We start from the raw sequence: 56,057 nt of genomic DNA on the forward strand, positions 1-56,057 counted from the left end.
TCGTCGAACAGGATGTAGTCGCAGAGGTGCCCGATCCGATCGAGGATCATCTGCGCATTGTAGATCGTGCCGTCGTAGGTGCATTGCTCGACCACCGCCACGCGGAACGGGCGCTCGCGCTTCCACGCGTCGGGGTCCTTCACCAGGGGATTGGTGCGGATCTTTTCGCGGATCGCCGTCTCGTCCAGGGCCTCGGCGTACATGGGGCCGATCAACCCGAAGCAGTTGCGATCGGTCTCGATGAACACCGGCACGGCGCCGCCGAGGAACAGGGCGCCGTGATGCGCGGCCTTGTGGTTGTTGCGGTCGAACAGCACGAGGTCGCCCTCCGCCACCAGGGCCGACAGCACGATCTTGTTCGAGGCCGAGGTGCCATTGAGGACGAAGTAGGTCTTCTCCGCCCCGAAGATGACGGCGGCTTCCTTCTGCGCCTTCAGGGCGGGCCCCTCGTGGACGAGGAGGTCGCCGAGATCGAGGACGGAATTGTCGAGGTCGTCGCGAAAGATCGCCTCGCCGAGGTGCTCGACGAAGATGCGGCCGATGGGCGAGCGGTTGTAGAAGATCCCGCCGTTGTGGCCGGGACAGGTCCAGAGCTGATTTCCCTGCTCGGCGTAGTCGACCAGGGCGCCGAAGAACGGCGTCTTCAGGGTCTCGGCGTATTGCTTCACCCGGCTGACGAGGCCGCGGGCGATGTATTCGGGGGTTTCTTCGGCAAGGAAGATGTAGCCGTCGATGAAGTCCAGCACCTCGACGGGGATGTCTTCCAGACGCTTGCGGCGGACCATGATCACGATGGGCATTTCCAGCCCGCGTTTCCGCATCAGGTTGATGAGCGCCGCCGCCTTGCCGTCCAGCCCGCGCTTGCCCCAATCCACCACCATGCAGCCGATGGCGGCGTCGGTCTGGACCGCGATGGCCGCATCTTCGACGCGCCGCGCCCGCACCACCTCGAAGCCGAGCTTCTCAATGGAGGTGAGGATTTGCTGGACGCGCACGCCCTCGAGATCGTCCGGATCGAAGTTCGGCGCGCACATCAGCACGGTGAAGCGGCGGAAGAAGTCCATGCGGGAAAAGGCTCCGTGGTGTTTGGCGCGCACCGTTCGCGACGGGACGTGACGCTTCGATGACAGTTGCGGAGGGGCGGCGGCTTTTCGAGGGCGACACGGCCGGGTTCGGCGCCGGCGGCCGGCGGCATCACCCATAGACCGATGGCGCACCGATCGCCCGTAGCAGCACTGTCACACGCGCCTGCTCTAACGCCAGCGATCGGGATTCGAGCGACGGGCGGGACGGCGGCAATGGATCAGGGGCAACGGGCAGGCACCTTCGACATCGAGGCGATCCGCCGCGAAGTCGCCGACGATTTCGACGAAGAACTCGAAATGGAGATGGAGGAGGAGCGTCTCGAACGCCTCGCCGATGCCGTCGGGGACGGTCCACGCGCGCCGCAGATGGACCGCCGACGCTATTTCCGCGAGCTGTTCCGGCTCCAACACGAGCTGGTGCGCCTGCAGGATTGGGTGCAGGCTCAGAAGCTGCGCGTCGTCGTGATCTTCGAGGGCCGGGATTCCGCCGGCAAGGGCGGGGCGATCAAGCGCATCACCCAACGCCTCAACCCCCGCGTCTGCCGCGTCGCCGCCCTGCCGGCCCCGAGCGAGCGCGAGCGCACGCAATGGTACTTCCAGCGCTACGTGACCCACTTGCCCGCCGGCGGCGAGATCGTGCTGTTCGACCGCTCCTGGTACAATCGCGCCGGCGTCGAGCGCGTGATGGGCTTCTGCACGCCCGACGAGGTGGAGGAGTTCTTCCGCTCCGTGCCGGAATTCGAGCGCATGCTGGTGCGCTCAGGGATCATCGTGCTGAAATACTGGTTCTCGATCACCGACGAGGAGCAGGAGCTGCGCTTCACCATGCGGATCCACGATCCGCTGAAGCAGTGGAAGCTCTCGCCGATGGATGTGCAGTCGCGCCGCCTGTGGGAGGATTACACCAAGGCCAAGGAAGTGATGCTCGCCCGCACCCACATCCCCGAGGCGCCGTGGTGGGTGGTCGAGGCCGTGGACAAGAAGAAGGCCCGGCTCAACTGCATCGCCCACCTCCTGTCGCAGATCCCCTACGGCGCGGTGGCGCACCCGGCCGTCCAGCTGCCCGAGCGCGAGCGCCACGACGACTACGCCCGCCAGCCGGTCCCGCCGGAGATGTTCGTGCCGAGCCTGTTCTGAGACGACCGCCCCCGGGTTGATCCGGGCCGCCGGGATGGGCAGACCCGGGGCTGGAATTCCACGCGACCCCGGACCCGCCATGACCAGCCCTGCGCGCGACACCGACGAGCTCCTGTTCACGCAGGACGGGGCCGGCATCGCCCGCCTCGTCCTCAACCGGCCCCAGGCCCGCAACGCCCTCACCTTCGCGATGTATCAGGGGATCATCGACCGCTGCGCGCGGATCGAGGCCGACCCGTCCGTGCGGGTGCTGGTGATCACGGGCGCGGGCGAGAAGGCGTTCGCGGCCGGTACCGACATCGCCCAGTTCCGCGGCTTCGCCTCGGCCCAGGACGCCCTGGACTACGAGCGGTTCATGGATCGGGTGATGGGTGCCCTCGAGCGCCTGCGGGTGCCCGTCATCGCGGCCATCGCGGGGGCCTGCACGGGCGGCGGGGCGGCCATCGCGGCGGCCTGCGACCTGCGGGTCGCCACCCGCGACGCGCGCTTCGGCTTTCCCATCGCGCGGACGCTGGGCAACTGCCTGTCGCTCGCCAACCTGAAGCGCCTCTCCGGGCTCGTCGGCCCGGCCCGGGTCAAGGACATGATCTTCACCGCCCGCCTCGTCGGGGCCGAGGAGGCGCTGGCCATCGGCCTCGTCGGCGAGGTGGTGGCGGATGCAGATGCCCTCGCGGTCCGCGCCACCGAACTCGCCACCCTCGTCGCCGGCCACGCGCCCCTCACCCTCCACGCCACCAAGGAGGGCCTGCGCCGGCTTCAGGACGCCGACGACACGGCCGGCGAGCGCCCCGGCGACGACCTCATCCGCCTCTGCTACACGAGCGCCGATTTTCGCGAGGGAATGGAAGCGTTCCTGGGCAAGCGGGCGCCGGATTGGCGGGGGCGGTGAGAACCGGTCACTTCGGCGGAGCGTCCTGGAGCATGGCACGCCGAAGAATCGCGTTCAGCTTCGTCTGGTAGCCGCGCCCGCCGGTCTTGAGCCAAGCGAGCACGTCCGCGTCGAGGCGAACGGTGACCTGAGCCTTGATCGGACGGTAGAACGGATTGCGCTGGGCGTTGGCGAAGAACGCCTCCGTCAGCGGCGGGATATCGCTGTAGTCGATCTCGGAATCCGGCGTCGCGGCGAGCGCCTCCAACTCCGCGCGTTGTTCCGGCGTGAGGGCGGCGGGCCGGTGCAGGTCGAGTTCAAAGATGACGGGATCGGTCTCGTTCATAGCGCTTGCGCTCCTGCCGGTCGGCATGTCTAGCCGAAATGATGCGAACGATCTCCGTTCCATCGTCAGCGTCGAAGATCGTGTGAGCGACCAGCACCATCATGACGCCATCCACGAGGCCGATCGTCTGTCAGCGATACTCACCGTCCTCGATCCGATCCTGCGAACTCGATGCGTAAGGATCGGCAAAGACGCGGGACGCAACCTCGAAGCTGATGCGATGCTTACGCAGATTGCTTTCGGCCTTGGCCGCGTCCCATGCGAAGCGAATCGACTTGCAAAAATGTAACGACAATTTTGTCGTGATATAATGGGGTCGATCTGTGATCATACGCAAGCGAACGGCCCGAACCAGAGGTCCGGGCCGCCCAGCCGTTTCGAGGCTGGTTCGCCCTATCGCGTGGAGGGCAGCAGCCAGTTCGGCAGCCACAGGGCGATGCCGGGGACGAAGCAGAGGATCAGGATCGCCACCGCCATCAGCATCACGAAGGGCAGCGTGCCCCAGATGATGTCCTTCAGCGGGATGTCGGGGGCGATGTTCTTGATGACGAAGATGTTAAGGCCCACCGGCGGGTGGATCAGGCCCATCTCCATGGTGATGGTCATGACGACGCCGAACCAGACGAGGTCGAACCCGGCGGCCTTCAGGGGCGGCAGGATGATCGGCGCCGTCATCAGGATGATCGAGACCGGCGGCAGGAAGAAGCCGAGCAGGATCACGAGGCCGAGGATCGTCACCAGCAGCACCCAGGGCGAGAGCTGCAGCGCCACGATGGCGTTGGCCGCCGATTGCGAGATGTGGAGGTAGCTCATCACGTAGGCGTAGAGGAGCGACATGCCGATGATGAGCATCAGCATGGTCGATTCCCGCAAGGTGGCGGCGAGGATCGGGTTCACGTCCTTCGGGCGCCAGACGCCGTAGATGACCGCGATGAGGCCGAGCGCCAGGAGACCGCCGAGGCCCGCCGTCTCGGAGGGCGTGGAGTAGCCGCCGTAGAGGGCGACCATGACGCCGGTGAGGAGCACCACGAAGGGCAGCACCCGCGGCAGCGTCGAGAAGCGCTCGCGCATGCTGTAGGTGTCCTCGGCGAGGATCGGCGAGGCGGTGCCGTTGCGCTCGAAGGCGTCCTTCGCGGCCGCGTATTCGGCCCGGAAGCGATAGACCGACCAGGCGGCGAACAGGCCCACCAGCAGCAGGCCCGGCCCGATGCCGGCGAGGAACAGGCGCCCGAGCGACTGTTCGGCCGCCACCGCATAGAGGATCATGGTGATGGAGGGCGGCAGCAGGATGCCGAGGGTGCCGCCGGCGGCGATGATGCCGGCGGCGAAGCCCGGCGAGTAGCCGCGCTTCCTCATCTCCGGGATGCCCGCCGAGCCGATGGCCGAGCAGGTGGCGGGCGAGGACCCCGCCATGGCGGCGAACAGCGCGCAGGCGAAGACGTTGGCGATGCCCAGCCCCCCGGGGATGCGGTGCATCCAGGCGTGCATGGCCGAGTAGAGGTCCTGGCCGGCTCGTGAACGGCCGATGGCCGCGCCCTTTAGGATGAAGAGCGGGATCGACAAGAGGGTGATGGAGGCCATCTCCTCGTAGACGTTCTGCGCCACCGTATCGAGGGAGGCGCCCGGCATGAAGAAGTACATGAACGCGAGCGCCACGAAGCCCAGCGCGAAGGCGATGGGGATGCCGGCCAGCATCGCGCTGAGGGTGGCACCCGCGTAGAGGAAGCCGATGGCCGCGACGCTCATGGGTGGGGGCTCGTCTTGAGGGGATCGGCGTTCAGGTCGGCCCCGAGGCCGACCTTCGGGTTCGCCCAGCCGGCGGAACGGGGGCCGTAGTTCAGGGCCTCGGCGATCTGCAGGAGGAACTGCAGGGACAGGAAGCTCATGCCCAAAGCCATGAGGGCGTAGGGAATCCAGAGCGGCGGCCCCCAGGTCGATTGGGAGACCTGCCCGTCGACCCAGGCTTCGTGGAACAGGCTCCAGCTCTTCCAGGCGAAGAACGTCACGAACACGATGCTGACGAGATCGGCCATGAGCAGGCGGGCGCGGTTGACCCGCGGCGAGAGCAGGCCGCTCAGCGCCTCGATGGCGACGTGGCCGCGCTTGGCCTGGACGGCCGCCGCCGAGAAGAAGGTCGCGCCGACGATGAGGAACACCGCCATCTCGTCCTGCCAGTCGGTGGGCTCCTTCAGCCAGTAGCGCACGAACACGCTGTAGCTGAGGACGAGACAGGCCCCGACGAGGGCGAGCCCGCCGAAGATCATCACCACGCCGTTGATCGCTTTCATCCCGCGGTCGATGGCCCCGAGCAGCCCGGGGACGCGAGGTTCGGGCGCGGCCCGTACGGATTCGGAGGCGGCGGAGGCCGCGTCGAAGGCGTGGCTCACGACACCTGCTCCGCCAGCTTGAGGAGCTCGGCGCAGCTCGCGGATTTGCCCGCGAAGTCCTTCCACGCGGTGTCCTTGGCGATGTCGCGCCACTGGCCGAGGGTCTTCTCGTCGAGCTGCTGCACCTTGGCGCCGGCCTTGGCGAACACCTGCTCGACTCGGGTGTCGTCGTCCTTGGCGCCCTTCTGGCCGAAGGCCTCCAGCTCGGCGCCGATGGTCATGATGAGGTCCTGCTGGTCCTTCGGCAGGCGGTCGAACACGATCTTGGACATCATGATCGGCTCCCACATGAGCCAATAGGTGTGCTGAGCCCCCGAGGTGAGGGATTTCGAGAGTTCCTCCAGGCGGAACGAGATCAAGCTGGTGGAGGAGGTGATGACGGCATCGCACGCGCCGGTCTGCATGGCGGCGTAGGATTCGTTCGACGGGATCGAGAGTGTGGCGGCGCCCGCCGCCTTCATCATCAGGTCCATCTCGCGCGAGCCGCCCCGGACCTTGAGGCCCTTGGCGTCGCTGGGCGTGAAGAGCGGCCGGTCGCGGCTGGCGACGCCGCCGGCCTGCCACACCCAGGAGACCACCACGACGCCCTTGGATTCGAGGATCTCGGTCAGCTTGCGGCCGACGGGGGCGGTCTTCCAGGCCGTGGCCTGCGCGTAGGAGGTGACGAGGCCCGGCATCAGGCCGATGTTCATCTCTGGCACCTCGCCGCCGGCGTAGGGGCTCGGGTAAAGGGTCATGTCGAGGGCGCCCTTGCGGATGGCGCCGAACTGGGCGTTCGTCTTCATCAGGGACGAGCCCGGATAGACCTGGAGCTCCAGGGCGCCCTTCGAGCGCTCGGCCAGGGCCGCGGCGAACTTGCGGCACGCGCGGTCGCGAAAGTCGCCCTCGTCGATGGTGCCGCCGGGGAACTGGTGCGAGATCTTCAGGGTGGTCGCCGCCCGGGCCCGCGAGCCGAGGGACAGGATGGCGGGCGCGGCGAGACCGGCGGCGACGAGGGTGCGGCGTGTCAACGTCATGGCGTCTTCCTCCTTCGGCAAGCTGGCCGCCCGCCCATTTTGCAGTGCAGCATTTATACTGCACTGCCCATTCTTTATACCAGAGAACGACGCCTTGTATATTTTGTCAACCGGGTTGCATAAGGTAGACAGCAGTAACCGTCCCGGCGAAGGGCAGGCCCACGGCGAAGGAACCGGACCGATGGAACCCGAGCGCATGAACCAGTCCCTTCGCCTGCGCCAGACCATCGAGACGGAGATCGTCGACGGCCGCCTCGCCATCGGCGCCCGCCTCGACGAGACGGAACTGGCGGAACGCTTCGGCGTGTCGCGCACGCCGATCCGCGAGGCCCTGCTGCAGCTGGCGATGACCGGGCTCGTGGAGATCAAGCCGCGCCGCGGCGCGCTGGTCAGCGCGCCCGATCCGCAGCTTCTCATCGCCATGTTCGAGACCATGGCGGAGATCGAGGCGGCGTGCGGGCGCCTCGCCGCGCGCCGGCTGATCCCGGCCGACGAGGCGGCCCTCAAAGCGGCCCTCGCGGCCTGCGCGGCGGCGGCCGAGGCCCAGGATCCGGAGCGCTATTACGACGAGAACTACGTGTTCCACACGGTGGTCTATCAGGCCTGCCGCAACGGGTTCCTCGCCGAGCAGGCCCGGCTGCTGCATCGGCGCCTCGCGCCGTTCCGTCGGATGCAGCTTCGGGCGCGTCACCGCCTCGGGCAGTCGCTCGCCGAACACGAAGCCATCGTGGCCGCCATCGTGGCGGGCGACGAGACGGGCGCGGCGGAGCGGCTGCGCGCCCACGTGATCGTGCAGGGCGACCGATTCTCGGATCTGGTGGCGAGTCTGCGGGCGATCAACGACGCGGCGTGATCGGCGCAGGGGGGCTCAGGTCGCGCCGAAATTCTCGGCGATGACCGGGGTCTTGGCGCGGATATGGGCCCGCACGAGCCGGGCCAGGGCCTCGCCGTCGCGGGCATGCAGGAGTTCGATCATCCGCTCGTGCTCGGACACCGCCCGCGCCCATTGCTCCGCCGTCTGGTGCACGGCGTAGCGCGAGCGCTGGATACGCCCCGACAGGCTGGCGTAGAGGCCACCCAGGATCGCGTTGCGGCTCGCCGCCATGATCGCCTCGTGGATCGCGCGGTTGAGACCGAAATACGCCCCCTCCTCCCCGGCCTTCCAGGCGGCCACCATGGCGCGGTGATCGCCCTCGATGCCGGCGATCTCCTCGTCGGTGATGGTGCGGCAGGCGAGATCGGCGGCCGTGGCCTCCAGGCCGGCGATGACCTCGATCATCTCCTCGATCTCGGACTGCGACAGGCTCGCCACCCGCGCACCGCGATTGGGGAGGAGTTCGAGCAGACCTTCCGTCGCCAGGATCTTGATGGCCTCGCGCAAGGGGGTGCGCGAGATGCCGAAGCGCTCGGTCAATTCGCTCTCGTTGATACGAGCGCGCGGCTCGAGTTCACCGGAGCGGATGAGATCGCGCATCCGATCGACGACCTCGTCGTGCAGATAACGCCGGTTGATGCCGATGCCCGGCTCGATCTTGTTCATCAGTCAGCAATTCTAAAAGTCGAAAGGCCTATACTTCCCATTTTAGGAGCCGCCTGTCCAAGTGTCGAGGGACAGGCGGTTCAAATAGGGGTGCTCTCCTATCTCTTCATCGCACTTCTTCGTGCCACGTGCGCCCGTCTCGCTCGATCAGGGCGATGGCGGCCGTCGGCCCCCAGCTTCCGGCCGGATAGGGACGGGGCGGCTCGGGCCGGTCGGCCCAGGCCTTGAGCAGGGAATCGGCCCAGGCCCAGGCGACCTCGACCTCGTCGCGGCGCATGAACAGGGTGGCGTTGCCGCGCACCACGTCCATGAGCAGGCGCTCGTAGGCATCCGGGTAGCGCTGCTTGAAGGTTTCTTCGAAGGAGATGTCGAGGTTGGTGGGCCTGAGGCGCATGCCGCCGGGACCGGGATCCTTCGTCATCACCTCGAGCTTGATCCCCTCCTCCGGCTGGAGCCGGATGACGAGGCGGTTGGGCTCGCGCCCGAACGCCTCCGTGGGGAAGATCGAGAACGGCGAGGCGCGGAACTGCACCACGATCTCGGACAGCTTCTGGGGCAGCCGCTTGCCGGTGCGGAGGTAGAACGGCACCCCGGCCCAGCGCCAGGACTGCACCTCGAGCTTCAGGGCGACGAAGGTCTCCGTCCGGCTCTGGGCGTCGCCGCCGAGATCCGTGCGGTAGCTCTCCACCGGCTGGCCCGCGACGGCGCCGGCCCCGTACTGCCCGCGCACGGTCACGGTCTGCACGTCGTGGGGGGTGATGGGTTTGAGGGCGCGCAGCACCTTGAGCTTCTCGTCGCGCACGGAGTTGGCGTCGAGCGACAGCGGGCTCTCCATCGCCATGAGGCAGAGGAGCTGGAGCATGTGGTTCTGCACCATGTCGCGCAGGGCGCCCGAGGTGTCGTAGTACCCGGCCCGCCCCTCGACGCCGACGGTCTCGCCCACCGTGATCTGGACGTGATCGATGACGTCGGCCGTCCACAGGCGCTCGAAGATGGTGTTGGCGAAGCGCAGGGCCAGCAGGTTCTGGACCGTCTCCTTGCCGAGGTAGTGGTCGATGCGGAAGATCTGCTCCTCGGGAAACACCTCGCCGACGGCGTCGTTGATGGCGCGGGCCGATTTGAGGTCCTTGCCGATGGGCTTTTCCAGCACCACCCGCGACTTCTCGCCGATGAGCCCATGGGCGGCGAGGTTCCGGCAGATGGAGCCGTAGAGGTCGGGCGAGGTGGCGAGGTAGTAGGGCCGCACCTGATCGGGCCGCTCGGCGAGCTTGGCGGCGAGATCCTCCCAGCCGTCGTCGCCGGCCCCGTCCACGGCGACGTAGTCGAGGTGGTCGAGGAAGGCGGACAGCCTGTCCTCGGCCACATCGGCGGCCGGCACGAAGCGCTTGATGGCGTCGCGCGCCCGCTCGCGGAACGCCTCGGCGCTCATCTCCGAGCGCGAGGCGCCGATGATCCGGCTGGTGCCGGGGATCTGCCCGTCCTTGAACCGATAGTAGAGCGCCGGCAGGAGCTTGCGCGTGGTCAGGTCGCCGGTGGCGCCGAACACGACGCAATCGAAGGAGGCGACGGGGATGATGGTGGCCAAGGGCGGCTCCCGGGTTCGGTTCGCACGGGGTCCGCGGGGCCGGGCCTGCCCGGCCACCCACGGAGCGTGGCGCAAGGCTTAGACCGCAAGCAAGAGCTTCGCCAGCGGAGCCGCGCTACGCCCGCCACCATTCACCGAGCACACTTTTGCCGGAGAATGCCATAGGCAGGGAACGAGGTGGCCACGGACCGACGATTGCTTACCGTCAAAGGGATAACGCGCGGGCCTCATGCGAACCCGTCGGCATCCGTCGTGGGGGCGGTGTCCACATCGAGATCGCCGAACGTGTGGGAGATATCGAATAGGCGGAGGAGGGCGAACGTCGCGGTCGGCAGCATGCTGAAGAGCATCACGATGACGGCGGTCTCACGCAGATCGGCAGCCGACCAAATGCCTCCGCCCGGATCGGTCACACGCCCACCGCCATCGATAAGCCAGGGCGGGATCTGGGAGAATCCAGCTGCCAGATAGAGCAAGATCGGCGGGAGCCAAAAATTGCGCGAACGCGAAGATTTCAGCTTCGTCGGGCGGAAGAATAGGGCCAGGGCGATCAGTTGGAAGAACGTCCACGCTGTCAGGAACCATCCGAGGAAGTTCGACAGCGGCACACCGAAGAAGCCGCCGCCCCGGTACCAGACCCATGCCCGCCAGATCGTTGAGTTCGGTGGATCCATCACGATGTCCCACTGCACCGTGGCAAAGGCGGCAATGATTGGAAGTGCAAAGAGGCTGAAGCGATCGCGCGGTCGCATGCTCGTGCGGCCGAGAATTAGACAGGCCATTACCCATCCCGGATAGCCGATGCCAAAGTAGAGTGGTCCGACGATGATTGGGATTGCACCAACATGCGGCAGATCGGGCGCAACAAGGAATTCGTAATGGCCGAACGGGAAGCCTGTGGCGACACCAAGATTCTCAATTCCAAAGGTGACAGCGAGGCATAGGCCTAAGAAGATGCCGGCGTCGACCAATCCGTAGGCGAGAACGGCATGGATAACGAGGATGGCGATCGACAAAGCGGCAAGGATTTGTGCAGCCGGGCTCGGACGACCAGAGAACAGGACGACCGCGAGTAGAAGCCCGGCGAAACCGACGCTCCCAACCACCCTGAGGACGGGAACCATACTCGCACGGCGGAACCACTCCGCCGACGCCTCCGCATTCCGACGCATTCCCCCTCCGTCGCCGGCTCGCCCCGCCTGGATGGCGCGACTGCCCCGAAAAGTAAGTTTGGAATCACGGACGAACAAGGCTAAATGGGATGGAATTATTCTTCTTTAAGAAAATAATGACCATATAGATCCTTATTCTTCATGTATCGTGTGAACGCCTCCGAGAAATCCGGGTGCCAGCGCGACAGGGCCGGGCGGTTCTCGATGAGGTCGCCAGCGGCCCAGGCGATGCGCTTCTCGTCCTGCGCGCGGGTGGTCTCGTTGTCCGGACACAGGATGTAGAAGTCGCCGCGCGCCATCCCGGCGAGGAGGAAATCCACGGTCTCCTCCGGCGTCCAGGCGCCCGCCGGCTTCTCGGCCACGCCGCGGGCCCGGGTCAGGCCCGTATAGACGAAGCCCGGGATGAGCAGATGGGCGCTGACCTGCGCGCCCGTGCGGTTCCGCAGGTCGTGCGCGAGGGCCTCCGTCACCGCCTTCACGCCCGCCTTCGACACGTTGTAGGGCGTGTTGCCGGGCGGCGTGGTGATGCCCTGCTTCGAGCCGGTGACCACGATGGCGCCGGGCTCGGGCCCGTCGATCATCGCCGGCGCGAAGGCGTGGAGGCCGTTGATCACGCCCCACAGGTTGGTGTCGAGGATGCGCCGCCAGGTGTCGGCGTCCGAGAACAGGGTGCCGCCCGCCTCGATGCCCGCGTTGAGCAGGACGAGGGCCGGCGGCCCCTCGGCCGAGGCCACGTCCCGCAGGGCCTCCACGGCGTGCCGGTCGCCCACATCCGTCGCGAGCGCCCGGATCGGGGCGCTCCCCGGGGCGGCCGCCGCCACCGTGGCGCGCGCGCCCTCGAGGGCGTCACCGGGCAGATCCGCGAGCCACACGGCCATGCCGGCGGCGGCGAAGCGCGTGGCGGCGGCGAGGCCGATCCCGCTCGCCGCTCCGGTGACGACGGCGGTGCCGCCCGCGCGAAGGGCCGGATGCTCCCCTGAACCCCGGCCGACCCGAGCGTCGCTCGCCTGCATGCCCGTCTCCCCATGTGCGGTTTCGCCCATGAGGTAGGGCGGGTGGGCAGAGGCGTCACGGGCGCGGCCGGCACGGCAGGGGATTGGTAACCCTCGCGCCGCATGGTCGTGGACGATAGTCGCTTCGGGGATCCGCGATGCTTTCGCGCCACGTTCTCTTCGTTACCGCCCTGTGCGCGAGCCTGTCGGCCCTCGCCGTCGCCACGGGGGCGATGGCGCAGGACGCGCCCGTGCCGCCGAAACCCGTTCCGTCGAAGCCGCTCGCGAAGCCCAGGATCAAGGCCGAGCCGGCCAGAAGCGAGACTCCCAAGAGCGAAGCCTCGACGAACGAGGCCCCGCGCCTCGATCCCCTGGCGGCTTCGGCCCCGGCCACGCCGGCCGTGCAGGCCATCGTACCGGTGGGCACGCCGGATGCCGGGACTCTGGCCAAGGAGGCGGCTTCGAAGGAGGCGGCGCCCAAGAAGTCGCGCGAGCTGCCACCCCTCGTGGTCGCCCGCGTCTCCGCCGATCCGGTGCCCACGCTCAGCCCCGCCACCTTCCTCGACACCCTGAAGATGGCCGATCGCTATCAGGCCATGGCGGATGCCGGCGGGTGGGCGAGCCTGCCGCCGGGCCTCGTGGTCAAGGCCGGGGCCCGCGATCCGGCGATTCCCGCCCTCCGGAAGCACCTCGCGCTGGTCGGCGACCTGCCCGCCGACGCGCCGGCCTCGGACCTCCTCGATGCGCCCCTGGTAGTGGCGGTGAAGAGCTTCCAGGCCCGGCACGGCCTGCCCGAGACCGGCCTCATCGGCCGCCAGACCGTGGCGGCGCTCAACGTGCCGGCGGCCACCCGCCAGCGCCAGCTCGCCGCGTCGGCCGCCCGGCAGATCGGGTCGACGTTCGCCTTCGGCGACCGCTACGTGGTGGTGAACATCCCCTCCGCCACCGTCGAGGCTGTAGAGCGCGGCGTCGTAGTGCGCCGGTACGTCGCCGTGGTCGGCAAGCCCGACAAGGCGACGCCGCGCATCGAGGCCCGCATCACCGACGTGAACCTCAACCCGACCTGGACCCTGCCGGTCTCGATCATCAAGAAGGAGATCATCCCGAAGATGCGGAAAGACCCGGGCTACCTCGCCCGCGAGCGCATCCGCATCCTCGGCCCCGGCGGCGTGGAGGTCGATCCGACCACCCTCGACTGGGCCAGCGAGAAGGCGGCGAACTACACCCTGCGGCAGGATTCCGGCCTCGACAATTCCCTCGGCCAGGTCCGCATCGACATGCCGAACAAACAGGCGGTCTACATGCACGACACGCCCTCGAAATCCCTGTTCGCCCGCGAGGTGCGGTTCCACTCCCACGGCTGCGTGCGGGTGGCGCAGGTGAAGGAACTGGCCGGCTGGCTGCTCGAGGGCACCCCCGGCCCGAATGGCGGCACCTCGACCTGGGGCCCCATGGAGATCGAGAGCCACATCGCCACCAACGAGCGCCTCGACATCAAGCTGCCGAAACAGATCCCCGTGACCTTCGTGTACCTCACGGGCTACGCGACGCCGGACGGCCGCGCGCATTTCCGCGACGACATCTACGGCATCGACAGCCCGGCGGTACCGATGCCTGAGGTGGCGACCACGGGCTCGATCACGCCGCGCCCGACGGGCCGAACCACCAAGCCGGCCGCCGCCGGAATCGTGTCGCCCCAGGCGGGACCGGTGAGGACGGCGACGCCCAAGGTTGCGCCGCCGAAGGTCGCGCCCGCTCTGCCCACCGGTCCCGTTCCACCGGGCCCGATCCCGCCCGGATCGATCCCCTTCGCCGCTTCACCCGCCCGATAGGATTCCCGGCGCACGGGCGAACGTCACCGGTGGGCGCAGGGGTGACCGCACTCACCGCGCGCCGGTCCGGATCTCCTCCGCGAACCGCACGCTGCCGAGACGCACCAGGGCGATGAAGTTCTCGATCAGGGGCGCCCGTGCCTTCGTCCACAGAGCGTGCACGTCGGCCCGGATCGGCCGTCCGGCGATCGGTCGATAGACGACGTCCCGGTGCGCCAGCCGCGCGACGAATTCCGGAATGATGGCGAGGCCCAGCCCCGCCGCCACGAGACTGGTCAGGGACGCGGCCTCGACCACCTGATGCGAGATCCGGGGCGTGAAGCCCGCCTCAACGCAGCAGGTCCAGAGGTACTTGGCGAACAGCGAATCGTGGAGCCGCAGGAAGACGAAGTTCTCCGCCGCGAGGTCCGCCAGGGCGATCGTCTCCGTCGCGAGCCGATGCCCCCTCGGCAGGACGAGGCGGACGGTCTCCTCCCAGGCCAGTTCGCTGACGAGATCCAGGTCCCGCGGCGGGCACCGCAGGAAGCTGACATCGGTCTGCCCGGTCCTCAGGGCCGCGATCTGCCGGTCGGGCGACATCTCGTGGATCCGCAGATCGACGTCGGGATAGCGTTCCGCGAACACGCGGATCGAGGCGCCCAGGGGCCCGGCCAGCATCGAGCCCGTCAGCCCCACGTTGATGATGCCGGCCGTGCCGGCGCCGATGGCCCGCGCCCGGCCCATGGCCTCGCCGGCCTTCTCCAGAATGGCGAGGGCTTCGATTCGGAAGTCCTGGCCGGCGGGCGTCAAGGAGACGCGGCGCGTCGTGCGCTCGAACAGCTCGGTCCCGATCTCGGCCTCGAGATCCTTGATCTGCTGGCTCAACGGCGGCTGCGCGACGCCGAGACTCTCGGCAGCCGCCGTGAAGCTGAGATGTTCGGCCACGGCCACGAAGTAGCGCAGATGACGCAGTTCCATAGGGAAAATTCACGATCCGTGCGTTTCGATGGGCTACGACCAAACGCCTCTTCCGCATCCCTGCACCGAAGTGAGCTTCCCGGAAACGGCAACGAGGCTTTCCCGCATCGTCCGGTCTCCGTCTCGGACCGACCGGCATTCCCTCCACCAAGACCTTCAACCCCTTGCTCCGGCGTCGCGAACCCGTGCCCTTCACCGAACCGTCATATCCGCCTCAGTGCCGCCAAGCTGGCCCTGCACACCGGCTGCCATGACGAACCTCGCCCGGCCCCTCGCATGGCTTCTCCTGGCCGCTCTGATCTTCGCGACCCTGGCCCCCATCGGGCTGCGGCCGGTGAGCGGCGCGCCCGTCGGCCTGGAGCGGTTCGGCGCGTTCGCCGCCCTCGGCTTCCTGTTCGCCTACGGATACCCGCAGCGACGCTGGGAGGTCCTGGCTCTGGTCACCCTGGCGGGAGCCGGGCTGGAGGCTCTCCAGATGATCGAGGCGACACGGCATGGCCGGATGGGCGATTTCCTCGTGAAGGGCGCCGGAGGGGGGTTCGGCGTGGCGATGGCGATGGCGCTGACCCGGGTCTCGGCGCGCGCCGGGAGTCTCGGCGGGCGGCCCTGACGATTCCGCCCCTCGGCTTCCCGCGGGCGTGTTCGTCGGCTTCCCGGGCAAAGCGCCCGGTGACGGCGGCGGCGGATCTCGGCACGTTGCGCCGGCCATGCGACGGCGCCTCGTCCCAGCGAGGAGGTATGCCGACGCGGCGAACGAGCCCTGTTCCTCGCGCGCATCCCTTACGGAGAATCGCCGGGGGCCGTCGGCGCGTGGTGCGAGTTCCCCTGGATCAGGTCGCGTCCGGCGTAGAGGCCGCCCGCCGTTTCCAGGTCGAGGCGCTCCACGTCCCGGCGGCGGACTTCGGCCATGACCGCGTGCGCGGCGTCCGGATCGTCGCCGATGGTGAGCAGGGCCTGCTCGCCGAAAGCCAGGGCCGATTCGAACGTCTCCCGGAGCTGATACGCGACGCCCGCCTGGATGAGCGCGATGGCGTGCTCGCGATCCCGGGCCCGGGCGAGGACCGGAACCAGGGGGAATTCGGCTCGCGCGATCGCGGCGATCCGCTTGGCGGCGTCGCGGTCGTCGATGCAGATCAGGATCGTCCGCGCGGTCGCGGCGCCCGCCGCATGCAGGATGTCGAGGCGTGTCCCATCGCCGTAATAGACCTTGAACCCGAACGCCTCGGCCACGCGGATCTGCGCGGGATCGGTGTCGATGATGGAGACGGAGCACCCCCGCGAGATCAACGGCTGGCTGACGACCTGCCCGAAGCGCCCGAACCCGATGATCAGGGCGCTGCCGACGAGGTTCTCCGGAACCTCGACGCCGTCCGTCGATACGGACGCTTTCGGTCCGAGGCGGTCGTAGGCGATCACCATCAGGGGGGTGAGCGCCATGGAGAGGATGACGGTCGCGGTCAGGATCGCGTTGGTGGTGCCGTCGATGATCCCGACGCCCGCGGCGGCGGCGTACAGCACGAAGGCGAACTCGCCGCCCTGCGCCATCAGGGCCGCCCGCTCGACGCCCTCGGCGTGGGACGCCCGCAGGAGACGCGCGATCCCGTAGATGACGACGCTCTTCACCACCATGTAGGCGGCGACGCCCGTCAGGATGAGCGCCCAGTTCGCCCCGATCACGGTGAGATCGAGGGACATGCCGACGCCGAGGAAGAACAGGCCGAGCAGGATGCCGCGGAACGGCTCGACATCGGCCTCCAGCTGATGCCGGAAACTCGATTCCGAGAGCAGCACCCCGGCCAGGAACGCGCCCATGGCCATGGACAGTCCGCCGAACTGCATGGCCAGCGCCGAGCCGAGCACGACGAGCAGCGCCGCCGCGGTCATCACCTCCCGCGCCTTCGACGCCGCCAGCAGGCGGAACATCGGATTGAGCAGCCAGCGTCCCGCCGCGACCAGGGCGGCCACGGACAGGAGCGCGAGGCCGATGGCGTAGGCCCGATCGGCCGTGCTCGCCGCTGCACCGCCCGGCGCGAGGAACGCGACGATGGCGAGGAGGGGCACGATGGCGAGATCCTCCAGCAGCAGGATCGCGACGATGCGCTGTCCCTTCGGGGTCGAGAGGGACCCGCGCTCTTCGAGGAGTTGCATGACGATGGCCGTCGAGGTCAGCACGAAGCCGGTCCCGGCCACGAACGCCACGGCCGGGGACAAGCCCAGGGCGAGGCCGACCAGGGTCAGGGCTGCGATGCAGGCTCCGACCTGCGCCAGCCCGAGGCCGAAGATCTCGCGCCGCATGCCCCAGAGCCGCGACGGCTCCATCTCCAGGCCGATGAGGAACAGGAACATCACCACGCCGAGTTCGGCCACGTGCAGGATCGCGTGCGCGTCCGTGAACAGGCCGAGGCCGAACGGGCCGATGCACAACCCCGCCACGAGGTAACCGAGGACGGAGCCGAGACCGATGCGCTTGAACAGCGGGACGGCGATCACGCCCGCCGCCAGGAGCGCGACGACCTGGACGAGTTCGCCGGCAGCGCCGGATGCTTCAGCAGCCATGAAGTCTCGATCTCGGTGACGGGGGATTCGGACCGGGCATGGCCGGCCGCGCAGGCACGCTCAAGGGTAGCGGACGGGCGCGGGGGTTTCAGGCAGGGGGATGAACTCGGATTCACCCGGAACCGTGTCGAAGCGGGCCTGGCGCCAATCCTCCTTGGCCTGCTCGATTCGCTCGGGACGCGACGAGACGAAGTTCCACCAGAGGTGGCGCGGCCCATCCATGGGTTCGCCGCCCAGCACCATGAAACGGGCGGCCTCGGTCGCCCGCACGCTGATGCGGTCGCCGGGTCGAAAGACGAGAAGCTGGCCCGGCCCGAAGCCGTCGCCGGCGATCTCGATGGCGCCCGAGACCGTGTAGATCGCCCGCTCGTCGTAGGTCGGGTCGAGGGGCAGGACCGCGCCGGCCTCCAGGGCCACGTCTGCGTAGACCATGGGGCTCGAGGTCCGTACCGGGGATCTCGCACCGAAGGCCTCGCCGGCGATGAGCCGGACGGTCTTGCCCTCTCCGGTCAGGACCGGCAGCGCCCCGGCCTCGTAATGCTCGAACGCGGGGGCGGTCTCCTCGTCCCGGCCGCTGAGGGCGACCCAGCTCTGGAGCCCGAACAGCGTCGAACCGGTCTTCCGGAGGTCACGTCCCGTCCGCTCCGAATGGGTGATGCCCCGGCCCGCCGTCATCCAGTTCAATTCGCCCGGGCGGATGGGCAGTTCGGTCCCGAGGCTGTCCCGGTGCATGATCTCGCCCTCGAACAGGTAGGTCACGGTGGACAGGCCGATATGGGGATGGGGCCGCACGTCCATGCCCTGGCCGAGCAGGAACTCGGACGGCCCCATCTGGTCGAAGAAGATGAACGGCCCGACCATCCGACACTCGGTGGACGGCAGGGCCCTGCGCACGGCGAACGAACCGAGGTCGCGTGAGCGCGGGACGATCAGGGTCTTGATCGCGTCGCAGGTGAAATGATCGCCCGGGATCGGATCGTCGGCACCGTGCCAGCTCATGGGGTGATCTCCTGTCTGTGATGTTCGGTCAAGACCGGCTCGCTTGCTCCGGCGTCCCGACGAGGATGCGGACCGGCGCGCCCGCGCCGAGGACGGTTCAGGGGCGCGTGAGACGACCCCCGCGACGATCGCGCTCAGCCCTTCACGAAGGCCAGGAGATCGGGATTGACGACGTCGTGGTTCACCGTGAGCATCCCGTGCGAGAACCCCGGGTAGGTCTTCAGGGTGCCGTGCTTCAGCAGCCCGATCGACTTCAGCGCCGCGTCGGCGATCGGGACGATCTGATCGTCCTCGCCGTGCAGCACCAGGGTCGGGACGGAGATCGCCTGAAGGTCCGCGGTCTGGTCGGTCTCGGAGAACGCCTTGATGCCCTCGTAATGGGCCTTGGCGCTGCCCATCATGCCCTGGCGCCACCAATTCTGGATCACGCCCGGCTGTGCGGTCGCGCCCGCGCGGTTGAAGCCGTAGAAAGGTCCGGTCGGAACGTCGAGGAAGAACTGCGCGCGGTTCGCGGCGGTGGCCTCGCGAAAACCGTCGAACACCGAGATCGGCAGGCCTTCGGGGTTGGCGTCCGTCTTCAGCATGAGCGGCGGTACGGCGGAGACCAGCACCGCCTTAGCGACGCGGCCGGCGGGCTCTCCGTGCCGTGCCACGTAGCGGGCCACCTCGCCGCCGCCGGTGGAATGGCCGATATGCACGGCGTTTCGCAGATCCAGTGCCTCGACCACCGCGAAGGCATCGGCGGCGTAGTGATCCATGTCGTGGCCGCCATCGACCTGCGCCGAGCGGCCATGGCCGCGCCGGTCATGGGCGACGACGCGGTAGCCCCGTTGGAGGAAGAACAGCATCTGCGTGTCCCAGTCGTCCGACGAGAGCGGCCAGCCGTGGTGGAACACGATCGGCTGGGCGCTCTTGGGGCCCCAATCCTTATAGAAGATCTCGACACCGTCGGCAGTGGTGACATAGGCCATGGAGAGTGTCCTGTCCTAGAGGAAGCGAACGTCGTGGCCGTTACGGGCACGCGTGATGCAGTTGAGACCATCTCGGTGATCTTCGGAAGCCCCGAACATCGTTTCGGCGTCATCGATTCCCAGGCTAGACGCGTCGCCGTAATCCTCGGCGATCTCGATGGTCGTCACGCGGGTCCCGGTGTGCATCCGTTCGAGCCGGAATGCGGGCGGGTGCCGAAGCGCGGCCGTCATCGCGACGACGTTGCAGACAAAGGCATGGCTCGACACCCGGTCGAGGCTCGCGGGGACCTGCGCGACGATAGACCTGAAGGTCCGGAGCCGGGCGGCGGCGAGGCGTTTTCCGGGGATGGGTGTGCCTCCGATCGGCATGGCTCGGTGTCCCTCCGTTCGGCTCCGCCGGGCGACGGCGAAACCGACGCGATCCCTCGCGACCGCCGACCGGAGCTATGGGGGCTCGGGGGTGAAACGGCTTGCCGAATCGGCGCGCGACTTGAAGGAATGCGGCATCGCGCGTGCCCCTGCCAGGCTCATCATCTCGGCTGTCGGATGCAACCGGCCCGGAGGACATGGCCGAGCAGGATGCCGAGAGACAAGGTACGCTTTCCCCACGCAGAACGAGTTCGACCAGAGGCTCGTGAGGAGATTCCGGCAGCATGCGGAGTGCGACCATCGCCCCGACGGACCCAACCCCCGGCCGACGCTCGCGCGGCACTCCGATTGTCCTGGACGCACCGCCCCGGAGCGGGGACCGGTCCCGGATCCGGCAGGGCGGACGGCCGGACAGGGGGACCGACGGCATCGCCTTCGTCGATTGGCGAACGAAGGCGCCGACGGGAGCGCACCGTCGTCCAACCCTACCGCGCGACGGGCTGGTGCTCCAGGTGCCGCTGGCGGACCATCCGGGCAGCCCGTACGGGGGCGGCGGCGATCAAGGGGCACCCGAGCGGATCTGTCCGAGCGCCGTGATCCTCCTCGACATCCGCGCCCGGTCCGTCTGCCGGGATCGCGCCGGAACCGTCCAGGTCTGGCTGTCGAGCAGGGTTCTGGCGGACGTGGCCGACAGCATGGGCCTCCGCGATCTCGACCCCATGGAGGCCCTGAAACCGGTACATGGCCGGACCCTGGTGGACCCCACCATTCACGACCTCGCGGCGAGCGCCGTGGCGACCCTCGATCGCCCGGACCGCGGCGCCGCCATCTTCCGCATCCAGCTCGCCCGCGCCCTGGCGGCTCACCTGCTCGGTGTCCATGCGGAGGCCGGACACGTCCCCACACGCACCCGAGGCGGCCTGGCGCCCTGGCAGGTTCGGCTCGCGCAGGAGCGCATTCGCGCCGAACTCGGCGCTGCTCCGTGCCTGCGAGCAGTGGCGGCGGCGTGCGGCCTGTCGGTGAGTCACTTCACGCGCGCCTTCCGGCAGTCCGTAGGGACATCTCCGCATGCATGGCTGGTGCGCCAGCGCGTCGCCCGCGCAAAGGTGATGATGCGCGCGCAGGACCGGTCCCTGGCGGAGATCGCCCTCGCCTGCGGCTTTGCCGATCAGAGCCATTTCACCCGGGTCTTCGCCCGTGAGGAGGCCATGAGCCCGGGCCGCTGGCGGCGAACGACCGAGCGGCAGCCCTGAGCGCCTGCGCGGATCACGGTGAAGGGCCGATGCGGAAAGCCCCGATCCCGCCGGCGCTCGCCCGTGTCCGGGGGTCTGCTCGCGGCCCCGGGTCCCTCGCCCCGATCTCAGGCGGCGCGCACCCGTGCGACGAACCGGCCGACCTCCGCGGCCAGGTGTTCCGACTGCCGCGACAGCTCGGACGCCGATGCGAGCACCTGGCTCGCGGCGGCCCCGGTATCCTCCGATGCGCGCGCCACACTGGCGAAGTTGTCCGTCACCTCGCTCGTACCCCTGGCGACCTGCACGACGTTGTGGGCGATCTCCTGCGTCGCCGCCTCCTGCTCCTCGACCGCCGACGCGATGGATGTCGCCAGGCCGTCGATCTCGCGGATGCGCGTGCCGATGCCGTCGATCGCCGAGGCGGCCTGACCGGTCGAGCTCTGGATACGCCGAATGTGGCCCGTGATCTCCCCGGTCGCCCGGGCGGTCTGGTCGGCCAGGGCCTTCACCTCGGCGGCGACCACGGAGAATCCTTTGCCCGCGGCGCCGGCCCGCGCCGCTTCGATGGTGGCGTTGAGGGCGAGAAGGTTGGTCTGGCCTGCGATCGTCGAGATCAACCCGACCACGGCATCGATCTGCGACACCGCCTCGTGCAGTTCCTGGACCAGATGCGCGCTCTGTTCGGCTTCGAGAACCGCCGTCTGGGCGAGATTCGCCGAACCCGCCACCTGCCGCGCGATCTCCTGCACCGATGCGCCGAGCTCCTCGGCCGCAACCGCGACCGTGTTGACGTTGGTGGCGGTCTCCTCGGCGGCGGCCGCGACGCCCGTCGATCTCACGGCCGTCTCCGACGCCGTCGCCGTCATGCTCTGTGCCGTCGCCTGGAGTTCGGTGGCCGAGGAGGACACCAGACCGACGATCCCGCCGACCGCCGCCTCGAAGCCATCCGCCAGGGCGATCATCGTGCGCTTGCGCTCGGCCGCGGCGACCTCCTCGGTGAGCTGCTTCCGCTCGGCCTCTTCGAGTGCCTTGCGCGCCACCATCCCGCGGATCCCCTCGACCGCGCGCCCGACGGCACCGATCTCGTCATGCCGGCCGGCTTCGGCGATCTTGGCGTCCACGGCTCCCTGGGCCATCTGCTCCAGGGCGGCCACCAGGCGCTTCAGCGGACGTGCGACGGTGACGGCCATCATCCGGCTGACGACGATGGCGAGGACGAGCAGCACGGCCAGGGTCGCGACGACCATGATCTCGAACAGGTGCATCACCGGCGCGAAGGCCTTGGCGCTGTCCACGGACAGGGCCACGTACCAATCGAGGGCGGCGGGCAGGTTCGGCACGCGCGCGAACACCGTGAGCGTCGCCCGCTCGCCCTCGCGCGTCTCGACGGGCGACCCGCCGATCTTCGGCGGGGAACCGCCGATCAGCTCGGACAGCGGCTTGCCGATCAGTTCGGCGCGCGGGTGGATCAGGATCTTGCCGGCGCCGGAGACGAGGTAGGCGTAGCCATGCCCGTCGGTCTCGACCTCGTTGATCATCTTGGAGAGGGCCCCGAGGTCGAAATCGCTGCCGGCCACGCCGATGAGGCCGCCCGTTCCACTGGCGGCCGGCGCCGAAGCCGTGATCGTGAGCTGCTTCGAGGTCGAAGAGACGTAAGGCTCCGTCAGCGCGGGACCGTTGGCCTCGACCACGCCCTTGTACCAGGGGCGCTGGCGGGGATCGTAGCCGGCTGCGATCTCACTCTTCGGCATCTACGTGTAGTAGCCGTCGGCGCGCCCGAAGAAGTTCAGCACGAAAGCTTCGCGGGCGATCGGCGCATTCAGGATATCGTCCGTATTCGAACCAGTGCCCGCGATGGTCACCTGCTGGGCCATCAGCCGGGTCAGGTCGAGCTTGCCGCTAAGCCAGTTGCCGACAGCACGTGCAGCGGTCGTGCTCAAGGCGGACATGTTGGTCTGCACATCGGCGCGCAAAGCCGCGGATTGCGAGCGGTAGATGTACGCGGAACAGGCGGCGAAACCGGCAAAGACGAGCACAAGGATCATAGCGGTCGCGCGTCCCGATACGCCAAGACGCATTCCTGAAAAACTCGAGCGCTACATTTGAATTGCCGTCCTTAAAATCACGGACCTTCGCTTATCGCTCAAGATCCAACCTATAAACCTCCCACTCGAAAGATCATCAAATCACCAATTTATGTTATTATTACTATATTTCCCTCCCCCGGGATCCGGTGCCACCGATTGCCGGTACGATGCATCATCCGAACGATGAGCGATCGTCGCCGAGCGCACCCCACCCAGACGCAGGCTCGGCCGCATGCGGTGGGGTTCGCCCTGAAACGAGGGGAGATTTCTGTGTCGGTGGTAGCGATCGGTGCACTGTACGCCGCGACCGACATGACCCGAGAAAAGGCGGCACCCGATTACGGCACGGGCCGCTCGCAGGCGGATCGTCAGCTCGCGAGGCGCTGGTTCTGACGTTTCGCGGCGTCGAAGGCCTGGAGATCGAGGGCCAGCCCGATGATCGTCGCACTCTTCAGGCGGGTCGGATCAATGGCACTGCCGATGCCGTGCCCGAGATAGACTTCTTCCACTTCGGGCGTCCGCATGGCGCCGCCCATGGTCCAGTTCGGGAAGGACCGGCCCTGAACATTGCGGGCATCCATGATCGTGGCCGTCATATGCCGCGGGTCGCGGGCAATGCGGGTGTAGGTCGCACTCACCTGCGCCTGTTCCCCTTCGAGGACCTGGATGAACCATGTCTTGTCGAAAATCAGGAATCCGGTGATCCCATCGCGGCTGTTGTTTCGCTGGGAGGCCGACACGATCTCTCGCAGGTTCGTCAGCATGGCACGATCGTTACCAAGAACGGCGTTACGGCTGTAATAGACAAGCTGATGGATCATCGCGGAATTTCACTCATGAGCCGCTGCGCAACCGGCATCGATTTCGGGACAGCGCAGACGAACAACGCCGCGAAGAACCGTTCGTTTGAATCGAAACCCGACAGCTTGGCCGCGGGGTTAACCGAATCCCGCGTTCGGCGTCCCGGTCCGAAGTCTCGCACCTGGTCCGAAACCCATCGATCGCCGCGATCCCGCGGACCGGGTCGCGAGGATCCCGGCGAACGCAGCCGAGGGGCTCGCCTTCCCGTTCGATGCTGATCCATGTTAAGATTGTTGCCACCGGACGGGTTCGCATTGCCCGCAGTCGCCGATGCGAACACACGATCGGGTGTGCCGTCCCGGGGGCGAAGCGCCATTCCGATCGGGGAGGGCATGACAGTCCTCGGCGGGTTCCCCGCACGCGTGCAGCAGGATCATGAATTTGGAGAGGATATTCTCGACAAACGACGTGAAGTCTCAGGACCGCTTCGGCCTCTGGCGGGAGATCTGCGAAGATCGTCTCGTTCCCATGGACCAGAGTCGTCTGAACGACCAGGCGTTCGATGCGGTGATCGAAGGCACCAGCGTCGGCGGAATGTCCTTCACGCAGTTCGGCTTGAGCAACCTCAAGTGCGCGACGAACTCACGAACGATCCGGCACCAGAACAACAGGACCGACAAGCTATTCCTGAGCCTGGTGCTGTCCGGCACCGTCAGTTCGGAACAGAATGGGCATTCCACGACCGACAGACCCGGCGATCTCTCCATACGCGACACGAACTCGCCCTGGAGGATCGAGCACGGAAATCGTTCGGACGTGCTGGCCATCGAGATCCCCCGGGACCGCCTGGAGAACCAGCTGGGCGCGGCGCGCCATTTCGCGGGTCTGACGATGGATGGCAGCCGGCCGGTCACGATTCTCGCCCGGTCCTACTTTCGCAATCTCATGAGCGTGGGGCATCGGCTGACGCCGCATGCGGCCGAACGCATGACGTCCATCGGCATCGACCTCGTGGCCGCGAGCCTCGCCGAGCGCATGGCGCTGGAGACGCCCAAGGCCCTGCACGGGACGCTGACGGTCCAACGGGCCAAGGCCTATGTGGCGACCCATCTCGGCGACCCGGGCCTCGACGTGTCGCAGGTCGCCTTGGCGGTGGGTATTTCGTTGCGTCAACTCCAGGCGCTGTTCCGCGAGCACGGGCACAACGTCACGGCCTGGATCTGGCACCAGCGGCTGGAGCGGGCGGCGCAGCGCCTGTCCGATCCGGCCTGCCTTCACGTGCAACTGGGCGAGTTGGCCCATGGATGCGGCTTCGCGAGCCAAGCCCATTTCTCGCGCCGCTTTCGCGATCGATACGGTTTGAGCCCGCGCGACTATCGCCACTCCGCGCTGAGCCAAACCGCCGCCCGGATGTCCTGAACCGCGGTAAGATGCGTCGTTCCGGGCATTCGGCGAAGGTGCGGCTCCGAGGACCATGCGGCCGCGCCCCCGACGGCCATGCGGCACGCGGCGTTCAGCGCAGCGACAGCAGGAGGCCGGCCGCCTTCTGGACCGCCGGCGATTTCGCGTGGATCCAGAGCGGATCGTGCTGCACGACCGTCGCCCCGAGACCGCGCTTGAAGTCGAAGACGGCCCGGTTCGAAGCCGGATCGATCCCGCCGAAATCGAACACGTGGCACGTCTCCGCCTTGGCCCGCTCGACGAGGCGCCAGACCGCGAGACTGGCAGCGCTCGTGGCGCGGGCACGATCGTTCGAGGCCGCGTAGAAGTCGGTGCAGCGCTCGGCCGAGAGGTGGGCGATCCGTACGAGGACGCGCTCCCCCTTCTCACGCACATCGAGAATGAGGACGCGCGGGTCGCTGGCTGCGACTTCGCGATAGGCGTCGGGCTGGAGGGTGGTCGCGAACCCCTTGCGCTGCCGCAGGCGCGCGTACATCGCCGTGAAGTCGTCGAACGCCGCCAGCCGTTCCGTGCGCTCCTCGAGGAAGTGCGTCGTCAGGTCGGCGTTCCGCTCGGCCTTGCGCAGATGCCCCCGCCAGCGCGGGTCCATCGCCGCCCGGATCGTTTCGAGGTCCTGGTCCAAGTCGAGTTCGAACGTGTGGTCGCGCGCTTGGACGACGGGGGCGAAACCGAGCATCAGGAGCGCGAGCGTCGCATCCTGGCTCTCGAACCCCTCGTAGTCGATGGCGAGGAGATCGAGCCGCCCGAGATCGAGATGCGCGACGAAGCTCCGAAACACCGCTTCCGCACGGCGTTCGCCCGCACCGGTCAGCAACGGTCCACCCTGGACATGGACGAAACGGACCGGTCCCTTGCGACGCTCCTGCCATTGCACGAACGCGAGTTCCTCGCCATCGGCGGTCACGACCGCGCGCCGGACCGTCAGGCCGCGCCGCGCCTTGTAGGATCCCCAAGGTGTGGCGCAGTAGATGTTTGCCCTCGGCCGAGCCCAGACCCGCCGATCCCAATCCGCATCGTCCGCAATCTCCGCGATCGCGAGTTCGGCCGCCATGTCGTTCCTCGTCTGAGCCGAGCACGGCGCGTCGGCGCGCTCGCCCCTCTCCATAAGCCGTGCATGACTGAAGGATTCGTAACGCGGCGCCCGCCGCCACGTGTGTGCAGTCGTACGTCGGGACCGGCCCGGTCCCGACGTCCCTCCCGGGGGTTGCAGCTGCCCTGGGGTCTGTCGTCGCTGGAGCCGGTCGGGTTCGAGGACCCGCGGCATCCAGCCCCTCGCCGCGCCGGCCTCGACCGCCTTCCGCCCGCCTCTCCGGGAGACGGGCGGTTCCTCGCTTTCGGGATCGCCGTGGCTTACCGCAGGAGCTGAAGGATGCCCTGCTGCGCCTGATTGGCGAGCGACAGGGCCGAGACCGCCAGGGAGTTGCGGGTCGAGAGCGCCTGCGAGTTGGCCGCCTCCTCGTCGAGATCGGCGTTGGTGAGGTTGGCCGCCCCCGTGTCGAGGATGTTGGTCAGGTTCTTGGTGAAGTCCTGCCGGTTCTGCACCACCGAGAGGTTGGCGCCGAACGTGGAGGACCGGGTCCGCAGGGTGGTGGTGGCGCTCGTGAGCTTTTCGATGACGGCGTTGATCTCCTCGTCCGTCTGGAAGTTGCCCGTCGTCGCCGTGAGGCCGAGGCCCTCCGCGTCGAACTTCACGCCCTGGATGTCGAGGGCCGAGGTGTTCTTCTCGTTGAAGCTGACGTGAAGGGTATTCTCGGAGGCGTTGCTACCGTTGCGGAACAGCAGGTTGACGCCGTGGTAGCTCGAATCCTTGGCCTGCTGGGTGATTTGGGTCAGCAGGTTGTTGAACTGCGTCGCAAGGGTCGAGCGCAGCGAGCTGGCGCCCAGGCTTCCGCCCTTGTCGGTGCCGCTGCCCTTGAGGGCGCCGGCCGTGTTGAGCCCCAGGCCGATATCGGCGGTCCCGGCGGCCTTGATCGTCAGCTTCTGGTCCGCACCGGAGGCCACCGTCGAGAAGGCGAGCTTGTTGTCGCTCCCCAGGCTGACCTTCACCTTTCCGTTGAGGCCGGTGTCGTTGTCGATGGCCTTCTGGATCTCGCCGACGAGGCCGGCGGCGGTGGCCGTCTTGGCGCTGCCGATGAGGTTGATCGTCGTGGTGCTGCCGCTGCCGAGGGTGAGCTCGAAGGAGGCGTTGGCGTTGGCGGCGAGGGCGACACCCGACGAGACGGCGGTGTTGGCCTTGACCGAGGCCACCGACGAACCGTCCGTGGCATCCGTACCGGACGAGACCACCGCATCGGCCGGCGCGCCGAGGCCGGCCGTGAAGGTGCCGTTCGCCGGCGTGGTACTGCCGAGGCCGAGCTTGGCCGTGTTGTTCACGCCCGTCAGGCTGACCGTCGCGCTGCCGCCGATGGCGTTCGACGACGCCTTGAGGGCGCCGGTGTTGTCGAATGCGCGATCCACATCCTGATGAAGTTCGTCGAGCTCAGCGCCACGGGGCCGGACAGGCCGGTGCGCGAACTCTCGTTCTCCGACCTCGGGGCGCGGTTCGGCATGTCCCGTTCCCATATCCGCAACGTCCTGCGCGATGCCGAGGGCGCGGGCCTGGTGGAGCGCTCGGGGACAGCCGGCGTGTGCCATCACCTGACGCCGCGCTGCGTGGCCTCGTTCGACCGGTTCGTGGCCGAGGCCCTCTCGTCGAGCGATCTCTCCTGTTCCATGGCGGCCGACGCGGGCGTTCCAGGATCGGGATAGGACCGTCCCGCGGCGCCGGGTGATCGCACGGGCCCTGAACGATGCGGCTTGGATCGTCTGCCCAGGCTCGGCAGGTTGTCGGCCAGGATGGTGTACCGGCGGAAGGCAAAGGTGATCGCCTCCTCTCCGGTCGTGAGCACGGTCGAGCGCGGCGTCTTCGGTCCCATCGCAGCGTCATGCACGAAGGTACGTTTGCGCCACTTCGCGACCGACTTGGAGTTCAGTCCACGCTGTGCGGCAGGATCTTCAAGCGAAGCTTTCGATCGCCGTAGCGCTGTTCTGACCGCGTGCGTGGTCGTGGCGCAGCCGTGAAGAACCCGTCCCCTGACGCCTCCCCGTATGCAGCCAGATCAGCTAAACTGGGGCCGTCGCACCGCGGGACTGAACACCTAGAATCTTTAAGGCTGCCACTGTTCCCGGGCCGCACCGCCATTTTGTTGCTGCCTATTCTGCCGCGATCCGGTCGGAGCCGGGCCGGACCGCCCCGGCTGCGAGGGGCAGTTCGAGGCGGGCGGTGAGACCGCGCGGGCTGCGGTTGATCAGGGTCAGGCGCCCGTCATGGGCCTCCGCGATGGCGACCACGATGGACAGGCCGAGGCCGAACCCGCTCGCCGTGTCGAGGTTGCGTGCCCGGTCCCCGCGCACGAAGGGCTGCAGCATCGCCTCGCGCTCGGCGTCGGGGATGCCGGGACCGTCGTCGCTGACGTCCACCCGCACCCGATGCTCGGTCTGGACGATGCCCAGACGCGCGCCGCCGCCGTACTTCACCGCGTTGTCGACGAGGTTCGTCACCGCGCGCTGCAGTTCCTCCGGCCGGCCCCGCACGAGAACGTGGCGGCTGGCCGCGACGCGGACATCGGCGCCGATATCGGCGAATGCGTCGCTGACGGTCTGGACCAGGGAGGCGACGTCGATGAGCGTCACGGCGCGCCCCTCGCCGGTCTGGCCGTCACGCACGAAGGACAAGGCCGCCTCGACCAGGCCGTTCATCTGGTCGAGGTCGCGCAGGGTCATGGTCCGGGCGTGGTCGTCCTCGATGAATTCGGCGCGCAGGCGCAGGCGCGTGATCGGCGTGCGCAGGTCGTGGCTGATGGCCGCCAGCATCTGGGTGCGGTCGTCGACGAGGCGGCGCACCCGGGCGCGCATACGGTCGAGGGCCTGGGCGACGGCGATGACCTCCTGGGGGCCGTTCTCCGGCAAGGCCACCACGTTCATGCGCGTGCCGAACGCCTCCGCGGCCTGGGCGAGGCGGGCGAGCGGCCGGGTCAGCGCGCGCGCCGCCCATATGGTGATCAGCGACAGCACCACGGCGAGGAACAGGAAAGTGACCACGATGGCCCCCTGCCGGATCGGCGGCCGGTCGTCGTCGGGCACGAGGGCAGAGAAGCGCGCCCCCTCCGGCGTCGTGATCCCGACCCGGATGCCGGGCGGGGTGTCGGCGGCGTCGAGATCGGCGATGGCCAGCGGCCGTCCGAACCCGTCGCGCACCCGCTGCACCACCGTGTGCGACGCCAGGGCCTCGCTCGCCGTCCCCTCGGGCGCCGAAGCCGGCCACGGGGCGATGCGCAGGGTCGGCAGGGTCCTGGCGGCACCGCGCAGGAGGGCGTCGCGCGCGTTCGGCGCCGTGGCGTCGAGGAGGCGCGCCAGGGTCGCGATCCGGGTGGCGGCGACGCCGGGGTGATCGTCGGGCCGCCACGGCTCGCGCAGGGTGAAGAACGCGAGGGTCGCCACCGCGTGGGTCACCACCATGGCGGCGACGATGAGGAGCGCGATCTGACCGGCGACGCTGCCGGGCCACAGGGCGGCGAGGTGGCGTCTGGCGAAAGCCCTCATGTGCGCGTGACCTCCGGCGTGAACAGGTAGCCCCCCGAGCGGATGGTGCGGATGATCTCGGGGCTGCGCGGATCGCGCTCGATCTTCTGGCGGATGCGGCTGATGAGGACGTCGATGCTGCGTTCGAACGGGCCGGCGGCGCGTCCCTGCGTCAGGTCGAGGAGCTGGTCGCGCGAGAGCACGCGGCCCGGCCGCAGGCACAGGGCGTGGAGAAGATCGAATTCCGCGCCCGTGACGGCGATGCGGGCGCCCTCGGGACTGTGCAACTGGCGCAACGACACGTCGAGGGTCCAGTCGAGAAAGTGCAGGCGGCGCACACCGCCCTCGTCCTCGCCCTCCCCCGCCGAGCCCCGCCGCAGGATGGCACGGATGCGGGCCAGGAGTTCGCGGGGGTTGAACGGCTTGCCAAGGTAGTCGTCGGCACCGATCTCGAGGCCGACGATCCTGTCGATCTCCTCGGCCTTGGCGGTGAGCATCAGGATCGGGACGTTCGAGGTGGTGCGCAGGCGGCGGCACAGGCTCAGACCGTCCTCGCCGGGCAGCATCAGGTCGAGGACCACGAGATCGACGCGGGCCTCCGCCAGCGCCCGGTCCATGGCGGGACCGTCTCCCGCGATCGTGACACGGCACGCGTTGGCCCGGAGATAGCGTGCCACCAGGGCGCTGATCTCGCGGTCGTCCTCGACCACGAGGATGTGAGGGGTCGCCGGCTGGGTCATGACGCGGGTCGTTGAGCCTCGGAGTGTACTGCATCGATTATGGCGGCTCGCACCCGCATGGCGAAGGGCCGGGCGCCCACGGATTTGTAACCGGCTGTTTCGCGGCCAGCGCATCGCGGTGACGGATTGCCGGCGACGGATTGCCGGACACCGTGCCGATTCTTATGTCGTTGCGATAGGACGCCGGTTTCGTGACGCTCGTGGATGCGGAGCGCGGCCCCCTTTGGGAGACGACCGATGCAAAGCTCCGACCGGCCCGGCACCAACCGCCTGTTCGACGATTTCGCCCGCCTGATGACCGACGCCGCCGGTGCCGCCCAAGGGGTGCGCCGCGAAGCCGAGACGGTGGTCAAGGCGCAGTTCGAACGCCTGATCCGCGACATGGACATCGCCTCCCGGGAGGAACTCGACGTCCTGCGCGACATGGTCGCCGCCCTGCGCAGCCAGAACGATGCCCTCGCCCATCGCGTCGCCGCCCTGGAAGCCGAACGCGGCTCCGAGCCGGCGGCGGGCGCGACTGAGATCCTCTGAGGTCGACCCGGAAAACCCGGCGTCCCCTCCTGCGGAGGGCGCGGCGCTTGTGCACAGGAAGGAACGGTGGACAGTCGCTTTCCTGTTCACCGGCTTCCGGGCGCGCTTTGAAAGCCGAGTCCGGCACGGTCTATAGTGACCTATGACCTGATTCGCCCCTGCTTCGAACCACCCTGTTCCGTTCTCGACTGACGCCGAACGCATCCGCCGCGGGATGAGCTTGGCCGATCGCGGAAGACGGCGATGCGGGGGCGTCAGACCGCTTCACAACACGCCGACGATCCGTGCCGGATCGCCAAACTGGACCGCCATGACCCAACTCCACATCGAAGATCACGACCGGCACGAGCACCCCCTCGACATCGTCGAGCGCCTCGCGTCGCTGCGCGACTGGATCTTCGACCGGGCCGAGACCGACGAGATGTCGGTGTCGGTCGCCGGGCGCTGGGCCGACTATCACGTCGCCTTCACCTGGATCGAGGACGTGGAGGCCCTGCACGTGGCCTGCGCCTTCGACCTCAAGGTGCCCGAGCGCCGCCGCACGGAGGTGCTCCGGCTGGTGTCGCTCATCAACGAGCAGCTCTGGGTCGGGCATTTCGACCTGTGGTCCACGGACAGCGTGGTGATGTTCCGCCACTCGCTCCTGCTCACCGGCGGCTCCACCCCGACCCAGAACCAATGCACCATGATGCTGAAATCGGCCGTGGATGCGTGCGAGCGCTATTATCAGGCGTTCCAGTTCGTGATCTGGGCCGGCAAGTCCGCGCGGGAATCCCTCGACGCCGTGCTGTTCGAGACCGAAGGCGAGGCGTGAACCGGCTTCCCGCCTCCCTCACCCTGGTCGGCGCCGGCAAGATGGGTGGCGCGATGCTCGCCGGCTGGCTCGCCGGCGGACTCGATGCAGCGCGCACCACGGTTCTCGATCCCCATCCCTCCCCCGAGGTCGAGGCCCTGTGCGCGACGCGGGGGCTCGCCCTCAACCCCGCCACCGTGCCGGCCTCGGACGCCCTGGTACTGGCGATGAAACCGCAGGGCCTGGACACCGCCGCACCGATGCTGGCGGGGCTCGCCGATGCGCGCACCCTCGTGGTCTCGATCCTCGCGGGCAAGACCATCGCCGACCTGCAGGCACGCTTGCCGCGGGTGCGGGCCATCGTGCGGGCCATGCCGAACCTGCCGGCCAGCATCGGCCGGGGGGCCACCGGCGCCGTGGCGAGTGCCGGCACGGAGCCGTCCCGGCGCGTCGAGGCCGAGGCCCTGCTGGCCAGCGTCGGTTCGGTGGAATGGCTCGACGACGAGGGCCTCCTCGACGCGCTCACCGCCGTTTCGGGCTCGGGCCCGGCCTACGTGTTCCTGCTGGCCGAGGCGATGGCGCAGGCGGGCGTCGCCGCCGGTTTGCCAGCCGACATGGCGGCGCGCCTTGCCCGCGCCACGGTCGCGGGGGCCGGCGCGCTGCTCGACGCCACGGACCGCGACGCCGGGCTCCTGCGCCAGGACGTGACCTCGCCGGGCGGCACCACGGCCGCCGCCCTGGCGGTGCTCATGCGGGACGGCGGCGTGTCCGACCTCCTGCGCGAGGCGGTGGCGGCGGGGCGGCACCGCGCGGGCGAATTGTCCGGGTAGGTTCTTTGCCCTAACGAGGCCGCTGCCGTCACCCTACATGGACCGGGACACGAACGAGGATCGCACTCCCCGAGGACCATCCATGCCCAAATCTTCCCCGCGTCATGCCGCCGAGAGCGACGCTGCCGACACGGCCCCGGCCGCGCCGAAATCCTCGCCCCGCGAGGCGGCCGTCGAAGCCCTGATGCGGCTCGCCGCCGAGCAGCCCTGGAACGACATCGAGGTCGGCGACATCGCCCGCGAGGCGGGCTTGAGTCTCGCCGAGTTCCGCGACCTGTTTCCGTCGAAGGGGGCAGTCCTGGGTGGACTCGCCAGGATCATCGACCGCAAGGTTCTGGAGGGCGACAGCACCGATCTCGCCGAGGAGCCGACCCGCGAGCGGCTGTTCGACGTGCTCATGCGCCGCCTCGATGCGATGACGCCCTACAAGGACGCCCTTCGGCGCATCTCCCAGTCCCTGCGCGGCGATCCGCTCTCGATGCTGGCCCTCAATGGGGTCGCGCTGAACTCGCACCGCTTCATGCTGGCGGCGGCCGGCATCAACACCGAGGGGCCGCTCGGGCGCCTCAAGCTTCAGGGCGTGGTCATCGCCTTCGCCCGGACGGTGGACGTCTGGCTCGACGACGACGACCCGGCGCTGGCCCGCACCATGGCGAAGCTCGACAAGGAGATCCGCAACGGTGAGCGCTTCATGGAGCGCGCCGACGATGCGCGGCGGCTGACCGCGCCGTTCCGGGCGCTCGGCCGCTCGCTCCTCGATCGCGGGTCCCGCCGCAGGGCCGACCCTCGCAATGAGGACGAGGGCAATCCCCTCGGCGGAGACCCGGCCGCCGCCATCTGAAACGAGAAAGGGCCGCCCCATCGGGGCGGCCCTTTCGTTAGGAGACGCGGTGCGGATCAGCCGCCGATGCGATCGGCCAAGATCGCCGAGTGGCCGTGCTGGTTGGCGATGTAGGGAAGCGCCTGATTGGCGAACTCGCGGCCCTGGGCGTTGTCGCCGTTGCGCGAATAGGCCTCGTACAGGCCCAGCGTCCGGGCGTCCGAACGGGCCTGCTGACGGGCGTAGGTGCGGTCGAACTCGCGGGCGCTGCGGGCGTTCTTCAGGCTGTCGATGCGGGCCTGACCCTCCGGGCCGATGGCGACGCGGCGGCCGGGCTCGCCGGGGCTGTTGTCGACGAGGCCGACGCCACCAAGCACGCCGCCGACGATCTTCTGGGCGATGGAGGCCGAGATGGTCACCGGGGCGAGCACCACGCCGACGGGGTTGTCGAGGCGGGTCTCGAAGGGCTGGCTGTCGGAGACGACGGTGCCGCCGGCAGTCAGCGAGGTACCCTCGGGCAGCAGCGCCTTGGTGGTGGCCTCGCGCTCGACCAGCACGTTCTTGGCGTAGTTGCGTACGTTCGGGTTGCGCGAGCGCTCCAGGGCGATGCGGCTCGACTCGATGCTGACCGCATCCGACTTCAGAGCGGCGGAGCGGAAGGCCGAGGTGTCACGGGCCTCGACGGAGTTGGCGTCGTATTGCGGCGCCACGCGGAACGACAGGGGCTCCTGGGCCAGCGCCGGGGTGGCGAGGGCGGCAAAGGAGACGCCGAGGGCGGCGAGAAGCTTGGTGTTGATCATGGCGGAGAATGTCCTCACGCGCCTTGATGGCGCTTGTGGTGATGCAACGTGTCGTCCGCCGGCAACGCTTTCTTAAGGGGGGTGTTCCCGCTTGGAGTGCATGGCTGTGCTGCAGCGCACCAAGCTTCACGTTATGCGTGCATGCCCCAGAGCGAGAGGGCTGCGAGATCCGGGCGTCGAAGCGGACATGTCCGGGCCTTTCCTCGTATCCTCGGCCGATGGACAGGGCGGATGGCCGTTCTGAAACTCGGGAGTCGCCGATGATCGTTGCGTCGAGAACGCTGAGACTGATCAAGGATAACATTACGACCGATGTCGTGATTGAACTCGGCGGCCCCGAACCCGACGAAGGCGCCTGGACCTGCCATTACGACATCCACTGGCCTGACGGCCGAGTGAGCAGCTTCGCCACGGGGGTCGACGAAGTTCAGGCCCTGCACTTGGCCCTGCAACGGATCGGCTTCGATCCCTATCGGAGCCCTCATCATCGCGATCGCGCCGGCCATCTCGTATGGGAGCAGGCCGGCGATGGCTACGGTTTCCCGGTTCCGAAGAATGCCCGCCACCTGCTGATCGGTTCGGACATAACCTTCGAAGGCTGAGGACCTTTTGCGGTAGCTCAGTGCGCCTCCTCCCAGTTCAACGCCGCCCGCGCCTCCACCACCAAAGGCACCTTCAACGTCAAAGCGGGCGCCGGTGCCTCGACCATGATCCGAGAGATGACCGGCAAGGCCCTCTCGACTTCGTCCTCCGGCGCCTCGAACACGAGTTCGTCGTGCACCTGCAGCAGCATGCGCACGTTGAGCTTCTCCGCCTTGAGCGCGTCCTCCATGCGGATCATCGCCCGGCGGATGATGTCGGCGGCCGAGCCCTGAATCGGGGCGTTGATGGCCTGGCGCTCGACGCTCGCCCGCTCGTTGGGGTTGTTGGAACGGATCTGCGGATAGTGGCACACCCGGCCGAACAGGGTGGTGACGTAGCCCAGATCCCGGCACAGGCGCTTGGTGGTGTCGATGTAGTCGCGGATGCCGGGGAAGCGCTCGAAATACTGCTTGATGAAGGCGCCGGCCTCCTCGCGGCCGATGCCGAGGCGGTCGGCGAGCCCGAAGGCCGAGATGCCGTAGATGATGCCGAAGTTGATGGTCTTGGCGCGGCGTCGCAGGTCCGGCGTCATCTCGGACAGCGGCACGCCGAACATGGCGCTGGCGGTGGCCGCGTGGATGTCGATGCCGTCCGCGAACGCCTGGCGCAGTTGCGGGATATCGGCGATGTGCGCGAGGAGGCGCAGTTCGATCTGGCTGTAATCGGCCGAGATCAGCCGATTGCCCTCCGCCGCCACGAAGGCGCGGCGGATGCGACGGCCCTCCTCCGTGCGGATCGGGATGTTCTGCAGGTTCGGGTCCGACGACGACAGCCGGCCCGTGGTGGTGGCGGCGAGCGAGAACGAGGTGTGGACCCGGTCGGTCTCGCGGTCCGCATGCTGCTGAAGCGAATCCGTGTAGGTGGATTTCAGCTTGGCGAGCTGGCGCCATTCCAGGATCTTCTTGGGCAACTCGTGGCCGGCCTGGGCCAGTTCCTCGAGCAGGGTCGCGGGCGTCGCCCATTGGCCGTTCGGCGTCTTCTTGGCTCCGGGCAGGCCCATCTTGCCGAACAGGATGTCGCCGATCTGCTTCGGCGACGACACCTGGAATTTCTCGCCCGCATCCTCCTGAATCTCCTCCTCGAGGCGCACGAGGATCTGAGAGAAGTCGCCCGACAGGCGGCTCAGCATGTTGCGGTCGACCCGGATGCCCTGCGCTTCCATGCGGGCGACCACCGACACCAGGGGGCGCTCCAGGGTCTCGTAGACGGTGACGCGCTTCTCGGCGACGAGGCGCGGCTTCATCATCCGCCACAGGCGCAAGGTCACGTCGGCGTCCTCGGCCGCATAGGCGGTGGCCTTGTCGAGGGGCACCCGGTCGAAGGTGATCTTCGCCCTGCCGGTCCCGGCCACGTCCGTGAAGGTGATCGGCTGGTGGCCGAGATGCCGGCGGGCGAGCTCGTCCATGCCGTGGCCGCCCTTGCCGGCATCGAGCACGTAGGAGATCAGCATGGTGTCGTCGAACGGCGCCACGTCGATGCCGTAGCGGGTGAGCACGGACAGATCGTATTTGAGGTTCTGGCCGACCTTGAGCACGCCCGGATTCTCGAGGAGCGGCTTCAGGCGGGCGATCACCACCTTGAGATCGATCTGCCCGGCGGCGGGCTGGAACACGTCGGTGGCGGCCTTGGCGTCGCCGAACAGGTCGCCCTCGCTCGCCGTGACGGGATCGAGGTGGCGCAGGGGGATGTAGGCCGCGCGCCCCGGCGCGACGCAGAGCGAGATGCCGACGAGATTGGAATTGATGGCGTCGAGGGCGTCGGTCTCCGTGTCGACGGCGACGATTCCCGCCTCCTCGGCCTCGGCGATCCAGGCGTCGAGCTGCTCGACGAGGCCGATGGTCTCGTAGGCGGCGGTGTCGAACGGCTTGACGGACTCCGCCGCGCGCGCCGCCACGAGGTCGGCGGGCGTCGCCTCGGAGGATCGGCGGGCTTTCGGCGCGACATCGGGCAGACCGAGATCGGCGAAGGGATCGATCTCAGGCCCCTCCCCGGGGGCCAGGGGCACCGGGTCGCCGAGGGCCTGCGCCGCGAAGGGCGCGTCCTCGGCCTCGGCCCGCTGGGGCAGCAGGGCCGGATCGGGCTGCACCGCCTCCGGGTCGACATGGAGCATCTGGGCGATGCGCCGCGTCAGGGTGTTGAACTCCATGGCCTTCAGGAAGCCGACGAGCTTCTGCGGATCGGGCTTCGGCAGGCGCAGGTCGTCCAACGGGATCGGAACCGGCACGTTCTCTTCGAGGGCCACGAGCCTTCGCGAGAGCCGGGCCTGATCGATGCTGGCCAGCAGGGTCTCGCGGCGCTTGGGCTGCTTGATCTCGCCCGCCCGCTCCAGCAGCGCGTCGAGGCTCCCGTATTCCTTGATCAGCGCGGCGGCCGTCTTCAGGCCGATGCCAGGCACGCCCGGCACGTTGTCCGAGGTGTCGCCGATGAGCGCCAGGGCGTCGCCGATCTGCTCGGGGGTCAGCCCCTCCCACTTGGCGATGATGGCGTCGCGGTCGAGGTTGCGCTCGGGGCGGTGCCCGGCCTTGCCCTTGGTGCCCGACTCGAAATCGTAGAACCGCACCAGGGGGCCCACGAGCTGCATCAGGTCCTTGTCGGACGAGACGATGATGACGCCGGCCCCCCGCGCCTCGGCCTGACGCGAATAGGTGGCGATGAGGTCGTCGGCCTCGTAGCGGATGAGCTCGATGGGCTGGAGGCCGAAGGCCCGCACGGCATCGCGCATGAGCGGCATCTGGCGCTTGAGGTCGTCAGGCGCGTCCGGCCGGTGGCCCTTGTAGTCGGGATAGAGTTCCTTGCGGAACGAGCCTTCCGACTTGTCGAACACGATGGCGAGGTGGGTCGGCATCACGCCCGCCGCCCCTTCCTGCACGAACTGGGCGATCTTGGTGCAGAACAATCGCACCGCGCCCGTGGGCAGGCCGTCGGAGGGGCGGGTGTTGTACTTCTGGTCCTGGTTGATCGACTGGAAGTAGGCGCGGAAGATGAACGACGAGCCATCGACGAGGATGATCTGATCGCCGGGGCCGACGGGCTTTTCGGAGGAGACAGCGGTCATCGGCCACGCAGGTTCGAGAGAGGGATTCGTGAGTTTGCCGACCCTAAGGAGGTGTCGACGCGACTTCGATACGGCAGACTGCGACGAGTTCGTCCAGGCGCTCCGTGAGCGTGAACCACATCATGTCGAGTTCGACGCGATGGTAGCCGTGTCGATAGGCGTTTCCCGCATTGGCGACCACACGCCAAGGAACATGCGGGTGCCGCTCTTTGGTTTCCGCCGTGAGGCGCCGGCTCGCTTCAGAGTTGATTTCGAGACAACGCACCCCTGCGTAGACCGTGCGCTCATCGGCAGCGAACGTCTCGTATGTCATCCCGCGAGTGAAGCGGCGACCTTTCTCGACATTCGCGATAATATCGCTGCACGCAGAATGCTCGCGCTCAGAAAGCATCGATTGCGTCGCGTTCAGCGTTTTGGCGCACACGCTCCTCGAAAGTCTCGCGATTGGCGACATCGACGGTGACGGGGAACATGTCTTCGATGAAATGGACGACGCCGACATAGTCGTACACATCACGCACGGTCTCACGGTCGAGCACGATCACGACATCGACGTCGCTCGTTGCCGTGGCATCGCCCCGTGCGACTGAGCCAAACAAAGCAGCGTGCCGAACACCGCGTTTCCGCAGCTTGCCCTCGTGGCTTCGTAGAATATCAATGGCGGCTGCACGGTCCATGAAAAGGACCTTAGCTGAAATCCAGGATCGGCTGAAGCACCTCGAAGCCCCTCAGCGCGCTGCGCCCACCGTATCGGCCATCCGCGCGTCGCGGGTGCCGAGCGGCTGCTCCGCCCCCACCGTGGTGTCCACTTCCGTCTGGTGCTCCATCTCGGCGTTGATCTCGGCGCCCACGAGCACGATGGTGGTGGAGATCCAGATCCAGGTCATGAAGCCGATGGCGGCCCCGAGCGAGCCGTAGGTCTCGTTGTACTTGCCGAAGTTGGCGACGTACCAGGAGAAACCGAGGGACGTGACGAGCCACGCGACCCCCGCGAGGGCGCTGCCCCAGGTCACCCAGCGCCAGCGCGGCGCATCCCGGCTCGGGCCGTAGCGATAGAGCAGCGCCAGGCCACCCAGCACGGCGAGCAGCAGCACCGGCCAGCGCAGGAGGGCGATGTACCAGGCCTCGGTGCTGAGGCCGACGATGCCGATCACCGCCGGCACCACGACGATGCCCACCAGCGCCAGGACCACGAACAGCAGGGCGCCGGCGGTGAAGGCGAGGGAGCGCAGGTTGAGCCAGACGAAGTTGCGGGTCTCACGCTCCTCGTAGACGACGTTGAGGGCGGCGAAGACCGCCTTCATCCCGCCATTGGCGCTCCACAGCGAGAGGGCGATGCCGGTGAAGAACGTGATTCCGAGGGTGGTGTCGCCCTTCTCTGCGATGCGCTTGACCTGGTCGCCGACGATGTCGAGGGCGCCGGACGGCACGATGCCCTGCAGGTTCTGGAGATGATCGTTGATGGTCGCGACATCGGCGACGAGGCCGTAGCAGGACACGAGGGCCGCCACCGCCGGGAAGATCGCCAAGAGGACGTAGAACGTCACGCCCGCCGCCACCGACACGATGGCGTTCTCGGAGATGTCGTGGAAGACCCGCAGGGCGATGTCCTTCCAACCCTTGGCGGGAATCTCGGACGGTTTCGAGGCCCCGCGTCCCCGCTCCGGCTCGGCCCGGGCGACGGATTTGGCGTCGGCCCCCGCATGGGACGGCGAAGGCTCGCGGGTGGGCTCCGGACGCTCCGTTCGGGCCTCCCGTCCGGTCCGACGCGGAAGCGCCACCAAGCCGAGAAGCGCCGTCGCCAGGGCCAGGGTCCAGACCATCGTCGGACCGTTCGGGGCCGTACCGTCGGAAATCTCGGCGTCGTTGCGCTCTGCCATACCTTCGTCCTTCCAGGCGCTGGCCCGCGACTCGGCACGCTACCCCCTCGACAACCGGCCAGGAGTCACCGAAGTTTCACGCGAACGTGAATTCAATATCCATCGGCGCATCCAGGATGCCCGATCCTCCTTCCAGGGTGACTCACGGCACGGATTTTAACGATCCGCGTCGTTAGGAGGCTGGAACGATGCTTGCCCCTGCCCGCGACACGGGCGAAGGGGCGACCGGTAGCCCGATCCCGCGCAACCTCGACTGGAGACCGACGCCCCGTGCCGCATGCGACCGAGCTGATCGCCATCATTGCCCTAGGCCTCGTGCTCGCCTTCGTGTGCGGGATGCTGGCGCAGCGCCTTCGGCTGCCGCCCCTCGTCGGCTACCTGCTGGCCGGTGTCCTCGTCGGCCCCTACACGCCGGGTTTCGTCGGCAACAGCGCGCTTGCCGGCCAACTCGCCGAGATCGGCGTGATCCTGCTGATGTTCGGCGTCGGCCTGCATTTCTCGATCAAGGACCTGATGGCGGTCCGCACCATCGCCCTGCCGGGCGCCATCGTGCAGATCGCGGCGGCGACCGCCATGGGCGGAGGCTTGGCTTGGGCCTGGGGATGGGGCGTCGGGGCCGGCCTCGTCTTCGGCCTCGCCCTGTCGGTCGCCAGCACCGTGGTGCTCCTGCGTGCCCTGGAGGAACGACGCCTCCTCGACAGCGACAAGGGCCGCATCGCCGTGGGCTGGCTCATCGTCGAAGATCTGGCGATGGTGCTGGCCCTCGTGCTGCTGCCGGCGCTGGCGCCGTCCCTTGGCGGCGAGGGCGCGGGCGGCGCGCACCACGTCGGCGACGGCAACATCTGGCTCACCCTGGGTCTGACCCTCGCCAAGGTCGCGGTGTTCGCGGTGGTGATGCTGGTGGGAGGCCGCCGGGTGGTGCCCTGGCTCCTCGATCAGGCGGCGCGCACGGGCTCGCGCGAACTGTTCACCCTCGCGGTCCTGGCGCTGGCGCTCGGCATCGCCTTCGGTTCGGCGGAGCTGTTCGGCGTCTCGTTCGCGCTGGGCGCCTTCTTCGCCGGCATGGTGCTCGCCGAATCCGATCTGAGCCATCAGGCGGCGGCCGATTCCCTGCCCCTGCAGGATGCCTTCGCGGTGCTGTTCTTCGTGTCCGTCGGCATGCTGTTCGATCCCGGCATCCTCATCCGCGAGCCCCTGTCGGTGCTGGCGGTGCTCGGCGTGATCCTGGTGGGCAAGTCCGCGGCGGCGGTGGCCATCGTACTGGCCTTCAAGCATCCCCTCGGTACGGCGCTCACCATCGCGGCGAGTCTCGCCCAGATCGGCGAGTTCTCGTTCATCCTCGTCAGCCTCGGCCTGTCGCTGAAACTCCTGCCGACGGAGGGACGCGATCTCATTCTCGGCGGCGCGATCCTGTCCATCACCCTGAACCCGCTGTTCTTCGCCCTGACGGACTGGGTCGGACGGTCCGTCGCCGCCCGGCCGAAGCTGGCCGCGCGCTTCGAGCGGCGCGGCGTGGACGCGTTGGCCGTCTCCCTCGAGACCGCTTCCCGGCGCGGTCACGCCATCGTCGTCGGCTACGGCCGCGTCGGCAGCACCATCGGCAAGGCGCTCAAGGCCTGGGATTTGCCCTACATCGTCGTCGACCGCGACCGCCGCCGGGTCCTCGACCTGCGCAAGGACGGCATCGAGGCGGTGTTCGGCGACGCCACGGCGCCCGGGATCCTGCACGCGGCCGATATCGAGGCGGCGCGGATCATCGTCATCGCGACGCCCGAGCCGCACACGGCGCGGCGCCTCGTGGAACTCGCCCGCGAGATGAGCCCGGGGATCGATACCTTGGTGCGCACCCACAGCGACACGGAGCGGCGCCATTTCGAGGAGCGGGGGGTGGGCCTCGTGCTCATGGCCGAACGCGAACTCGCCTTCGGCATGACCCTCTACGCCCTGCGCAGCCTCGGCCTGAAGGAGGGCGAAGCCCGCATCTTCGTGGACAGCACCCGCGTCGAGAGCCGTTCGGCCCCCGTCGAGGCCGGGATCGACCACGGCGTGCCGGAACTGCGGCCGCACAAGGAGGATGCGACGGAGGGATGACGCCTTCCATCGCAGGGAGCCCGCACGTCACACCACGGGATCGCGGATCATCGCCTGGATGCGGGTCATCAGGGTGTCCACCGAGAACGGCTTGGTGATCATCGCCATGCCGGGTTCGAGGAAGCCCGCCGAGACGGCCGCGCTCTCGGCGTAGCCGGTGATGAACAGGACCTTGAGATCGGGACGGGCCAGGCGGGCCTGATCGGCGAGCTGGCGCCCGTTGAGGCCCGGCAGGCCGACATCGGTGACGAGGAGGTCGACGCGGCCCGCCACGGACAGGGCGCGCAGGCCCGAGGGTCCGTCCACGGCCTGGATCGCCCGGTAGCCGAGGTCGTGGAGCACCTCCATGATGACGTCGCGCACCACGGGCTCGTCCTCGACCACCATCACGGTCTGTCCGTCGCCGCGCGGGCGCGTCGTCACCGTCGCGTCCGGGACGGTCTCGTCGAGTTCGCCCCGGTGGCGCGGCAGATAGAGGGTGATGGCCGTCCCCTGCCCGACCACGCTCTCGATGCGGGTATGGCCATCGGACTGGCGGGCGAAGCCGTAGATCATCGACAGGCCGAGGCCCGTGCCCTGCCCGAGGGGCTTCGTCGTGAAGAATGGGTCGAAGGCCCGGGCGATCACCTCCGGCGTCATGCCGGTCCCGGTATCGGCGACGCGGATGCGGACATACTCGGAGCGATCGCCGGGCTTGCCGGATTCGGCCTCGTCCCAACGCGCATTGCTCGTGCGGATCGACAGGGTGCCGCCATTCGGCATGGCGTCGCGGGCATTGATGGCGAGGTTGAGGATCGCGTTCTCGAGCTGGTTCGGATCGCACAGGGTCGGCCAGAGACCGGGATCGGTCTCGATCCGCAGGTCGATGGACTCGCTGATGGTCCGGCGCAGCAGGTCGGACATGCCGACGATGAGGGCGTTCGCGTCGGTCGCGCGCGGGTCGAGGGGCTGGCGCCGGGCAAAGGCGAGGAGGCGGTGGGTGAGGGCCGCCGCCCGGTTGGCCGAGGACATGGCGGCTTCGATGTAGCGCTGCAGGTTCTCGTGGCGTCCCTGGGCCATCCGGCTCTGCATCAGGTCGAGGGAGCCGACGATGCCGGTGAGCAGGTTGTTGAAATCGTGGGCGATGCCGCCCGTGAGTTGGCCGACCGCCTCCATCTTCTGCGACTGGCGAAGATCCTCCTCCATCCGCTCGCGCTCGGCGGCTTCCGCGCGCAGGCGTGCATTGGCCTCGGCCAGTTCCGCCGTGCGGGCGGCGACCTGCGCCTCCAGGGTGGCGCCCGCCTCGCGCAGCTGACCGGCCTGGGTTTCGAGTTCGGCGTAGAGGGCGACGACGCCGCGGTTGGTCTCGGCGAGTTCGGCGTTGAGGCGCTGGGCCTCCTCCTCGCGCTCGGCGATCTCGGCGAGGCTGCGCAGGAGGGCCTGATTCTGCTCGCGGATGGCCGCATGGGGATCGTCGGGCTGGGCCCGGGCGACGGCGTCGACCATGGCCGCCGCCTGCGGTGCGGTCAGGGCGGGCAGGCCCGCCGGCAGGCGTTTGCCCAGGGTGACGCGGGTGCCCCGGCCCGGTTCGGTTTCGAGGTCGAACAGGTCCATGAGGCGGCGCGCGCCCATCAGGCCGAGGCCGAGCCCGGTACGCGACCGATAGCGCCCCTCCAGGATGGCGGCGGGATCGGCGATTCCCGGCCCCTGGTCGGCGATGCGGATGACGAAGGCCTGGCTTCCCCCGATGAGGTCCAGGCGGAACTCGACCCGGCCACCCTTCGCGTAGCCGTAGGCGTTGCGGGCGATCTCCGACACGGCCGTGGCGATGCGGGTCTGGTCCTGCACGCCGAAGCCGAGATGCTCCGCGAGGTGGCGGGCCCGTTGACGTACGGCCGTCACATCGTCCTCGCCCTCGATCCGCATCGAGACGAGGGCGAGCGTCATGGCGTGATGCCCCGGACCACCACGACGGTGGCGTCGTCCCGCCCCCTCGCGAAATCGCGATAGAGGATGCCGGCGATGAGGCTCGGATGGGCGCCGTTGAGCCCCGGATAGCCGTCGAGGGACCAGCCCGTCACGAGGCCGTCCGAGCACAGCACGAAGAGGTCGTCGGCCTGGAACGGATACTCGAATTCCTGGATGCGGCGGGCGACGTGCCCGGCGGTGCCGGCGAGCGACACCGTGCGCCGGACGGTTGCGCCGCTCACCACCGCGCCGGTGACGTTGCCGATGCCGGCGACCGTCACCACACCCCGGTTGGGCTCGTAGCGGGCGATTGTCACCGCCCCGCCGCGCGTGTGGCGCAGGCCCGCATGGACGATGGTCAGGATTTCGCCCGGCGCGGCCTCGGGATTCTTGCGGAACAGGCGTACCGCCTCCGTGGAGGCCTGTGCCGCCTGCGGCCCGTGCCCGAGGCCATCGGCGACGAGGAGGGTCCAGCCCAGCTCCTCGCCCACCCCCGCGCCGAGGAAGCAATGGGCGTCGCCGTTCACCTCCTCGCCGCGCAGGGGCACGGCCACGGCGCCGTGGGACGGCTGGGCAGGGGTCGCACGGGCATCCGCCTGGATTCGCGCGACGAGGCCGGTGCCCCGCCCCGGCCAAGCGGCGATGTCGAAGGATTGCGACTGGCGGCGTACGGCGCCGAGACCCGTGCCGGGGCTGCCACCGGTGGAATGCCCGTCGCGCAGGGCCTCGTCGAGGTTGGCGAAGCCCGGCCCCTTGTCGAGGGCGATGACTTCGACACCGGTCCCGCTCTCGTCCTGGAACGGGCCGAGCAGCATCTCGCCGGCGCTGCCGTACTTGACGAGGTTGGTGGCGAGTTCGGTGACGACGATGGCCACGCGTCCGCTCGCCGTCTCGTCGAAGCCGAGGTCGTGCGCGCAGGCCACGGCACGGCGGCGCGCGTCGGCCACCTGGCTCGACTCGGTGACGGCAACGGAGATCATGCTCATTTCCAGCGCGCGATCACCACGCGGGTGCCGACGCCGGGCGTCGATTCGATATGGAACTCGTTGGACAGGCGTTTGGCTCCACCGAGGCCGAGGCCGAGGCCGCCGCCGGTGGTGTAGTGGTCGGTGAGCGCCCGGGCGATGTCGGGAATGCCCGGCCCCCTGTCCTCGAAGGTCAGGCGCACGCCCCGACGCGCGCCCGCCTGCACCACTTCGACGGTAACCTCGCCGCCGCCGCCGTAATCGAGGGTGTTGCGGGCGAGTTCGCTCGCGGCGGTGATGATCTTGGTCTGATCGACGAGGCTGAGGCCGATCTCGATGGCGCGGGCGCGCGTCGCCTGACGGACCCGGACCACGTCGTCGCCGGAGCGGATGGGGAGGAGTTCAATCTTCGCGGGAGGCACGCGCGTTCCCCAGGTCGCCGTCCTCGTCGAGGCGGGCCTGGATCAGGGCCATGCCGCGCTCGACGTTCAGGGCCGTCTTGATCCCCGTCAGGGTCAATCCGAGCTCGACCAGGGTGATGGCGACGGCCGGACGCATGCCCACCACCACGGTCTCGGCATCGAGCACCCGGGAGATGGCGGCGATGTTGTCGAGCATGCGCCCGATGAACGAATCGACGATCTCGAGGGCCGAGATCTCGATGAGCACGCCGCGCGCGCCCGTGGCCGCGATCCGGCTCGTCAGGTCCTCCTCGAGGGCCATGGCGAGACGGTCGTGCATGTCGACCTGGATGGTGACGATGAGGGCGCCACCGAGCTTGAGGATCGGAATCCGGTCCATGGACCGTCAGCGCCGGTCGTCGGCCGCGACGGGCGCGGGCGCGGCGCGGCGCACCACGGTGCGGCCGGTGCGCCGGAGTGCGAGGGCGAAGGCGTCGGCGAGGGTCGCCTTCGAGACGACGTTCAGCTCGACGCCGAGATGCACCATGGTCTGGGCGATCTGCGGGCGGATGCCCGAGATGATGCAGTCGGCACCCATGAGGCGGGCGGCCGCGATGGCCTTGAGGAGGTGCTGGGCCACCAGGGTGTCGACGGTGGGCACGCCGGTGATGTCGATGATGGCGATCTCCGCCTCCTCGTCGACGATGGCCTGCAGCAGGTTCTCCATGACGACGCCCGTGCGGGCGCTGTCGAGGGTGCCGATGAGCGGCAGGGCGAGGATGCCGTCCCAGAGTTGGACCACGGGCGTCGAGAGCTCGGCGATCTCCTGGCTCTGTCGGCCGATGACCTCCTCGCGACCGGTCTGGAACACTTCCATGGTGTAGAGGCCGAGGCCGTCGAGGAGCCGGTTGGCCGCCCGCGTGCCGGCGACGAGCGATGCCAGGTCGCCGGCGTTGGCCGCATCCAGGGCGATGAGGATCGGCTCCTTCAGGGAGAGCACGAAATTGGCCGTGTCGGTGGGCGTGAAGCCCTGGATCGCCCGGGAGCGCGAGATGTCCGCGAGGGTCTCCCGCAGGGTCTCGTAGGGGGCCGCGTGCCCATCGCCCTCTCCGGACGCCAGGGCGTCGCGCAACTGCCCGAACACGGTACGGGCCTGGGCCTGGAGTTCGACCTCGCGGATGCGCCCTGTCTGGAGGGAGCCGCCCGATTTCAGGAGACCGAGCCAGGATTCGAGGATCGCGGCCTCATCGCCGGTCACGGTCCGGACCAGAACCTGGATCCCGTCGATCGCCATTCAAGCCGCCTCCCCTGTGCGGGGAGACCCGTCCCCCGACCCCGCGCACATGGTCATAGAATGACAGGGCTGCCAAGCGGCCTCCCATCCGGGCTGGGGTCCCCTCCCCGGTCCCCGGATGACGGCCGCGAGGGTGCCGCGATCGGCGCCTCCGCCATTCGCCTCCGGTTCGAAGGCATCGCGAGCGCCGACGAACCGTTGCGCAGGGCCACCCTGGGCGGGGCCCCCGATCTTCCGGGGTTCGACGGTCAGCCGAAAGCCGTCACGCCTCCGCCGGCGCCCCGACGAGACCCTGCAGGCGTTCTGCCAGGACCGCCGGGTCGTAATCCGGCAGGGGGCAGGGCAGGGCAGCGATTTCGCAGAACGGCCGGACACGGCCGATCTCCGCCTCGGCTTCCCGCGTCAGGGCGGTGAGCGCTTGCGCCAGGGTGTCGGGCGTGAGCGAATCGAGGGACGTGAGATTGGGACTGCGCTCACTCAGATTCTTGCACTCGTACGCGTTGGTGATCGTGCGCAGGCCCGCATGGGCCATCTCCAGGGGCGGATAGCTCGGATGCGGCGACACCATCAGGGACACGCCGACGGAGGCGCGGCTGAGGATGTCGGCGTAATCCTCCAGGGAGAGCTTGCCGCAGACCTCGAGGTTGTAGACGCCGCCGGCCCGTGCGGGATCGTAATCCTCGCCCGCCGAGACGATCCGCCATTTCGCCGCCAACGTCGGTTCGGCCTGCTGCCAGAGCGAGAGGCCGGCGCACAGGGTCTCGAAGCAGTTGCGCGGGGTCGAGGGACGCCCGTAGACGAGGATGATGCGCTCGCGCTTCTTCACGCTCAAGGCGCCGCGGATCTTCGCATTGGCGGCGTAGCGCACGATGCTGGCATCGGTCAGTGCGTAGTGCCGCAGCATGTAGTTCGCCAGCTCTTCCGAATTGATGAGCGCGATGGTCTTGTCGGGGTTGGCGTAGGTGGCGCGCGACATCGAGTAGTTCGACGACCAGCCGTAGAAGCCCGGCTCGTGGTCCTGGATCAGGTACAGCACCGGCAGTTCGCGGCCGTGGTAGCGGCCCTGTGCTTCCTGGAACAGATAACTGCTGGTGGCGGTCCACCAGGCGGTGGGCATGAAGATGTCGCCGGCCCGGATCGGCAATTCGCCGCTGTCGACATCGTTGACGTCGACGACGGTGCGCGGGAACGCGTCGTAGGGCGAGCCGAGGGAGACGAGGCGGTAATCGGGCATGCCCGCCATGGTTTCGAGGTCGATGGGGACGTAGCCGCAGATGATCCGGCGGTCGAAGCCGTCGCCGAGTGCGGCCGCCAGCCCCTCGAAGGTGCGCAGGGCCGTGGTGATGCCTCCGAAGATGTGCTTCGGGTGCAGGGTCGGCAGCACGAGGTTGAGGCGCGGGCGAGAGCTCGGATCGGACCGGGTCGCCACGGGCGTCACGTCGGGAAACAGGTGCCGCTGCTGGCTCGGCCGCAGGGGATTGCCGAGCAGGGGACGATAGACCCGGGTCAGGCCCGTCGCCACGTCGGCCTCCGTGGGCACGGGAACCAGGGTCTCGTCCGTGCCGGTGCCGGCGCGTGCCACCTTGGTCCAGCGGAAGCCGGCGGCCTCGGCGAAGTACAGGAGCGAGCGCTCGATGGCATGCGCCAGGGTTCCGTCGATCTGCCCGGCTTCCGCCGGGAAGTCCGACCAGTCGAGCCCGATATCGAGGAGGGGCTTCAGGGCGGCGGTGCGGCCCCAGAAGAACGAGCTCGACGGAAAATCGAGGACGTAGTCCTTGCGCAGGGTCACGCCGGCCCTGGCCAGGAGGTCCTTTGCCAAGTCGAAATCGTAACCCCAGTTCAGGAGGGGGCGCACCTCGCCGAAATGCTGCGAGAACACTACGCCGACATCACCCTCGGCCAGCAGGCGCAGGACCGAGGCGACGACTTCGGGCGAGCCGAGCAGGTTGTCGAGGAGGTAGTCCCGCCACTCGGCGAAGCGCGGATCGTGGGGCGACTTCTTCGAATGGATGTGGAGGAAGGTGTCGTAGCGCGTGAAGACGTCGCGAAATCCGATGAGCGTCGGGGCGATGTCGCGGCCGATGTTGGGGAACACCCGGACCTCGACGGACCCATTCGCGTAGGCGGCGGACGATGCCTCGATGGCGGCCTGCTTCTCGGGGGTGTCCGTCGAGACGTAGAGGTCGGCCCGCACGGGAATGTTGGCGATCCGCCCGAGCAGCTCGGGCATCATCTCCGGATAGAAGACGTGGAGGATCACCGCCACGGGGCCGGCCGCCGCCGCGGGGCCGTAGGCGAACGGGACTTCGAGGGCCAGATCCGTGGCCTCGCGCGGCCGCATGCTCTGCGTGGCGCCGTAGAAGGTCTGGCCCGCGACGTTGCGCTTGAAGCGCCGACGCGGCGCCGGCACCGGGCGCAGGGTCGGCCCGGGCTTCGCCTCGGGCGCGGCCACCGCTTCGGGCTCGTCCTCGAGGATGCTGCCGGCGTCGACATCCGGTCCGGGGACAGCGACACCCTTCGGGGGGATCATGGCCGTCGGGGCGACGACGGCGAGGTGCCGCTCGATGGCTCCGCGCAGGGTCGGGTTGCCGTCGAGGGTGGTTTCCCAACCCGTGGGGTCGGCCTGTTCGAGGGTGTCCCGCAGGAGCTGGACCTTCAGGAACGGAAAGCCGCGCGCGAGGAGTTCGCGCCAGCGCACGAGGGTCGGGTTGACGGGAAGGTCCTCGTCGTCGTCCGTCGGGAACAGGATTTCGACGGCGACCTCTTCCTCGTCCCAATGGGCCAGCGGCGTCATCTCGTAGGCCTTGATGACCTCGAGCTTGTCGCGGATGCTCTTCACGTTCGCCCAGTGGCGCCGGATGCCGGGTGCGGCGAGGCCGGTGCGGGTGAGCCCGATGAAGTAGCTCATCAGGTGCGGGCGGGCCTGGTAGCTGTCGGTGAGGCCGACGAGATCGGCCTCGCTGGTGCGCACGCGGGCGATCACCCGGGCGAAATCGCCGCGATCGACCGGCCCGTAGATGCTGTCGTTGGTCAGGATGAGGGAACGGGCCTTCCACACATCGGGGAAGGTCGCGATGGCTGCCGCCCAGGCGGCGAAATCCCAGCCGTGATTGATCCGGACGAGCAGACCGTCCATGGCGTCGAGGTCCGGCGGCAGGGCGCGCGACAGGCCGTCCGTCGCCACGATCACCACCACCGTCAGCCCCTCGGCCTTGAGGGCGGAGAGATACGTCAGGGTGTGGTCGTGGACCCGTCCGTCGGGGGTGTAGGTCACGAAGAAGCAGACATCGCGGTCGGCCAGGGGCGGCGGGTCGCGACGGATCTCGCTCGGAATGTCCGTGACCGAGCAGATCTCGCTCCAGCGGTCGGGCGGCCGGGTCTGACGGCCTTCGACATGACCACCGGTCATGTAGTGCAGCAGCGGATCGATGCCGGCGTGCAGGACGTCCTGGTTATGCGCGAGGTAGAATTCGCGGTCGAAGAGCGGGCCGGGATCGCGGTTCTCGCGGGCGCCGGCCGAGAGGTAGTGGATCAGAGGGTTGAGGCTGCCGTTCTCGAGCCGGCTCTCGTGCTGGCGCGTGTACCAGAGGGAATCGAAAAACCCGTTCGGGTCGCGTCCCTCGGCGGCGCCGTAGGTGAGGTAATGGGTCAGGGGATCGCGTCCGGCCTCGATCACGTCGGGGCTGTGCCGCCCGTAGAAGCGGGTATCGAACAGCGGATGCGGGCTGCGGCCCTCGCGAAATCCATTGGCGACGTAGTGCGTCAGGGGTTCCAGGCCGGCATCGGCGACGTCCTGGTTCGTGCGCCGATAGTAATGGATGTCGAACAGCGGATGCGGATTGCGGCCCTCGACCCAGCCATAGGCGAGGTAGTGGCGCGCCGCCGGAACGTTCTGTTCCGCCACGTCGGAATTGACGGAATAATACCAGGCCGGATCGATGAGCCGGTGCGAACTCAAGCCGGCGGGACCACCCCGGTGGAGAAAATCGGCCAGGGGCGAGGCCAGGGGCTCGCCGGGCAGGGCGGCTCCGGCGCATTGCGCGCGGTACCACTCGGGATCGAACAGCGGATGCGGCTGGAGGCCGGCGGCTTCACCGGTCCGCACATAGTGGATCAGCGGATTGCTCGCACGCCCGGCCAGTTCGGGCACCTGATCGGAATACCAGTAGAGGTGGAAGAACGGGTTCGGATTGTGCTCGCGCCATCCTCCGGCGACGTACTGGACAAGGGGGTTCAGACCGCTGGCGAGGGACTTCGCATGCGCCTGTCGGTACCAGACGTCGTCGAACAGCGGATGCGGCCAGGTCCCCTGCCCGGAGAGGTAATGGACGAGGGGCGCGCGGCGGGCCTCGGGATGGCGTGCGACATACCAGGCGGTATCGAACAGCGGATGCGGATCGCGGCCCTCGCGGGCACCGTGCGCGATGTAGTGGAGGAAGGCATCGAGGTTCGAGCCGACCACGTCCGGATAGGTCTGGCGGTACCACCGGCCGTCGAAGAGCGGATGCGGATCGCCCCCCTGGCCGGACAGGAAGTGCCGCAGGGGAAGCGGACCGGCCGTCGGGTTGGTCTCCCGGTACCAGACCGGATCGAACAGCGGATGAAGGCTTCGCCCCTCGGCCTCGCCGTGCTCGATGAAGTGGCGCATGGGATCGGTGCCCTGCGCCGCGACGTCCGGATTGTCGGCGAGGTAGAACGTCCGATCCAAGAGCTTGTCGAAGAGACGGATCGTCTTGGGCGAAGGTCGCGCCGCACGGGACTTGGAGAAATCCGCGATCGTCCTGGAGAAGCGCCGCATGAAGTCCTGCTCGAGCCGTGCGAATGAGTTTCGCCCGGGCGCTCGTTTGGCATATCCGGCGAGTCGGGTCCACGCCGGTCCATCGAACGGGCCCACCACAGGCGGACACGCTCGATGCTCGGCGGGAACCCGTGTGGTTCAGGAGCGCCTGCGGTCGGATTGTCCGTCCGAGGATCCGCCGACAGAGGTCGTATTGCGGCCCGGGGCACCCCCCTGGTCCCAGTCATCCTTGCGTTGCCCGTCCGCGAGGCCGCCGGGGGTCTGGTCGGTGATGGCGGATTGATCGGCGGTGTGACCGCCACCGCCTACGGCCGGCTCGCCGGGGGTGCCGACGTCGTCGTCCGGCTTGCGGGTGGCGGCGTCGGTGGGATTGGACTTCTCCACCATGATTCTAGGCCTTCGCGTCGGTGCCGACCGGGGCGGTCGCCCGATCGATGGCCTCGGCGGCGGCACCCTCGGGGCCACCGGACTTCTGCGCGGCATCGCCGAGGCGGCGCAGATTTTCCGGGGGCGTCTCGGCCTCAGTCTCGTCGGTGGCATCGGAGCCGGGCGTGCCCGAGGCGATACGCGCGGTCTCCGCCTCGCCGGACGGATCGCCCCTCAAGTCCGCCTGCGTCCGGGAGGGAAGGCCGATGTCGCGGGCGTCGTCCTGGCCGAGATCCTGGCCGTTGCGATCGGCGTAAGCGTCGAAATCCTTCAGCGAGGGGCGCTCGCGTGGCTCGTCGGTCATGGGTGTCCTCCGTGGTTACGGGAACAACGGCGCCTGGGGGCGCCCGGTTGCTTCAATCCGGACGACCGAGATCGTCGCGGGCCGCCCGCAGGACCGCCAGATCGGCCGGGATGGACAGAACCGCTTCCGCCCGCACGAGGGCGAGGTCGGCGTGATGCCGCGCCGCGCGGGCGAACTCCGCGTCACCCACCGCGTACAGGGCGGACAGCGCCTTCTGCAGGCGCAGGCCGACCGTCACCGTACCGGCCCCATCGCGGGCGATGGGGGCGAACGCGTCCTCGAACAACTCGTCCGTGGTGATGCCGGGCACGCGCAGGCGCGGATGGAGGGGCGCGGCCGGGGCCATGGCCCTCCGCTCGCTCCAGAGGGCGAGCACGCGCACCAGGGCCCCGAGCACGTCCACGACGGTGCCGGGATCGTTGATGGCGCTCGACAGGCCCCGAGAGGCCACCTCCGTGAGGACGATGACGCCGAAGCGGGGATCGTCGTCGAAGGTGCGGCGTGCCCCTATGACGAAAGCAGCGACGAGACGCGCCTGCGTCGCGTCGTCGACGGGTCCATGGGTCGGGGCGGCGATCTCTGCCAGCAGGCGTCCGGCATGAACGAAACGGCCCGGCAAAGCCGCGACGTGAACAACGAGGCCCTTCGCCTCGGCGGCGGCCTGAAGGCCGGCGGCGTCGACATGCTGGACGTAGCCCGCGCGCGCCGCCACGATCCGGGTCGCGCCTGCGGGCGCCGGACACCAGGGCAGGCCGCCGAGATAGGGCGCGTCCGCCCGCCGCCGGATGGCGCCGCTCGCGGCGACCTCGATGGCGTCGATGGTCTCCCCGACGCGGCCGAGATGCGACAGGGTGTCGATCCAGCGCACCAGCGTCACCACCACCAGTACGAGGACGACGAGGGTGAGGCCGAACAGGATCACGCGGCCCTGCTCGCCGTAGATATGGGCCTTGAGGGCGATGAGACCGACGACGCCGTAGACGAACGCGCCGATGAAGCTGCCCACCGCCGTCTGGGCGCGGGTGTCCTCCATGAGCAACGTCACGGCCCGCGGAGTCGCCGTATTGGTGGCGCCGCCATAGGCCTGGACCATGGTGGCCAGGGAGAACGTCGCCACCGGCAGCATGCTGGTGGCGAGCAGCGACAGGATCTGGTCGACGGCGTTGGCGCCGATGGAGTTCCCGAGATCGGGCGGGATCAGGGGGGCGAGCAGGGCCGAGGCGAGGGCCGCGCCCACGCCCGCCACGCTGAACAGGGCGACCCGCACCCACGGTCGGCGGGCACCGCGCCGAAGATGATAGAGCACCGTGGAGGCCAAGGAATCACACCGTTCTGGTCGAGGGGTCGGTGGCCTGGACTCACGGCTTCGCCGAAACCGGCGGGTGGGACACGGGAAAGGCCGTGTCCCACGGGCGGTCTCAGATGCCCTCGAACAGGGCCGAGGAGATGTAGCGCTCGGCAAACGAGCATGCGACGGTGACGATGCGCTTGCCCTTGAACTCCGGGCGGGCGGCGAGTTCGAGGGCCGCGGCGACGTTGCCGCCGGTGGAAATGCCGCCGGGGATCCCTTCGAGCTTGGCCAGCAGCCGCGCCGTATCGAAGGCGGTCTGGTTCGAGACGGTGATCACCTCGTCGACGACGGAGCGGTCGAGGTTGTCCGGGATGAAGCCGGCGCCGATGCCCTGGATCTTGTGGGGGCCGGGCTGGCCGCCGGAGATCACCGGCGAATCCGTCGGCTCCACCGCCACGACCTTGAGGCCGGGCAGACGGGGCTTGAGGACCGAGCCGACGCCCGTGATGGTGCCGCCGGTGCCGACACCCGCCACGAAGGCATCGAGCTGGCCCTGGGTGTCGTTCCAGATCTCCTCGGCCGTGGTCTTGCGGTGGATCTCCGGATTGGCCGGGTTCGAGAATTGCTGCGGCATGATCGCGCCCGGGATCTCGTTGATGAGTTCCTCGGCCTTCGCGATCGCGCCCTTCATGCCCTGCGGGCCGGGGGTGAGGGCGAGTTCCGCACCGAGGAACGCCAGCATCTTGCGGCGCTCCAGGGACATGGTCTCGGGCATGACGAGGATGAGGCGGTAGCCGCGCGCCGCCGCCACGAACGCCAGCGCGATGCCGGTGTTGCCGGAGGTCGGCTCGACCAGGGTGCCGCCGGGCTTGAGCTTGCCGGACGCCTCCAGGGCGTCGATCATGTTGACGCCGATGCGATCCTTGACGCTGGCGATGGGGTTGAAGAACTCGAGCTTGAGCAGGATCTCGGCATCGATGCCGCGCTCCTTGGTGATGCGGTTGAGGCGCACCAGGGGCGTGTTGCCGATGGTTTCGGTGATGGATCCGAAGATATGGCCGTGGCCGGGCGTGCGGGTGGCGGCGTGGACGGACTCGGCCATGGTGATCTCCTGTCGCGGGCGTTTCGGTCTCGCGCCGGGGGATATCGCGTCGGCGGGGGCGAGGCAATCGCCAACAGCCTGCGGGCAAAGGGAAATCTTCTCTGTCAACGGGCTTCCGTGGGCGACTTAGAATCTTTGTGCTGCCCATTCCGACAAAGTTGGAATTTCATTCCCCGCCACCCGTTCGAGGACCACCTCCACCGATCACCGCGCCCGCTGCGATCCAGGCGGCGAGGAAGCGCTCCGCCATCGCGCCCACCCCGTAGGCCGTCTCGATCCGCGCCCGCGCGGCGAGGCCTGCGGCCCGGCGGGCGGGTGCGAGCAGGGTCGCCATCGCCCGGAGGGCTTCCGCCAGGGCGGCCGGATCACGCGGCGGCACGAGGCACCCGAGGCCACCCAGGATCGCGCCGGCATCCCCGACGGAAGTGGCGACCGGTACCAGCCCGGCGGCCATGCCCTCGGCCACGGCGTTGGAGAAGCCCTCACCGAAAGCCGAGGACGACACGGCGATGTCGCCCGCCGCCTGAATTCGCCAGAGGTCGTCACGCCGGCCGAGGGCGCGGGCATTGGCCGGCAGGTCGAGGCCGAGCGTCCCCTCCCCGGCCAGGAGAAAGTGGACCTCCGGCCGGCACGCCGCGGCGGCCAGGAGGGTGGCGTGGTCCTTCATCGGATCGAGGCGGGCCGCGTGAATCGCCACCACCGCCTCGTCGGACAAGCCGAGTTCGCGGCGCAGGGCGGCCCGTGCGGCGGGATCGGGCCGGAAGCGCACGGTGTCGATGCCGTTGGGAATGACGGCGAGGCGGCGCGGGCGGTAGCCTTCGGCCAGATGGAAATCCACCCCCGCCTGGCTGTTCGACACGACGAGGCCGGGCCAACCCGATAGGCGCCGGCCGATGGCGAGCAGGCGGCCGTAGCGGGCATGGTCGATGTCGGAATTGCGCAGGCCCCAGGCGAGGAGCGAGTCCCGCGGCGCCCCGGCGAGGCGGTGTGCGCCGGCGGCGAACAGGTCGCCGTGATAGAGCCAGCCCTGCACCACCGCGGGACGCAGGGACCGGATCAGCCGCGCGAGGCGCAGCAGCGCGACGGCGGAGCCGGCGGCCCCGCGCGGGGCGAGGCGATGGACGGTCACACCGAGGCGCTCCAGGGCGGCGGCGTTGGGGCCGTCGCCGGTCAGGCTCACCACGTGCTGAGGCATGCCCCGGGCCAAGAGGCCCCCGCACAGGGCGACCAGCATGGTCTCGGCCCCGCCCGTGCGCAGGCCGGAGATAACGTGACACGCGGGGCGCAAGGGATCAGGCGCCCGGCATCATGGTCGTCCCCGCATCAGGCCCGCAGGAGGGCGACGCACAGAACGGCAAGGGTGGCGAAGGCTCCGCTCGCGGAAGCGATGA

General features: G+C 68.8%; 51 protein-coding genes and 3 pseudogenes (2 of these 54 cut by a window edge). 14 read left to right on the top strand and 40 right to left on the bottom strand.

All coding sequences use genetic code 11. From position 1 onward, the window contains the following. Positions 1-1,064 carry the start of an Orn/Lys/Arg decarboxylase N-terminal domain-containing protein gene (locus tag ASF27_RS02680; RefSeq protein ID WP_056357494.1) on the bottom strand. The gene continues 1,279 nt to the left of window position 1, outside the view, so the window shows 1,064 of its 2,343 coding nt (coding positions 1-1,064); it begins with the start codon at positions 1,062-1,064; its stop codon lies beyond the left edge, outside the window. 234 nt (positions 1,065-1,298) lie between these two features. Between ASF27_RS02680 and ppk2 the strand changes: the two genes are divergently transcribed. Further along, on the top strand, positions 1,299-2,222 hold the full coding sequence (gene ppk2, locus ASF27_RS02685; RefSeq protein WP_056303058.1) for a polyphosphate kinase 2: 924 nt from the start codon (positions 1,299-1,301) through the stop codon (positions 2,220-2,222). A gap of 79 nt (positions 2,223-2,301) precedes the next feature. Beyond that, positions 2,302-3,111: an enoyl-CoA hydratase/isomerase family protein gene (locus ASF27_RS02690; protein WP_056303059.1), complete on the top strand. Its 810-nt coding sequence runs from the start codon at positions 2,302-2,304 to the stop codon at positions 3,109-3,111. Between the two features lie 7 nt (positions 3,112-3,118). On the opposite strand, the gene ASF27_RS02695 is transcribed toward ASF27_RS02690, so the two are convergent. From ASF27_RS02695 to dctP, 5 genes and pseudogenes are all read right to left on the bottom strand, one after another. Beyond that, positions 3,119-3,436, bottom strand: coding sequence for a BrnA antitoxin family protein (locus ASF27_RS02695; protein ID WP_056263297.1), 318 nt, complete (start codon positions 3,434-3,436; stop codon positions 3,119-3,121). Then, positions 3,408-3,767 (bottom strand): annotated as a pseudogene (locus ASF27_RS22020) (BrnT family toxin). The gene ASF27_RS02695 and the pseudogene ASF27_RS22020 overlap by 29 nt, the downstream one beginning before the upstream one ends. A gap of 62 nt (positions 3,768-3,829) precedes the next feature. Continuing rightward, positions 3,830-5,182, bottom strand: a complete 1,353-nt coding sequence (locus ASF27_RS02700) for a TRAP transporter large permease (protein ID WP_056357497.1) — start codon at positions 5,180-5,182, stop codon at positions 3,830-3,832. After that, on the bottom strand, positions 5,179-5,823 hold the full coding sequence (locus ASF27_RS02705) for a TRAP transporter small permease (RefSeq protein ID WP_056263295.1): 645 nt from the start codon (positions 5,821-5,823) through the stop codon (positions 5,179-5,181). Before ASF27_RS02705 ends, ASF27_RS02700 begins: the two co-directional genes overlap by 4 nt. Further along, positions 5,820-6,839, bottom strand: a complete 1,020-nt coding sequence (gene dctP, locus ASF27_RS02710; RefSeq protein ID WP_056263293.1) for a TRAP transporter substrate-binding protein DctP — start codon at positions 6,837-6,839, stop codon at positions 5,820-5,822. The genes ASF27_RS02705 and dctP overlap by 4 nt, the downstream gene beginning before the upstream one ends. Positions 6,840-7,035: 196 nt before the next feature. On the opposite strand from dctP, the gene ASF27_RS02715 reads away from it, so the two are divergent. Further along, the gene (locus tag ASF27_RS02715; RefSeq protein ID WP_056166922.1) at positions 7,036-7,692 is read left to right on the top strand and encodes a GntR family transcriptional regulator; all 657 of its coding nucleotides are present in this window, start codon (positions 7,036-7,038) and stop codon (positions 7,690-7,692) included. 15 nt (positions 7,693-7,707) lie between these two features. Here ASF27_RS02715 and ASF27_RS02720 read toward each other — a convergent pair whose 3' ends face one another. From ASF27_RS02720 to ASF27_RS02735, 4 genes are all read right to left on the bottom strand, one after another. Continuing rightward, positions 7,708-8,379, bottom strand: coding sequence for a GntR family transcriptional regulator (locus ASF27_RS02720; protein WP_056166234.1), 672 nt, complete (start codon positions 8,377-8,379; stop codon positions 7,708-7,710). Positions 8,380-8,485: 106 nt separating this feature from the next. Next, the gene (zwf, locus tag ASF27_RS02725) at positions 8,486-9,964 is read right to left on the bottom strand and encodes a glucose-6-phosphate dehydrogenase (RefSeq protein ID WP_056166233.1); all 1,479 of its coding nucleotides are present in this window, start codon (positions 9,962-9,964) and stop codon (positions 8,486-8,488) included. 227 nt (positions 9,965-10,191) lie between these two features. After that, positions 10,192-11,136, bottom strand: coding sequence for a carotenoid biosynthesis protein (locus ASF27_RS02730; protein WP_200918675.1), 945 nt, complete (start codon positions 11,134-11,136; stop codon positions 10,192-10,194). Positions 11,137-11,231: 95 nt separating this feature from the next. Then, complete coding sequence (locus tag ASF27_RS02735; RefSeq protein ID WP_056357500.1) at positions 11,232-12,149, bottom strand: SDR family NAD(P)-dependent oxidoreductase; 918 nt, start codon at positions 12,147-12,149, stop codon at positions 11,232-11,234. Positions 12,150-12,286: 137 nt separating this feature from the next. Here ASF27_RS02735 and ASF27_RS02740 point away from each other — a divergent pair, with 137 nt between their 5' ends. Next, positions 12,287-13,960: a L,D-transpeptidase family protein gene (locus tag ASF27_RS02740; RefSeq protein WP_056357503.1), complete on the top strand. Its 1,674-nt coding sequence runs from the start codon at positions 12,287-12,289 to the stop codon at positions 13,958-13,960. Between the two features lie 51 nt (positions 13,961-14,011). Here ASF27_RS02740 and ASF27_RS02745 read toward each other — a convergent pair whose 3' ends face one another. Then, entirely contained in the window at positions 14,012-14,917 is a 906-nt protein-coding gene (locus tag ASF27_RS02745) for a LysR family transcriptional regulator (RefSeq protein ID WP_056357506.1), read from the bottom strand. A gap of 250 nt (positions 14,918-15,167) precedes the next feature. Between ASF27_RS02745 and ASF27_RS02750 the strand changes: the two genes are divergently transcribed. Next, a complete protein-coding gene (locus ASF27_RS02750) occupies positions 15,168-15,527 on the top strand; it encodes a hypothetical protein (protein WP_056263285.1) in 360 nt (119 codons plus the stop codon). Positions 15,528-15,697: 170 nt separating this feature from the next. On the opposite strand, the gene ASF27_RS02755 is transcribed toward ASF27_RS02750, so the two are convergent. The 4 genes from ASF27_RS02755 to ASF27_RS02770 form a co-directional block, all read right to left on the bottom strand. Further along, positions 15,698-17,473, bottom strand: a complete 1,776-nt coding sequence (locus tag ASF27_RS02755) for a monovalent cation:proton antiporter-2 (CPA2) family protein (protein ID WP_056357509.1) — start codon at positions 17,471-17,473, stop codon at positions 15,698-15,700. A 60-nt stretch (positions 17,474-17,533) separates the two neighbouring features. Further along, a complete protein-coding gene (locus ASF27_RS02760) occupies positions 17,534-18,472 on the bottom strand; it encodes a pirin family protein (RefSeq protein WP_056166222.1) in 939 nt (312 codons plus the stop codon). A 134-nt stretch (positions 18,473-18,606) separates the two neighbouring features. Next, the gene (locus ASF27_RS02765) at positions 18,607-19,443 is read right to left on the bottom strand and encodes an alpha/beta hydrolase (protein WP_056357512.1); all 837 of its coding nucleotides are present in this window, start codon (positions 19,441-19,443) and stop codon (positions 18,607-18,609) included. A gap of 15 nt (positions 19,444-19,458) precedes the next feature. Further along, complete coding sequence (locus tag ASF27_RS02770; RefSeq protein WP_056166217.1) at positions 19,459-19,812, bottom strand: hypothetical protein; 354 nt, start codon at positions 19,810-19,812, stop codon at positions 19,459-19,461. Positions 19,813-20,315: 503 nt separating this feature from the next. Between ASF27_RS02770 and ASF27_RS02775 the strand changes: the two genes are divergently transcribed. Next, complete coding sequence (locus ASF27_RS02775; RefSeq protein ID WP_056357516.1) at positions 20,316-21,065, top strand: AraC family transcriptional regulator; 750 nt, start codon at positions 20,316-20,318, stop codon at positions 21,063-21,065. 107 nt (positions 21,066-21,172) lie between these two features. Here ASF27_RS02775 and ASF27_RS02780 read toward each other — a convergent pair whose 3' ends face one another. The 3 genes from ASF27_RS02780 to ASF27_RS02790 form a co-directional block, all read right to left on the bottom strand. Further along, entirely contained in the window at positions 21,173-22,798 is a 1,626-nt protein-coding gene (locus tag ASF27_RS02780) for a methyl-accepting chemotaxis protein (protein WP_056357519.1), read from the bottom strand. Beyond that, the gene (locus ASF27_RS02785; protein ID WP_056357521.1) at positions 22,799-23,092 is read right to left on the bottom strand and encodes a hypothetical protein; all 294 of its coding nucleotides are present in this window, start codon (positions 23,090-23,092) and stop codon (positions 22,799-22,801) included. It lies immediately after the preceding gene. A gap of 410 nt (positions 23,093-23,502) precedes the next feature. Continuing rightward, a complete protein-coding gene (locus ASF27_RS02790) occupies positions 23,503-23,955 on the bottom strand; it encodes a BLUF domain-containing protein (protein ID WP_056166206.1) in 453 nt (150 codons plus the stop codon). 415 nt (positions 23,956-24,370) lie between these two features. Here ASF27_RS02790 and ASF27_RS02795 point away from each other — a divergent pair, with 415 nt between their 5' ends. Then, positions 24,371-25,354, top strand: coding sequence for a helix-turn-helix domain-containing protein (locus ASF27_RS02795; RefSeq protein WP_082478756.1), 984 nt, complete (start codon positions 24,371-24,373; stop codon positions 25,352-25,354). 94 nt (positions 25,355-25,448) lie between these two features. Here ASF27_RS02795 and ASF27_RS02800 read toward each other — a convergent pair whose 3' ends face one another. Both ASF27_RS02800 and ASF27_RS02805 read right to left on the bottom strand, forming a co-directional pair. Then, positions 25,449-26,447, bottom strand: a complete 999-nt coding sequence (locus ASF27_RS02800) for a GNAT family N-acetyltransferase (RefSeq protein ID WP_056263274.1) — start codon at positions 26,445-26,447, stop codon at positions 25,449-25,451. Between the two features lie 299 nt (positions 26,448-26,746). Then, on the bottom strand, positions 26,747-27,853 hold the full coding sequence (locus ASF27_RS02805) for a flagellin (RefSeq protein WP_056357524.1): 1,107 nt from the start codon (positions 27,851-27,853) through the stop codon (positions 26,747-26,749). Between the two features lie 6 nt (positions 27,854-27,859). Here ASF27_RS02805 and ASF27_RS02810 point away from each other — a divergent pair, with 6 nt between their 5' ends. Continuing rightward, complete coding sequence (locus ASF27_RS02810; protein ID WP_056357527.1) at positions 27,860-28,144, top strand: GntR family transcriptional regulator; 285 nt, start codon at positions 27,860-27,862, stop codon at positions 28,142-28,144. Between the two features lie 444 nt (positions 28,145-28,588). Here the strand turns inward: ASF27_RS02810 and ASF27_RS02815 are convergent, their stop codons facing one another. Both ASF27_RS02815 and ASF27_RS02820 read right to left on the bottom strand, forming a co-directional pair. Further along, the gene (locus ASF27_RS02815; protein ID WP_056166193.1) at positions 28,589-29,977 is read right to left on the bottom strand and encodes an ATP-binding protein; all 1,389 of its coding nucleotides are present in this window, start codon (positions 29,975-29,977) and stop codon (positions 28,589-28,591) included. After that, positions 29,974-30,696, bottom strand: a complete 723-nt coding sequence (locus ASF27_RS02820) for a response regulator (protein WP_056166190.1) — start codon at positions 30,694-30,696, stop codon at positions 29,974-29,976. The genes ASF27_RS02815 and ASF27_RS02820 overlap by 4 nt, the downstream gene beginning before the upstream one ends. A 237-nt stretch (positions 30,697-30,933) precedes the next feature. Here ASF27_RS02820 and ASF27_RS02825 point away from each other — a divergent pair, with 237 nt between their 5' ends. The 4 genes from ASF27_RS02825 (at position 30,934) to ASF27_RS02840 (ending at position 33,691) form a co-directional block, all read left to right on the top strand. After that, positions 30,934-31,227, top strand: coding sequence for an accessory factor UbiK family protein (locus ASF27_RS02825; RefSeq protein ID WP_056166187.1), 294 nt, complete (start codon positions 30,934-30,936; stop codon positions 31,225-31,227). Between the two features lie 310 nt (positions 31,228-31,537). Next, a complete protein-coding gene (locus tag ASF27_RS02830; protein ID WP_056088634.1) occupies positions 31,538-32,041 on the top strand; it encodes a YbjN domain-containing protein in 504 nt (167 codons plus the stop codon). Then, positions 32,038-32,850 (top strand): pyrroline-5-carboxylate reductase, encoded by an 813-nt coding sequence (proC, locus tag ASF27_RS02835; RefSeq protein WP_056263268.1) that lies wholly within the window; start codon positions 32,038-32,040, stop codon positions 32,848-32,850. Before ASF27_RS02830 ends, proC begins: the two co-directional genes overlap by 4 nt. A gap of 82 nt (positions 32,851-32,932) precedes the next feature. Then, entirely contained in the window at positions 32,933-33,691 is a 759-nt protein-coding gene (locus ASF27_RS02840; protein WP_056166181.1) for a hypothetical protein, read from the top strand. Positions 33,692-33,747: 56 nt separating this feature from the next. Here the strand turns inward: ASF27_RS02840 and ASF27_RS02845 are convergent, their stop codons facing one another. Beyond that, positions 33,748-34,470, bottom strand: coding sequence for a DUF4142 domain-containing protein (locus ASF27_RS02845; RefSeq protein WP_056357529.1), 723 nt, complete (start codon positions 34,468-34,470; stop codon positions 33,748-33,750). 260 nt (positions 34,471-34,730) lie between these two features. On the opposite strand from ASF27_RS02845, the gene ASF27_RS02850 reads away from it, so the two are divergent. Beyond that, on the top strand, positions 34,731-35,072 hold the full coding sequence (locus ASF27_RS02850) for a hypothetical protein (protein WP_056357532.1): 342 nt from the start codon (positions 34,731-34,733) through the stop codon (positions 35,070-35,072). A gap of 17 nt (positions 35,073-35,089) precedes the next feature. Here ASF27_RS02850 and polA read toward each other — a convergent pair whose 3' ends face one another. The 4 genes from polA to ASF27_RS02870 are packed head-to-tail and all read right to left on the bottom strand — an operon-like array spanning position 35,090 to position 40,047. Further along, complete coding sequence (polA, locus tag ASF27_RS02855; protein WP_056166173.1) at positions 35,090-38,167, bottom strand: DNA polymerase I; 3,078 nt, start codon at positions 38,165-38,167, stop codon at positions 35,090-35,092. Positions 38,168-38,210: 43 nt separating this feature from the next. Further along, complete coding sequence (locus ASF27_RS02860; RefSeq protein ID WP_056263259.1) at positions 38,211-38,558, bottom strand: HepT-like ribonuclease domain-containing protein; 348 nt, start codon at positions 38,556-38,558, stop codon at positions 38,211-38,213. Further along, positions 38,548-38,844, bottom strand: coding sequence for a nucleotidyltransferase domain-containing protein (locus ASF27_RS02865; RefSeq protein ID WP_056303095.1), 297 nt, complete (start codon positions 38,842-38,844; stop codon positions 38,548-38,550). Before ASF27_RS02865 ends, ASF27_RS02860 begins: the two co-directional genes overlap by 11 nt. A gap of 51 nt (positions 38,845-38,895) precedes the next feature. Continuing rightward, the gene (locus ASF27_RS02870) at positions 38,896-40,047 is read right to left on the bottom strand and encodes a YihY/virulence factor BrkB family protein (RefSeq protein ID WP_056357535.1); all 1,152 of its coding nucleotides are present in this window, start codon (positions 40,045-40,047) and stop codon (positions 38,896-38,898) included. A 270-nt stretch (positions 40,048-40,317) separates the two neighbouring features. On the opposite strand from ASF27_RS02870, the gene ybaL reads away from it, so the two are divergent. Next, a complete protein-coding gene (gene ybaL, locus ASF27_RS02875) occupies positions 40,318-42,138 on the top strand; it encodes a YbaL family putative K(+) efflux transporter (protein ID WP_056166163.1) in 1,821 nt (606 codons plus the stop codon). A gap of 27 nt (positions 42,139-42,165) precedes the next feature. Here ybaL and ASF27_RS22975 read toward each other — a convergent pair. From ASF27_RS22975 to ASF27_RS22025, 13 genes and pseudogenes are all read right to left on the bottom strand, one after another. Next, positions 42,166-43,329, bottom strand: a pseudogene (locus tag ASF27_RS22975) (ATP-binding protein); the annotation flags it as partial. A gap of 357 nt (positions 43,330-43,686) precedes the next feature. Further along, positions 43,687-44,064, bottom strand: a pseudogene (locus ASF27_RS22980) (anti-sigma regulatory factor); the annotation flags it as partial. Beyond that, a complete protein-coding gene (locus tag ASF27_RS02885) occupies positions 44,061-45,065 on the bottom strand; it encodes an ATP-binding SpoIIE family protein phosphatase (RefSeq protein WP_056357538.1) in 1,005 nt (334 codons plus the stop codon). The gene ASF27_RS02885 and the pseudogene ASF27_RS22980, both read right to left, overlap by 4 nt. A gap of 2 nt (positions 45,066-45,067) precedes the next feature. Continuing rightward, positions 45,068-45,472 carry an anti-sigma regulatory factor gene (locus ASF27_RS02890; protein ID WP_056166155.1) on the bottom strand — a complete coding sequence of 135 codons (405 nt, stop codon included), beginning with the start codon at positions 45,470-45,472 and terminating at the stop codon, positions 45,068-45,070. Continuing rightward, positions 45,453-45,851 carry an STAS domain-containing protein gene (locus ASF27_RS02895; protein WP_056166151.1) on the bottom strand — a complete coding sequence of 133 codons (399 nt, stop codon included), beginning with the start codon at positions 45,849-45,851 and terminating at the stop codon, positions 45,453-45,455. The genes ASF27_RS02890 and ASF27_RS02895 overlap by 20 nt, the downstream gene beginning before the upstream one ends. A gap of 6 nt (positions 45,852-45,857) precedes the next feature. After that, positions 45,858-46,745, bottom strand: a complete 888-nt coding sequence (locus tag ASF27_RS02900; RefSeq protein ID WP_056357541.1) for an STAS domain-containing protein — start codon at positions 46,743-46,745, stop codon at positions 45,858-45,860. Positions 46,746-47,007: 262 nt separating this feature from the next. Then, complete coding sequence (locus ASF27_RS02905) at positions 47,008-51,543, bottom strand: rhamnan synthesis F family protein (protein WP_056357544.1); 4,536 nt, start codon at positions 51,541-51,543, stop codon at positions 47,008-47,010. A 138-nt stretch (positions 51,544-51,681) separates the two neighbouring features. Further along, positions 51,682-51,930, bottom strand: coding sequence for a hypothetical protein (locus ASF27_RS02910; protein WP_056357547.1), 249 nt, complete (start codon positions 51,928-51,930; stop codon positions 51,682-51,684). Between the two features lie 4 nt (positions 51,931-51,934). Continuing rightward, positions 51,935-52,273, bottom strand: a complete 339-nt coding sequence (locus ASF27_RS02915; protein WP_056166140.1) for a hypothetical protein — start codon at positions 52,271-52,273, stop codon at positions 51,935-51,937. Between the two features lie 52 nt (positions 52,274-52,325). Further along, a complete protein-coding gene (locus ASF27_RS02920; RefSeq protein WP_056357550.1) occupies positions 52,326-53,591 on the bottom strand; it encodes a DUF2254 domain-containing protein in 1,266 nt (421 codons plus the stop codon). A 100-nt stretch (positions 53,592-53,691) separates the two neighbouring features. After that, the gene (cysK, locus tag ASF27_RS02925) at positions 53,692-54,666 is read right to left on the bottom strand and encodes a cysteine synthase A (protein ID WP_056166134.1); all 975 of its coding nucleotides are present in this window, start codon (positions 54,664-54,666) and stop codon (positions 53,692-53,694) included. Between the two features lie 166 nt (positions 54,667-54,832). Continuing rightward, the gene (locus tag ASF27_RS02930) at positions 54,833-55,954 is read right to left on the bottom strand and encodes a glycosyltransferase (RefSeq protein WP_156467427.1); all 1,122 of its coding nucleotides are present in this window, start codon (positions 55,952-55,954) and stop codon (positions 54,833-54,835) included. 35 nt (positions 55,955-55,989) lie between these two features. After that, a protein-coding gene (locus ASF27_RS22025; protein ID WP_156368832.1) for a hypothetical protein crosses the window boundary here: on the bottom strand, positions 55,990-56,057 show its 3' portion. The gene runs 106 nt beyond the window's last position; only the last 68 of its 174 coding nucleotides appear in the window; its start codon lies beyond the right edge, outside the window; its stop codon occupies positions 55,990-55,992.

The sequence above is a fragment of the Methylobacterium sp. Leaf102 genome, assembly GCF_001422425.1.
Lineage (GTDB): Bacteria > Pseudomonadota > Alphaproteobacteria > Rhizobiales > Beijerinckiaceae > Methylobacterium.

Bases quoted from the DNA above. Each gene is read 5' to 3' on its own strand.
- ASF27_RS02905 (WP_056357544.1), bottom strand. From the start codon at position 51,543: ATGCGGCGCTTCTCCAGGACGATCGCGGATTTCTCCAAGTCCCGTGCG.
- ASF27_RS02765 (WP_056357512.1), bottom strand. From the start codon at position 19,443: ATGGCCTATGTCACCACTGCCGACGGTGTCGAGATCTTCTATAAGGAT.
- ASF27_RS02785 (WP_056357521.1), bottom strand. From the start codon at position 23,092: ATGATCCTTGTGCTCGTCTTTGCCGGTTTCGCCGCCTGTTCCGCGTAC.
- ASF27_RS02750 (WP_056263285.1), top strand. From the start codon at position 15,168: ATGACGAACCTCGCCCGGCCCCTCGCATGGCTTCTCCTGGCCGCTCTG.
- ASF27_RS02795 (WP_082478756.1), top strand. From the start codon at position 24,371: ATGAATTTGGAGAGGATATTCTCGACAAACGACGTGAAGTCTCAGGAC.
- ASF27_RS02895 (WP_056166151.1), bottom strand. From the start codon at position 45,851: ATGGACCGGATTCCGATCCTCAAGCTCGGTGGCGCCCTCATCGTCACC.
- ASF27_RS02885 (WP_056357538.1), bottom strand. From the start codon at position 45,065: ATGATCTCCGTTGCCGTCACCGAGTCGAGCCAGGTGGCCGACGCGCGC.
- ASF27_RS02840 (WP_056166181.1), top strand. From the start codon at position 32,933: ATGCCCAAATCTTCCCCGCGTCATGCCGCCGAGAGCGACGCTGCCGAC.
- cysK (WP_056166134.1), bottom strand. From the start codon at position 54,666: ATGGCCGAGTCCGTCCACGCCGCCACCCGCACGCCCGGCCACGGCCAT.
- ASF27_RS02845 (WP_056357529.1), bottom strand. From the start codon at position 34,470: ATGATCAACACCAAGCTTCTCGCCGCCCTCGGCGTCTCCTTTGCCGCC.
- ppk2 (WP_056303058.1), top strand. From the start codon at position 1,299: ATGGATCAGGGGCAACGGGCAGGCACCTTCGACATCGAGGCGATCCGC.
- ASF27_RS02800 (WP_056263274.1), bottom strand. From the start codon at position 26,447: ATGGCGGCCGAACTCGCGATCGCGGAGATTGCGGACGATGCGGATTGG.
- ASF27_RS02745 (WP_056357506.1), bottom strand. From the start codon at position 14,917: ATGGAACTGCGTCATCTGCGCTACTTCGTGGCCGTGGCCGAACATCTC.
- ASF27_RS02790 (WP_056166206.1), bottom strand. From the start codon at position 23,955: ATGATCCATCAGCTTGTCTATTACAGCCGTAACGCCGTTCTTGGTAAC.
- ASF27_RS02825 (WP_056166187.1), top strand. From the start codon at position 30,934: ATGCAAAGCTCCGACCGGCCCGGCACCAACCGCCTGTTCGACGATTTC.
- ASF27_RS02690 (WP_056303059.1), top strand. From the start codon at position 2,302: ATGACCAGCCCTGCGCGCGACACCGACGAGCTCCTGTTCACGCAGGAC.
- ASF27_RS02715 (WP_056166922.1), top strand. From the start codon at position 7,036: ATGAACCAGTCCCTTCGCCTGCGCCAGACCATCGAGACGGAGATCGTC.
- ASF27_RS02810 (WP_056357527.1), top strand. From the start codon at position 27,860: ATGAAGTTCGTCGAGCTCAGCGCCACGGGGCCGGACAGGCCGGTGCGC.
- ASF27_RS02815 (WP_056166193.1), bottom strand. From the start codon at position 29,977: ATGAGGGCTTTCGCCAGACGCCACCTCGCCGCCCTGTGGCCCGGCAGC.
- ASF27_RS02720 (WP_056166234.1), bottom strand. From the start codon at position 8,379: ATGAACAAGATCGAGCCGGGCATCGGCATCAACCGGCGTTATCTGCAC.
- ASF27_RS02760 (WP_056166222.1), bottom strand. From the start codon at position 18,472: ATGAGCTGGCACGGTGCCGACGATCCGATCCCGGGCGATCATTTCACC.
- ASF27_RS02755 (WP_056357509.1), bottom strand. From the start codon at position 17,473: ATGGCTGCTGAAGCATCCGGCGCTGCCGGCGAACTCGTCCAGGTCGTC.
- dctP (WP_056263293.1), bottom strand. From the start codon at position 6,839: ATGACGTTGACACGCCGCACCCTCGTCGCCGCCGGTCTCGCCGCGCCC.
- ASF27_RS02860 (WP_056263259.1), bottom strand. From the start codon at position 38,558: ATGCTTTCTGAGCGCGAGCATTCTGCGTGCAGCGATATTATCGCGAAT.
- ASF27_RS02900 (WP_056357541.1), bottom strand. From the start codon at position 46,745: ATGGCGATCGACGGGATCCAGGTTCTGGTCCGGACCGTGACCGGCGAT.
- ASF27_RS02740 (WP_056357503.1), top strand. From the start codon at position 12,287: ATGCTTTCGCGCCACGTTCTCTTCGTTACCGCCCTGTGCGCGAGCCTG.
- ASF27_RS02700 (WP_056357497.1), bottom strand. From the start codon at position 5,182: ATGAGCGTCGCGGCCATCGGCTTCCTCTACGCGGGTGCCACCCTCAGC.
- ASF27_RS02735 (WP_056357500.1), bottom strand. From the start codon at position 12,149: ATGCAGGCGAGCGACGCTCGGGTCGGCCGGGGTTCAGGGGAGCATCCG.
- ASF27_RS02780 (WP_056357519.1), bottom strand. From the start codon at position 22,798: ATGCCGAAGAGTGAGATCGCAGCCGGCTACGATCCCCGCCAGCGCCCC.
- ASF27_RS02915 (WP_056166140.1), bottom strand. From the start codon at position 52,273: ATGACCGACGAGCCACGCGAGCGCCCCTCGCTGAAGGATTTCGACGCT.
- ASF27_RS02730 (WP_200918675.1), bottom strand. From the start codon at position 11,136: ATGCGTCGGAATGCGGAGGCGTCGGCGGAGTGGTTCCGCCGTGCGAGT.
- ASF27_RS02770 (WP_056166217.1), bottom strand. From the start codon at position 19,812: ATGCCGATCGGAGGCACACCCATCCCCGGAAAACGCCTCGCCGCCGCC.
- ASF27_RS02850 (WP_056357532.1), top strand. From the start codon at position 34,731: ATGATCGTTGCGTCGAGAACGCTGAGACTGATCAAGGATAACATTACG.
- ASF27_RS02695 (WP_056263297.1), bottom strand. From the start codon at position 3,436: ATGAACGAGACCGATCCCGTCATCTTTGAACTCGACCTGCACCGGCCC.
- ASF27_RS02830 (WP_056088634.1), top strand. From the start codon at position 31,538: ATGACCCAACTCCACATCGAAGATCACGACCGGCACGAGCACCCCCTC.
- polA (WP_056166173.1), bottom strand. From the start codon at position 38,167: ATGACCGCTGTCTCCTCCGAAAAGCCCGTCGGCCCCGGCGATCAGATC.
- ASF27_RS02865 (WP_056303095.1), bottom strand. From the start codon at position 38,844: ATGGACCGTGCAGCCGCCATTGATATTCTACGAAGCCACGAGGGCAAG.
- ASF27_RS02870 (WP_056357535.1), bottom strand. From the start codon at position 40,047: ATGGCAGAGCGCAACGACGCCGAGATTTCCGACGGTACGGCCCCGAAC.
- ASF27_RS02910 (WP_056357547.1), bottom strand. From the start codon at position 51,930: ATGGTGGAGAAGTCCAATCCCACCGACGCCGCCACCCGCAAGCCGGAC.
- ASF27_RS02820 (WP_056166190.1), bottom strand. From the start codon at position 30,696: ATGACCCAGCCGGCGACCCCTCACATCCTCGTGGTCGAGGACGACCGC.